The sequence below is a fragment of the Paraburkholderia phenoliruptrix genome, from assembly GCF_047325075.1.
GTDB lineage: Bacteria > Pseudomonadota > Gammaproteobacteria > Burkholderiales > Burkholderiaceae > Paraburkholderia > Paraburkholderia phenoliruptrix.
This window is the reverse complement of record NZ_CP168531.1, coordinates 2,456,744-2,514,414: the sequence shown is the minus strand read 5'-3', so window position 1 is coordinate 2,514,414 and position 57,671 is coordinate 2,456,744. Positions and strand designations below refer to the sequence as shown.

Here is a 57,671-nt window from a genome sequence, read left to right as displayed (position 1 = left end):
GATCGCCTACATCGTCAATCACGCCGACGACGCCTACGTGCTGTTCGACACCACGTTCGCGCCGCTCGTCGACGTGCTCGCGCCGCAGTGTCCGAAAGTGCGCGGCTGGATTGCGCTCGCCGACGAAGCGCATCTGCCCGCCATGCAAACCCCCGCGCTGAGCTACGAAACGCTGGTGAACGCACAGGACGGCCGGTTCGAGTGGCCGCTCATCGACGAGCGCGAGGCGTCGTATCTCTGCTATACGTCGGGCACCACCGGCAATCCGAAAGGCGCGCTGTACTCGCATCGCTCGACCGTGCTGCATGCGTTCGGTGCCTCCTTGCCCGATGCCATGGGCCTCTCCGCGCGCGACTCCGTGCTGCCCGTCGTGCCCATGTTCCACGTCAACGCGTGGGGCATTCCGCACGCCGCGCCGCTCACCGGCGCGAAGCTCGTGCTGCCCGGCAAGGACCTCGACGGCAAGTCGCTCTTCGAACTGATGGAAAACGAGCGCGTCACCTATTCGGCCGGCGTGCCGACCGTCTGGCTCGGCCTGCTCAACTATCTGCGGGAGACCGGCTCGCGTTTTTCGTCGCTGGAGCGCACGGTGATCGGCGGCTCCGCGTGTCCGCCCGCGATGCTGCGCACCTTCGTCGACGACTACGGCGTGCAGGTCATTCATGCGTGGGGCATGACGGAGATGTCGCCGCTCGGCACGCTGTCGAAACTCACGTGGGAACAGTCGCAGCGGCCGGTGGCCGAGCAGCGCAAGCTACTGGAAAAGCAGGGCCACGCGCTTTACGGCGTCGACATGAAGATCGTCGGCGACGACGGTCAGGAACTGCCGTGGGACGGCGTCGCGTTCGGCGATCTGTATGTGCGCGGACCCTGGGTGATCGACCGGTATTTCCGCAAGGACGACTCGCCGCTCGTGGACGGCTGGTTCCCGACCGGCGACGTGGCGACCATCGACCGCGACGGCTTCCTGCAGATCACGGACCGCTCCAAAGACGTGATCAAGTCGGGCGGCGAATGGATCAGTTCGATCGACGTCGAAAACGTGGCGATCGCGCATCCGGCCGTCGCGGAAGCCGCGTGCATCGCATGCGCGCATCCCAAATGGACGGAGCGGCCGCTCCTTGTCGTGGTCCGGCGCGCGGGACACGAGGTGACGCGGGAAGAACTGCTCGCCTTCTACCAGGGCAAGGTCGCCAAATGGTGGATTCCCGACGACGTCGTGTTCGTCGACGAATTGCCGCATACGGCCACCGGCAAGCTGCAAAAGCTCAAGCTGCGCGACATGTTCCGCGACCATGTGCTGCCGTCCGCGCTGGAAGAACGCATGGATCAAGGAGGCTGCCCGCTCGCCAGGGGAAACCCTGTCTGACGATAAATTGAACGACCGTGCTTTTGTGTGTATTCTGCCTGCTGACACGGGAGCCGCCGACCTAAGCTGAAGGCGAGGGTCGGCGCAGTCGGGCCGGACGGCTCGATGGATCACGAGCGGCGCGCGCAGCGCCGCCTCATCTCATGGATGCGATGCATCGCACGGAGGCAGGCAGATGGCAGTGGACTACACGACTCATGACGGCGTGGCCGTCATCACGCTGAACAATCCTCCGGTCAACGGCCTTGGGCTGTCGACGCGCGCGGGGATCGTCGAAGGCATCGAGCGCGCACAGCGCGACCCGGCCATTCGGGCCATCGTACTGACAGGCGCGGGCAAGGCCTTCTCGGGCGGCGCGGACATCACCGAATTCAATACGCCGAAAGCGACGCAGGAGCCCACGCTCGCCACCGTCATCAAGATCGTGGAAGGCAGCGCGAAGCCGGTGGTCGCGGCCATTCACAGCGTGGCCATGGGCGGCGGCCTTGAACTCGCGCTCGGCGCCCACTACCGCATCGCCGCGCCCGGCGCGCAGATTGCGTTGCCCGAAGTGAAGCTCGGCATCCTGCCGGGCGCGGGCGGCACGCAGCGCTTGCCGCGCGCCATCGGGCTCGAAGCCGCGCTCAACATGATCGTGTCCGGCGCGCCGGTCGATTCGCAGAAACTCGCCGGTTCCGGCCTTTTCGATGAACTCGTGGAAGGCGATCTCGCCGAAGCGGCGCTTGCGTTCGCGCGCAAGGTCGGCGCACAGGCGGGCCCGCACCCGAAAGTGCGCGAGCGCAAGATCGACCATCCGAACGCCGAGGGCTTCATCCAGTTCGCGCGCAACAGTGTCGCGGCTGTCGCGAAGCATTTTCCGGCGCCGCTCAAGTGTATCGACGCGGTTGAAGCGGGCGTCAAGCACGGCTTCGACAAAGGCCTCGCGTTCGAGCGCGAGTGCTTCGTGGCGCTCGTGCAAACGCCCGAGAGCCGCGCGCTGCGTCATGCGTTCTTCGGCGAACGCGCGGCGAGCAAGATTCCCGACGTGCCCGCCGATACACCCGTGCGCGAGATCCGCCGGGTCGCGGTGATCGGCGCGGGCACGATGGGCGGCGGCATCGCGATGAACTTCGTCAACGCGGGCATTCCGGTGACGCTGCTCGAGACGAAGCAGGAAGCGCTGCAGCGCGGCCTCGCCACGATCCGCGGCAATTACGAGGCGAGCGTGAAGAAGGGCAAGCTCAAAGCCGGAGCGCTGGAAGCGCGCATGGCGCTCATCACGCCCACGCTCTCCTACGACGATCTGAAGGACGCAGACCTGATCGTGGAAGCGGTGTTCGAGGAGCTCGGCGTGAAGGAGCAGGTGTTCCGGCGTCTTGACGAAATCGCGAAGCCCGGCGCCATTCTCGCGTCCAATACCTCCACGCTCGACGTGAACCGGATCGCCGCGTTCACGAAGCGTCCGCAAGACGTGGTCGGCATGCACTTCTTCAGCCCGGCCAATGTGATGAAGCTGCTGGAAGTGGTGCGCGGCAGGGAGACCGCGAAGGACGTGCTCGCCACCGTCATGAAACTCGCTAAACAGATCCGCAAGACGGCGGTGGTGTCCGGCGTCTGCGACGGCTTTATCGGCAACCGGATGATCGAGCAATACATCCGCCAGGCGCTTTTCATGCTGGAAGAGGGCGCGCTGCCCGCGCAGGTGGATCGCGCCATTGAGAAGTTCGGCTTCGCGATGGGGCCGTTCCGCATGAGCGATCTGGCGGGCAACGACATCGGCTGGGCCATCCGCAAGCGCCGCTATCAGGAACAGCCTGATCTGCACTACTCGAAGATCGCCGACCGCCTGTGCGAGACGGGGCGCTTCGGCCAGAAAACCGGCGGCGGCTGGTACGACTACGTGGCGGGCGAGCGCACCGCGCGCCCGTCGAAACTCGTCGACGACATGATCGTCGCCTACTCGAAAGAAGTGAACGCGGAACGCCGCAAGATCGGCGACGACGAAATCGTCGAGCGGCTCGTGTTTGCGCTCGTGAACGAAGGCGCGAAGATTCTCGAAGAAGGCATTGCGTCGAAGGCGTCGGATATCGACATGGTCTATCTGACCGGCTACGGCTTTCCGCTGCATCGCGGCGGGCCGATGCTCTACGCGGACACGGTCGGGCTTTACAACGTCGAGCGCGCGATCCGCCGCTATGCCGCGCAGCCGAACGGCGACGCGTGGCAGCTTGCCGCGAGCATCGCCGAACTCGCGGCAGCGGGCCGCGGCTTTAACGGCTGAACCGGCTGAACCGACATAAGCGCCGCTTACTACGAACGACTCAGGTGGCGCTTCTTTGCATTGCCGCGCATCGACGCGCGCGCCACCATCGACACTGAATGAACACGCAGGAGATTCGCATGACCGACGCCGTAATCGTATCGACCGCTCGCACCGGGCTCGCCAAATCGTGGCGCGGCGGTTTCAACATGACCCACGGCGCGACGCTCGGCGGCCACGTGACGAAAGCCGCCGTGGAGCGCGCGAAGCTCGATCCGGCGCGCATCGAGGACGTCATCATGGGCTGCGCGAATCCGGAAGGCGCAACGGGTATGAACATCGCGCGGCAGATCGCCTTGCGCGCCGGCTTGCCGGTCAGCGTGCCCGGCATGACGGTGAACCGCTTCTGTTCGTCCGGACTGCAAACTATTGCGCTCGCCGCGCAGCGGGTGATTGCCGGCGAGGGCGACGTGTTCGTCGCGGGCGGCGTGGAATCCATCTCCTGCGTGCAGAACGAGATGAACCGCCACATGATGACCGACGGCTGGCTCGCCGAGCACAAGCCGGAGATTTACTGGTCGATGTTGCAGACCGCCGAGAACGTCGCAAAACGCTATGCCATTTCGAAGGAACGTCAGGACGAATACGGCGTGCGCTCGCAGCAGCGCGCGGCGGCCGCGCTGGAGGCCGGCCGCTTCAAGGAGGAGATCGTGCCGTTGACCGTGCTCGCAGGCGTCGCCGACAAGGCGACCGGCCGCCTCTATACGAAGGAGTTGACCGTCAGCGGCGACGAGGGCATTCGCGCGGACACCACCCTCGAAGGCGTCTCGAAGATCCGCACCGCGCTGCCAGGCGGCGTCATCACCGCGGGCAATGCGAGCCAGTTTTCCGACGGCGCGTCGGCCTGCGTAGTGATGAACGCGAAGCTCGCCGAGCGCGAAGGGCTGCAGCCGCTCGGCATTTTCCGCGGTTTCGCCGTGGCCGGTTGCGAGCCGGACGAAATGGGCATTGGCCCGGTGTTCGCGGTGCCGAAGCTGCTGAAACAGGCCGGCCTGACAGTGGACGACATCGACTTGTGGGAACTGAATGAAGCGTTCGCCGTACAGGTGCTGTATTGCGCGGACAAGCTCGGCATCGACCATGACCGGCTGAACGTGAACGGCGGCGCGATCGCGGTGGGGCATCCGTACGGCGTATCCGGCGCGCGGCTCACCGGGCACGCGCTGATAGAAGGCAAGCGGCGCGGCGCGAAGCTCGTCGTGGTCACGATGTGTATCGGCGGCGGGCAGGGCGCGGCGGGTCTCTTCGAAGTGGCGTGATAAGTGGCGTCATAGGTGGCGTAATCACGGCAGGGCGCCACCTGCCGCCGGCAGGCTCAGGGTGCCCTGGTCGATGAAACGGGTGGTGCCGAACGGGCCGCCCGCGAGCTTGCCGCGCAGGACATATGGAACCTGCCCCGACTCCGCGGCGCCGGCGAAAGCAAAGGCCTGGCGCACCGCGGCGAACGCGGGCACCGTCAGCGGCACGTTCAGCACCGTTTCGCCGAAGCGCGGCACGGTGCCGCTCTGATCGCTCACGCCGCTCGCGAACGATTTGCCGTTCAGGTCGAGATCGAGCGAGACGCCGTTGAAGCTGACCGCCGAATCATTCGGATTCTGCACCCGCAGCTTGACGTTAAAGCGCATTTCAAGACCTTGGCCTTCGAGGGGTTCGATGCCGGCCACGTTCACGCGCAGCGGATCGCCGCCGAATAAGCCGGCGCATGCGGTGAGCGTCAGCGCAAAGGTAACGAGAGCGCACCACGCGGCCGTACGGCGGAGGCTCGCACTGAACAACATGCGGACGAAGGACATGACCGGCACCTCGAAGAGCGGATAGGGTCATGCATTGTAGCGGGCGGCCTGCCGCGCACCGAAGCACGTCAGGCGGCGCGCCGTAGCGTCGCTCTGGCCAATGCGGCCAACTGGCGCGCGACATGGCCGGCCAGCAAGCGGCTTTTTGCGGCGCTCTGCGACGCTTGCAGCGCGAAAGCCGCCGCTTCCGCGCGCGCCGCGCTGATCGACACCACGCCGCGTTGCAGCAGCACGAAGCATTGTCCTTCGCGCAGCATGATCGACGTGAACGGAACAGCGTCGCAAAGCCATGCGAGCGAGTGGTCGCGGAACGCGAGCTGCAGATCGCCTTCCACCGCGACCACGGCGCTGCGAGCACGCAAGTCGTGCAGGGCAATCTGGCCGGCGGCGAGGCGGCATACATTGAGGGTGGCGCGAGACATGGTGGTTTCCTTCGGTACCGTTTGCATGCCACCCAGCTTATTGACGCGGCGTCGGCGAAAACAGCCGCAGCCGGCGATCATCTGAACCGGTACAAGACGGTGGTTTCACGTGCTGTATCGGTCGAAATGGAGGCCATGTGTATCTGTCGCCGCGCGTGGACCGTGCGCACCATCGGCGCATGAGCCGATCAGCGCACACGCCAGCACGAAGGCCAACACACTCGCCAGCACACAGCCAACAGCAGCGTCAACCCGAACGCCGACACCACCGCCCATGCAAGCGCACACCGTCAAGCCCCTCGAGCCCCTCAAGCCCGGCAAGCCGCCGAACGATGCCCCAGCGGACGAGCCGCTCTATCGTCAACTGGCGGCCCAATATCGCCGCGCGATCCGTCATGGCGTACTGCGTCCCGGCGAGCGCATGCCGTCGATGCGCGCCTTCATGCAGCGTCACGGCGTGAGCCTCGCGACGGCGACCGAGAGTTATCGCGTGCTGGAACGTGAGGCGCTGATCGAGGCGCACCCGCGCTCCGGTTACTTTGTGCGCGCATTGAAAAGCGCCGCCTTGCCGGCCGCGTCCGAACCGGACCTGGCGAGCCTGCCCGGCGCCGCGCAGTTCGTCGGCATCCACTCGACCATTTCCGCGATCGTCTCGCAACTGCAGCGCTATCCGGAGGCATTCAACCTGGGCGGCGCGACCGCCTCGTCCGATCTTTATCCGACCGATGCGCTGCAAAAAGCCGCGCTGCGCGCGTTGCGCCGGCGGCCCACGCTGCTCACCGCCGCCGGTGCCGAGCAGGGCGACCCGGCGTTGCGCGGAATCATCGCGCGCCGTGCGCTCGACGCCGGCATTCAGATCGGCGCCGACGACATCATCATGACGCACGGCGGCATCGAGGCCGTCAATCTCGCGCTGCGAGCGGTCACGCAGCCGGGCGACACCGTCGCCGTCGAGTCGCCGTGCTTCTTCGGCTTGCTGCAGGCGCTCGAAAGCCTCGGGCTGCGCGCGCTGGAAATTCCGGCGAGCCCGAGCACCGGTCTTGCCATCGAGGCGCTCGACTTCGCGTTGCATACGCATCCCGACATCAAGGCCGTGGTGGTCGTGCCGAATCTGCAGAATCCGCTCGGCTGCGTGATGCCCGATTCGCACAAGGCGAGGCTCGTCGAGCTGTGCGCGCGAGCAGGCATCGCGCTGATCGAGGACGACCCGTATCGCGAGCTCGTCGACAGCGCGAAGCCGCTGCGCTCGCTGAAGGCCTGGGACACGGACGGCACCGTGATTCATTGCACCTCGTTCAACAAGACGCTCGCGCCCGGCATGCGGGTCGGCTGGATCCATGGCGGGCGCTGGCATCCGCGTATCGGCATGCTAAAGTTCGCGCAGTCGCGTCACAACGAGCAGTTGTCGCAGGTCGTGCTCGCGGAATTTCTGGAGACGAACGCCTATGAGCGGCATCTGCGGCGCTTGCGCGAGCGTTTGAGGCTGCAACGCGAGCGGATGGCGGCGGCGCTTGCGGCGTCGTTTCCCGAGGGCACGCGCTTCACGCCGCCCGCCGGCGGCATTTTCTTCTGGGTCGAGCTGCCGCGCACGGTGTCGTCGGCCGCTTTTTTCGACGCTGCGCTGAAAGAGGGCATTCGCGTGATGCCCGGCACCGTGTTTTCCAACGCGGGCCGCTTCGATCACTTCATCCGCCTCAGCTGTCCGAGCACGGACCTCGATCTCGCCGACGAAGCGCTGCGCCGGCTCGGGCGGCTCGCGACCGCGATGGCGGCGCGCGCGTCGGCGCGGGCCGCGTGAGCGCAATCGGGCTTCGGCGCGCGCGCGGACCCGCCCGCCGGCTGTAACGCTGTCGGCCGCAAAGCCGACGCCTGCGCGCCACCGCGAAACGCCACAGCGGGTATCATTTCTGCTCTTGCGGCACGGTGCGCCGCGCGTGAAGCTCGCTGCACCGGCGGCTCATTCGTGCATCTTCGCCGTGCCCGCACATCGAGACAAGGAACACTGAAAGCCGCAATGACCGATTCACCTTCATCCACCGCAGGCGGCGCGTCGCTGCCCGAGAGTCCTTTTGTCGACCGGCTCGGCGCGCAACTCGTGTCGGCAGCGGACGGCGCGAGCGAAGTCGTGCTGTCCCTGTTGCCGGAGCACATGAATACGTGGGACGTCGCGCATGGCGGCGTGACCATGACGCTCGCCGACGTCGCGCTGGCCATGGCCGCGCGCAGTCTCGCGGGTGACGGCGTCGGCGTCGTCACCGTCGAAATGAAGGTCAACTTCATGGAGCCGGGCCGCGGCGAACTGCGCGCGAGCGCGCGCGTGCTGCACCGGTCGACCACCATGGCCTATTGCGAAGGCGAGATCCGCGACAGCGAGGGACACTTCGTCGCGAAGGCGCTTGGCACCTTCAAATACATGCGCCGCCTCGCCGTAGGCCGCGATGTGACGCGTCAGCGTCTGCGCAGCGACCCGTCGGCGAAACCCGGTCCCAGCGACGGTTAAGCACACGCGCCACAACAGAGCAAGCGGCCCATCCGCAACCCAAGGAGACGATCGACATGCCACAGATCAACCGCCAGTTCGTGCTGGCTTCGCGTCCACAAGGCGCCGTCACGCCCGGCAACTTCCGCCTCGTCGAAACGCCGCTCGCGCCGCTCGCGGAGGGCGAAATCCGCGTGCGTAATCACTACCTGTCGCTCGATCCCTATATGCGCGGCCGCATGAACGACAGCAAGTCGTACGCGCCGCCGCAGCCGCTCGATGAAGTGATGATCGGCGGGACGGTCGGCGAAGTGGTCGAGTCGAAGAACCCGAAGTTCGCGGTCGGCGACAAGGTGGTCGCGATGTTCGGCTGGCAGGAATACGGCACGTCGAACGGCGCGGGCGTGCAGAAAGTCGACGACACGCATGTGCCGCTGTCGGCTTATCTCGGCGCGGTCGGCATGCCGGGCGTGACCGGGTGGTACGGCCTGAACCGCATCATTGCGCCGAAGGCGGGCGAGACCGTCGTGGTCAGCGCGGCGAGCGGAGCGGTGGGCAGCGTGGTGGGGCAACTGGCGAAGCTGGCCGGCGCGCGGGCGGTGGGCATCGCCGGCGGCGAAGAAAAGTGCCGCTACGTGGTGGAGACGCTCGGCTTCGACGCGTGTGTCGACTACAAGGCCGGCAATCTGTATCAGGACCTGAAGGCGTCGACGCCCGACGGCGTCGACGGTTGTTTCGAGAACGTCGGCGGCGAGGTGCTCGACGCGACGCTCGCGCGCATGAACCCGTTCGGCCGCATCGCACTATGCGGATACATCGCGGGCTACGACGGCGGGCCCGTGCCGCTCAGGCACCCGTCGCTGATACTGACGCAGCGCCTCTGCCTGCAGGGCTTCATCGTGAGCGAGCATATGGATGTCTGGCCGGAGGCGCTCAAGCAGCTCGGCACGCTGGTCGCGCAGAAGAAGCTGCAGTATCGCGAGAGCATCGCACGAGGGCTGGATGCCGCGCCCGAGGCGTTTATCGGCCTGCTCAAGGGCAGGAACTTCGGCAAGCAGCTGGTCAAGCTGATCTGAGCGAGCCAGCGGTGCGGCTCGGCGCGGCGAGCGAGGCGCCTGTTGCGCCGCCCATCGAGCCGCGTAGGCAAGCGAGCGTGGACAAAAAACAGCTCATCACGGAGTCGACGGATGTTCGAATTTGCAGGGAAGGTCGCGGTCATCACCGGCGCGGCGAGCGGCTTTGGCGAGGCGTTCGCGCAGAAGGCCGCGGCGCTGGGCATGAAGCTCGTGCTCGCGGACGTGAACGCCGACGCGCTCGCGCAAACCGTCGAAGCGTTGCGCGCAGCCGGCGCCGAGGCGATCGGCGTGCCTGCCGACGTGTCGAGCGCGGCGCAGGTCGAGGCGCTCGCCCACGCCGCGCTCGACGCATTCGGCAAGGTCCATCTGCTCTTCAACAACGCGGGCGTGGGCTCGGGCGGCTTCCTGTGGGAGAGCTCGGCGAACGACTGGGCGTGGGTGTTGGGCGTGAATGTGATGGGCGTCGCGCACGGCGTGCGTGTGTTCGCGCCGATCATGCTCGCGCAGAAGGAGCCGGCGCATATCGTGAACACGGCGTCCGTGGCGGGTCTTTTGTCGCCACCCGCAATGGGCGTGTACAACGCCTCGAAGCACGCGGTCGTGTCGCTCACCGAGACGCTTTATCACGACCTGCAACTCGCGCAGGCCGGGCGCGATGCGACGAGCGTAGTCGGCTGTTCGCTGCTGTGTCCGGCCTTCGCGCCGACCGGCATCGCGGATGCGGAGCGCGCGCGGCCCGCGGAGCTGCGCAACGAAAACCAGCCGACGCGCTCGCAGATCGCCGCCGGCAAGCAATTGCAGCGCGCCGTACGAGCCGGCAAGCTCAGCGCGGCGGAAGTCGCCGGGCTCACCTTCGACGCCATCGCAAAACGGCGCTTCTACATCATCACCCACCCGGCCATCATGGCGACAGTCAGGCTGCGTCACGCGGATATCGAGCAGTTGCGCGATCCGACCGATCCGATGTCGCTGAAGCCGGAAGTCACGCGCGCGGCTGCCGACTGAAGCCGATGCCGCGCTTGACACTGCACATGACACCGCACGCCATGCCGCGCGTTTTTTCAACCTCCCGCGCCTCTTCGCCGTTTCACCTCACATGCCCTTGAATCCGAAGATCGAGCAGGTGCTCGACATGATCGCGCGCGCAAAGCGCCCGAAGCTCCACGAGATGACGCCGCAAGCGGCGCGCGCGTCGTACGAGAAAAGCGCGCCGATTCTCGAGATCGCGAGCGCGCCGATGTTCGCCGTGGAAGACCTGCGCATCCCGACCCGCGACGGCGCGACGATCGGCGCGCGCCTTTATCACGCGCAGGCGCCGAGCTGGGCCGAGCCCGCCGCGTCGCTCGTCTACTACCACGGCGGCGGCTTCACCGTGGGCAGCGTGAATACGCACGACGCGCTTTGCCGGATGTTCGCGCGCGACGGCAAGTGCGCGGTGCTCTCGGTGGATTACCGGCTCGCGCCCGAACACAAATTCCCGACCGCTGTCGACGATGCTTTCGACGCGCTCGCCTGGCTGCACGGGCACGCCGCGGAGTTGGGCATCGACCATGAGCGGCTCGCCGTGGGCGGCGACAGCGCGGGCGGCACGCTCGCGACGGTCAGCGCCGTGCTCGCGCGCGACGCCGGTATGGCGCTCGCGCTGCAGTTGCTGATTTACCCGGGCACGACCGGCTATCAGCAGACCGATTCGCACTCGCGTCTCGCCGACGGCTTCCTGCTCTCGGGCGAGACGATTCAATGGTTCTTCGAGCAGTACGTGCGCGGCACGCGCGATCGCGATGACTGGCGATTCGCGCCGCTCGACGGCACGCGCGGCGCGCCGGATTTCAGCGGCCTTGCGCCGGCATGGATCGCGACCGCCGAATACGATCCGCTGAGCGACGAGGGCGACGCCTATGCGGACAAACTGCGCGCCTTCGGCAACGCCGTGACGCTTACGCGCTATCCCGGCATGATTCACGAGTTCTTCAAGATGGGCGGCTTCGTGCCCGAGGTCGCGCGCGCGCATGAGGACGCCGCCGCGGCATTGCGCGCGGCATTCGGCGAGGATTGAAGGATCAGGCGATGGCGCGCTCGACGTTGAACGCGAAGCTGCGTTCGAAGTCGCCGGGCCGCACGACGCGGTGCGAGCCGTTGTCGTCGCTGCGCTCGGCCACCGCCACGCTGACCATCTCGCCGTTGGCGACGACTCGCAGCGCGGTCGTGCCGCGCGTTCCGTACTCGGGCGTTTCGATAAATGCCGCCGACAGCGCCCGTTCGCGCTCGAGCGGAATGCCGGTGGACGGCAGCTCGGCGTCGGGCGCGACGCGCGGGTCGCGCATCAGGTCGATCAGACGCTCGAGCGGCGGCATCGCGTTGCGTGCGAGCAGCGCGCCCAGTTCGCCACGCTTTTTGACGAGTTTCGGCCACGCGGTGTCGAGAATCGCATTCGAGATGCCGTGCGTGCCAGGCGCGAGCAGCGCGGGCGCGAGATTCGAGCGATTGCAGTACCAGGCAAGTTCGCGACGCGTCCAGTCGCCGACGAGCAGATTGAAACCGTTGTAAATGTCGCCGGTTCGCGCGACGCGCTGCAGATAGGCGAGGGGCGTCTCGTGTTCAGCGGTGCTGTCGCTGCCATTGTGGTTGCCATTCCCCCCGCCGTTCGCCGCGGCATTCCCGCCCACGAGCCAGTCGCTCACGAGCGTGCCGCGGGTCGGTGCATCGGCTCGCATTTCGTGCGGTGCCCGATAATTGGTGAGCGCGGCAAAGCGGCCGTCGCGCGACATGCCGAGCCACGTGCCGCCGCCCACCAGATCGCGGCCGGCCAGCACGCCCCGGGCGTCGTCCCACCAGCCGATCGGCTGAGCCGTGCGCCGGAAGAATTCGTCGCGATTGGCGGCCAGCGTGAACAGTGGGCCGTCGAGCGCATCGGGTCGCCAGTCGAACACGATCAGGCACATCGGGGATGTCTCCGGTTTATTGGATCGGAAAGTCGCGTCTGAACTTGCGGTCTAGCTTGCGTCAGCCCGCAAGGGCGAACAGGAAATCAGGCGAGGGCGCCGGCGAAAAGCGGCGCATGCGTCGACCGCACGGCGCCGCTGCGATGGGTACGGCGAGGCGTCGCTCAAACCTCGGTCGGCAGGCCGTAGGGCAGCGCGAGAAAGCGCAGCGCCGGGCCGTCCGCGGCGCCCAGATGCACGGAGCCGCCTTCCAGCGCCGCGAGCTTGATCTCCACGAGCACATCGACGCCGCCGTCCCGCGCCGACGCGGCGTTCACCACCATGCCGCAGGGCTGGCCCGGGTCGTCGGAGTGAAAGAGTTCCGCGCCCGCTTTCACGCTATCCAGCTCGCCCGCCACGTTGGCGAGCGAGGTGCGCCGCTTGATCGTGCCGCGGTACTGGCTGCGCGCCACCACTTCCTGGCCCGGGTAGCAGCCCTTCTTGAAGTTGACCGCGCCGAGCACGTCGAAATTGACCATTTGCGGCACGAACTGCTCGACCACCGGCTGCGTGATGCGCGGCTCGCCCGCACGAATGTCGAGCCAGTCCCACACCGCCGGCGACACCTGTTTGAGCTTTTCGCCGAGCGCGGGCAACTGCGCTTCCATCTGCGCCTTCGGCCCGATCCACAGATAGCGCAGGCGCTCGCAGGCGTCCGGCACGCGAATCAGCGAGCCCGCCGCGCCGTCCACCTTCACGTGGACGCCGTCCGGCAGCGCGTCGAACACGCCGGAGAGCGCCTTGCGCACGTCGCCCGCGAGACCGATCACCGCCAGCTCGCCGCTTGCATCCGCGAGTTTCGCCTTGGCGCGCAGGATGAACATGGAGAGCCGCTTCTGCACCGCCGCCTGCACGTCTTTGGAGACCAGCAGGCGAATCGTGTCGCCGCTGCGCCAGGTCAGGAACGAGGCCAGCAGGCGGCCCTTTGCCGAACAGTAGCCCGCGAGGCGCGCGTTGGCGGCGTCGAGGTGCTGCGTGTCGTTCGTCAACTGACCGTGCAGGAAGCTCGCCGCGTCGTCGCCCGTGGCGTCGATCACGCCGAACTGCGTGAGCACCGCGTAGGCGCCGTGCTGGAGGACGGCGTCGAACTCATCGGGTAAGGGGCGCGGCAGGATCGGCAGCGCCGCCGCGGCCGGGCTCGACGGGGTGCCGGCCGAGGGGTTGCCTGAAGGTGCACCTGCGGGGTTGCCTGCGAGGTTGCCTGCGGGGTTGCCTGATTCAGTAGCGAGCGGTGTGTTCATGGATTCCGGGAACAGTCAATTCTGACTTTGGCTAAGGCAAACAAGTATTATATGCAGTCCAACCCAGCCACGTTTTCATGTCCTTCTTCAAGAAATGTTTGATCGCCGGTTCGACTGTCGTCGTGCTGGCCGCAGCCGCGATTGCTGGCGGATACCACTGGGCCACGAGCCCGCTCGAGCTGAATCCCGCGCAACTCGACGTCACCGTCAAGCCGCACAGCAGCCTGCGCAGCGTCACGCTGCAGCTCAATCGCGGCGGTGTGCCGGTCGAGCCGGAGCTCTTCGTCATCATGACGCGGCTCCTCGGCCTGCAAAGCGAACTGAAGTCGGGCAATTACGAGTTCAAAACCGGTGTGACGCCGTACGAAGTGTTGCAGAAAATCGCTCGCGGCGACGTCAACGAATACGTGGCGACCATTATCGAAGGGTGGACGTTCAAGCGCATGCGCGCCGAGCTCGATGCGAACCCGGCGCTCAGGCACGACAGCGTCGCCATGAGCGACGCGCAGCTAATGAGCGCGATCGGCGCGCCCGAGGCGTCGATCGGCAACGGCGAGGGGCTGTTTTTCCCGGACACCTATCTGTTCGACAAGAACACGAGCGACCTCGACGTCTACCGCCGCGCTTATCGTCTGATGCACGCGCGGCTCGACGAGGCATGGCTCGCGCGCGCGCCGAACCTGCCGTACCGAACGCCGTATGAGGCGCTCATCATGGCGTCGATCATCGAAAAGGAAACCGGCAAGAAATCCGACCGCGCCATGGTGGCCGCCGTGTTCGCGAACCGCCTGCGCGTGGGCATGCCGCTGCAGACGGACCCCACCGTGATCTACGGCATGGGCGAGGGCTACACCGGCCACATCCGCAAGAAGGACCTGCAGACGGACACTCCTTACAATACCTACACCCGCATGGGCCTCCCGCCCACGCCGATTTCGCTGCCCGGCGTCGCCTCGCTGCAGGCGGCGATGAACCCGGCGCAGACGAGCGCGTTGTACTTCGTCTCGCGCGGCGACGGCAGCAGCATCTTTTCCGACACCCTCGGCGATCACAACAAGGCCGTGGACAAATACATTCGAGGGCAATAAATGGCGCGCGGCAAATTCGTCACGTTCGAAGGCATCGACGGCGCCGGCAAGACGACGCATCTGGCCTGGTTCCGCGAGCGGCTCGAGCAGAAAGTGGCGGCCACCGGCCGCTCCGTCGTCATGACGCGCGAGCCGGGCGGCACGCCGCTCGGCGAGCAGATTCGCGAAATCGTGCTGCATCAGAAAATGGATCTGGAAACCGAGGCGCTGCTGATGTTCGCGCTGCGCCGTCAGCATCTCGCGGAAGTGATCGAGCCGGCGCTCGCGCGCGGCGACTGGGTGCTGTCGGACCGTTTCACCGACGCCACGTTTGCCTACCAGGGCGGCGGGCGCGGGCTGCCGCGCGACAAGCTGGAAACGCTCGAGCGCTGGGTGCAGGGCGGCTTCCAGCCGGATCTGACCGTGCTGTTCGATCTCGCGCCGGAAATCGCCAACGAACGGCGCAGCGCGGCGCGCGACCCCGATCGCTTCGAGAGCGAATCGGCGGCATTTTTCGAGCGCACGCGCGCCGAATATCTGCGCCGCGCGGAAGAAGCGCCTTACCGTTTCGCTATCATTGACTCTTCGCAGAGCATTGTGCGCATTCAGAAGCAGCTTGAAGAACTGATCCTAAGCCTTTGATTATGCGTTGATATAACAGCGATTCATGATCCACGAAAAGCTCGCGTAACGCACGAGGCAACGCGCTCAACAGTTTGATTTTAAAGACGAATAATGATTTATCCGTGGCAAGCCGATGATTGGAACCGCCTGCAGCAATTGCGCGGCCACTGGCCGCACGCGCTGCTGCTGCACGGCCAGGCGGGCATCGGCAAGCTGCGCTTCGCGCAGCACCTCGCCCAAGGCCTCCTGTGCGAGGACCGGCAGGAGAACGGCGAGCCCTGCGGCGCGTGCGTCGCGTGTAACTGGTTCGCGCAGGGCAATCATCCCGACTACCGTATCGTCGTGCCCGAGGCGCTAGCCGCCGAGGCCGGCCTCGGCAACGGCGCCGAGGACAAAGCCGAAAAAGCCGACGGTGACGAGGGCAAGAAAACGCGCGCGCCCAGCAAGGAAATCAGGATCGAGCAGATTCGCGGCTTGCTGGACTTCGTCGGCGTAGGCTCGCACCGCGGCGGCGCACGGGTGGTCGTGCTGTACCCGGCCGAAGCGCTGAACGTCGCGGCGGCCAACGCGCTGCTGAAGACGCTGGAGGAGCCGCCCGCGGGCGTCGTGTTCCTGATGGTGTCGGCACGGATCGACCGGCTCTTGCCCACCATCATCAGCCGTTGCCGCCAATGGCCGATGAGCCTGCCGGCGCCGCAAGCCGCCACCGGATGGCTTGCCGCGCAAGGCGTGGAAGAAGCACCGGCGCTGCTCGCCGAGGCGGGCGGTGCGCCGCTCACGGCGCTCGCGCTTGCCAGTGACGAAAACCGCGCGTTGCGCGACTGGACGCTCAAGCAACTGGCCGCGGGCCCGCAGTGCGACGCCTTCGCCTGCGGCGAGGCGCTGCAGAAGCTGCCGGTCCCGCTCGTGCTCGGCTGGCTGCAGCGCTGGATGTACGATCTGCTGGCTCAGCGCACCGCCGGTGCGCCGCGCTATTTTCCGCAGGCGTCGGCGGCATTGACGCGTTGCGCGGCGCAGGCCGACGCCAGCGCGTTCGCGCGCTTCATGCGGACCGTCACGCGGCAGCGTGCGGTCGAGAATCATCCGCTGAACGCGCGGCTCGTGTTCGAGGAACTGTTTCTCGGCTACCGCGAGTTGTTTGCATGATGCGGCGCAGCCCGGCCCGCGTCGCTTTCATTTTTCCCCGCCAGCCGTCCATCATTCAAACGCCGACAGCACCATGAGTCTTTCTTACCGCGATGCCACGCTCGACGATCTGCCCGCCATCGTCGCCATTTACAACTCGACGATCGCCTCGCGCCAGGTGACCGCCGACCTCGAACCGGTCAGCGTCGAAAGCCGGGTGGCGTGGTTTCATGCGCACGGGCCGCAGAAACGCCCGCTGTGGGTCGTGGAAGACGCCGAGGAGCGCGGCCGCGTGATCGCATGGCTCAGCTTTTCGGACTTTTATGGCCGCCCGGCCTATCAGCGCACCGCCGAAGTCAGCATCTATCTGGACGAACGCGCGCGCGGCAAGGGCCTCGGCAAGCAGATGCTGGCGGCCTCGCTCGCGGCGGCGCCGGCGCTCGGCATCGACACGGTGCTCGGCTTTATCTTCGGCCACAATGAGGCGAGCCTGCGGCTCTTCCGCGGGTTCGACTTCGACACGTGGGGGTCGCTGCCGCGCGTCGCCGTGCTGGACGGCGTGGAGCGCGATCTGGTCATTCTCGGCAAGCGGCTCGACACGCCGCGCGCAGCCGGCTGACCCGCCTCACGCATCCCTTTGCAGGACATCACTATGTTTGTCGATTCGCACTGTCACATCAATTTCGAAGGACTCGCCGACCGCCTGCCGCAGGTGCTCGAGAACATGCGCAGCCACTCGGTCACGCACGCGCTGTGCGTGTCCGTCGACCTGGAGACGCTGCCGTCCGTGCTCGATATCGCGAGCCGGCACGAGAACGTGTACGCGTCCGTGGGCGTGCATCCGGACCACGAGCACATGCGCGAGCCGAGCGTCGCCGAACTGGTCGAGCTCGCCCAACATCCCAAAGTGGTGGCGATCGGCGAGACCGGCCTTGACTATTACCGTCTGGAAGGCCGCTCGATCGCCGATATGGAATGGCAGCGCGAGCGCTTTCGCACGCATATCCGCGCGGCCCACGTGACCGGCAAGCCGCTCATCGTCCATACGCGCGCGTCGTCGGAAGATACGCTGCGCATCATGGCCGAGGAGCGCGCGAGCGAGCCGGGCGGCGTCATGCATTGCTTCACCGAGCCGTGGACGGTGGCCGAGCAGGCGCTTGCACAGAACTTTTACATCTCGCTGTCGGGCATCGTCACGTTCAAAAGTGCGACCGACGTGCAGGACGTGGCGCGCCGCGTGCCGCTGGAACGGCTGCTGATCGAGACCGATTCGCCGTACCTCGCGCCGGTGCCGTATCGCGGCAAACCCAATGAACCTGCGTACGTGAGTTATGTCGGACGTTTCATCGCGCAGCAACGCGAGATGACGGACGCGGCGCTCGCCGCCGCGACGACGCAAAACTTCTTTCGCCTTTTCAAGCTTCCCGCGCCTGTTGGGGCCTGAAGAAGGTACTAAAATCAATCGGATAGGGCCGAGCTCTAAAGTAAAACATGATGAATGATTCGACGTTGACTCACGCACCGCACACCGCAAGCACCCAAGCCTCCGTGGGCTCCTCGATCCGCCGCGGCGTCTCGCGCGCGGCGCTGGCCGCGACCCTCGCGTGCGCCGCGCTGAGCTCGCTGATCGCCGCGCCGGCTGTGGCCGCGCCGATCGACTCGCTGATCAAGTCGGTCAAATTCGACGATGTCGACGGCGTCAAAAAGCTCCTCGCCAAGGGCATGGACCCGAACAGCGTCGACAATCAGGGCATGCCGCTCCTCGTGCTCGCCGCGCGCGAGAAGTCCGACAAGGTCGGCGCCGTGCTGCTTGCGAATCCGAAGACGAACATCGAGATCGAGGACAAAGCCGGCGAAAACGCGATGATGATGGCCGCGCTGAACGGCGACCTCGACTTCGTCAAGCAGTTGATCGCCAAAGACGCCGAGGTCAACAAGAAGGGCTGGGCGCCGCTGCACTACGCTGCCGCGAACGGCCACGACGACGTCGTGAAACTCCTGCTCGACCATTCCGCCTACGTGGACGCCGGCTCGCCGAACGGCACCACGCCGTTGATGATGGCCGCGCGCGGCGGCCATGTGTCGACGGTGAAGCTGCTGCTCGACAACGGCGCGGATCTGACCGTGAAGAATCAGATCGGCATGACGGCGCTGGATTTCGCGAAGACCTACAAGGAGCCGGACGTGGTCGAGGGCCTGAGCGCCCGGCTGCAGCAGATGCAGCAGAAGTGACGCGGGCGCAGAGGCTCTGCGCCGTTCGCGCCTCTTCCTGCCTCAATGCACTGCCTGAATGCACTGCGTCAATGCATTCCTGAGTGCATTCCCGAATGCACTGCCCGAAGTTGTCCGAAGTCATCGCCTGCACTTATTGGCTGAAGATAGCGGCTGCCGCCTGCTGCCGCAGGCTAAAACAGTGCAGAATGACGACTTTGGCGCGCCTTGCGCGCGCCGTCCGATGCGGCAACAGACCGCCTGATAAACGACCCTGGAAAGGAACACCATGCTGCGGGCCTTGATTTTCGCCAGCGCGTTTGCCGTACCGTTGTCGGCGGCCGCGTTTACGGGAGGTGACCTCAACAAGCTGTGCACGAAGACCGACGTGGCGTCGCGCAGTGCGTGCGCCGCCTATATTGAAGGCGCCGCCGACGGCATCTTCAATACGATCGACGCGATCGGCGGCACCACCGGGCCGCGCGTCGGCCAGTACTTCTGCTTGCCGCAAGATGCACGTTCGGCGCAACTGACGGATGCGGTGCGCAAGTACATCGCCGAAAATCCGATCGTGGCGGGCTACAACGCGAGCACGGCGATCTCGCTCGGGCTCGGCAAGGCGTTTCCCTGCAAAAGCGGCAATTGATGTGAGTTAAGGCGCGCCGGCAGCCGGGTACCTGACAATTGGCGGTACTTGCTGGTACTTGCTGGCACTTGCTGCCGGTTCCGCGCGCGGCCGGCAACCGTTCAGCGTGTTCTTCAACACATGTGTGCCGATTAGTCTGACCCGTGCGCTGTATGTGCCGTATCTGCCGCATGTCGTGCACACATTCAGCAGCAGCCGGCGCACCGCTGTTCGCGGTCGCGGCCGGCTCAAAAGCGGGGCGCATGATTTGACTGGCGAGCGCGTCGAGCGCGCTTCGCCGCGCTCGCGAGAGGCGCCGCCCGGTTTGATCTCGCGGCGCACATCACTTCTGTGTCGGCGCCACGCGCTGCCGGCTTGTCCCTATTCAAGCGAGGAGGAAACTGTCCTATATGGCTTTTCTCGATCGACTCGACCAGCTGGACCACATCGCTGAAGCGCCGCTGCACAGCTGGCCCGGCGCGTTGCTGGTCACCGTCCTCGCCGTGCTGATCGGCATCGGCGTGCACCGCGTGGGCGCGCGCATCGTCACCCGGCTCGCGCGGCCTTATCCGCTCACGAGCGTCGTGCTGCGCTATATCGACAAGCCGTCGCTGTTTGTCCTTCTGATTCTGGCGCTGGAAGCCGTATGGTGGGAGGCGCCCGACGCGCTCACCTTCATCGCGCCGTTGCGCGACGCCGCGGCCATTGCGCTGATCGGCGCGCTGACGTGGCTTTCCGTGCGTTCGGCGGCCGCCATCGGCGAGGCGATCATTCAGGCCCATCCGCTCGATACCGCCGACAATCTGCACGCGCGCCGCATCCACACGCAGGCGAGGGTGCTGGCGCGCTCGGTCATGTTCGTGATCGTGATTGTCGGCGTCGGCGGCGCCTTGATGACGTTTCCGAATGTCCGGCAGATCGGCGCGAGCCTGCTCGCCTCCGCCGGCGTGGCCGGGCTGGTCGCCGGTATTGCCGCGCGCCCGGTGCTCGGCAACCTGATCGCGGGTTTGCAGATCGCGCTGTCGCAGCCCATCCGGCTCGACGACGTCGTCGTCATTCAGGGCGAGTGGGGGCGCATCGAGGAAATCACCGGGACCTATGTGTCGGTGCGCCTGTGGGATCAGCGGCGCCTGATCGTGCCGCTGCAATGGTTTATCGAAAATCCCTTTTCGAACTGGACGCGCAGCAGCTCGCAGATCATCGGCACGGTGTTTCTTTATGTCGATTACCGGATGCCGCTCGCCCCGCTGCGCGAGGAGCTCGCGCGCATTGTCGAGGCGGCGCCCGAGTGGGACCGGCGCGTGCAGGTGCTGCAGGTGACAGAAGGCACCGAGCGCTCCATGCAGTTGCGCGCGCTCGTCAGTTCGCTCGATTCGGGCCTGAACTGGGACTTGCGCTGCCGTGTGCGCGAGGGGCTGATCGACTTCATCCAGAAGCACTATCCGCAGTATCTGCCGCGCACGCGCGCCGAAGTGTCGGCGGAACTGGAGAACGGCAAGGGCGAGCCGCTCGACTGGGTGCCGCGCGGCGCGCGCGCGCCGGCCGGCAGCACGGCGGCGCATACCGAGGCGGACCCGGTGGCGAGCCGTCCGGGCCCCGGCGCAGCGCCCGCGGTGCCGTTGCGCGATGAGGCGAAGGAAACGGCTTAGTACGCCGTAGGGGTTCGCGCGACCTTGCTGCTGAAGGGCGAAGCCCGGCCACGAACGGGTGGAGCGGGCGGTCGGAACAGGCTGACAGTGACCGCCGCCGCCCTTCGAGACCTGGCCGATTGGCCAATCGACGCAACCGATCGATGCAACCGATCGCCCGTCAAAGGGTCGAACCGTCCACTCACTGAATCAATCCGGCGCGGCATGGCGTGCAGCCCGCGCGACGTTGTCGAGGCGCCCGTTGCGTGGCGGGCGTTGGCTGCATGCATGGCAGATGCCGCGCGAAACAAGGAGGACTTGCAACATGGGCCGACTGATCGTCGTGTCGAATCGCGTCGCAACGCCGACGGAAACCAAAGGGTCGGCGGGCGGCCTCGCTGTCGGCGTGTTCGGCGCACTGAAGGATGCGGGAGGCGTGTGGTTCGGCTGGAGCGGCGACGTGGTGAGCGAGACTGTCGCCAACGCGGGGCCGACGCTCGAGCAGGACGGCGCCGTCACCTTTGCGACCGTGGGTCTCACGCGTAAGGACTACGACCAGTATTACCGCGGCTTTTCGAACGCGACGCTATGGCCGGTGTTCCACTACCGCAACGACCTCGCGCGCTATGAGCGCGAGGAGTATGCCGGTTACCGGCGCGTCAACGCGTGGCTCGCGCACAAGCTCATCAAGCTGCTCGAGCCCGACGACGTGATCTGGATTCACGACTATCACCTGATCCCGTTTGCCGAGGCGTTGCGCAGCGAAGGCATCACGAATCGCATCGGCTTTTTCCTGCACATTCCGTTTCCGTCGCCGCAAATCCTGCTCAACATTCCGCCGCATGAAGAGCTGGTGAAGTCGCTGTCCTGCTACGACCTGCTGGGCTTCCAGACCGCGACGGACGAACAGGCCTTTCACGACTACGTGACCCGCCACGCGCGCGGCACCGTGTCGAAAGGCGTGGTGGAAGCGTTCGGTCGCAAGCTGCGCACGGGCGTCTATCGCATCGGCGTGTTTCCCGACGAAATTGCCGAGCAGGCCAAGCGCTACGAAAGCCGTCAGCACGTGCTCGATCTGAAGCAGAGCCTGGAAGGCCGCAAGCTGATCATGAGCGTGGACCGGCTCGACTATTCGAAAGGGCTCGTCGAGCGGTTTCGCGCGTTCGAGCATCTGCTGGAGCGCTCGCCCGAATGGCGCGGCAACGTCACGCTGGTGCAGATCGCGCCGCCCACGCGCTCGGACGTCGCCACCTATCAGAAGATCCGTCAGGATCTGGAGTACGAAGCAGGGCGCATCAACGGGCGCTATTCGGGCCTCGACTACACGCCGATCCGCTATCTGAACCAGCAATACGACCGCTGGAAACTCATGTCGCTGTTTCGCGAGTCGCAGATCGGCTTTGTCACGCCCTTGCATGACGGCATGAACCTGGTCGCGAAGGAATATGTCGCCGCACAGAATCCGGACGATCCGGGCGTGCTGGTGCTGTCCATTTTCGCGGGCGCCGCAGCCGAGCTCACGGGCGCGCTGCTCGTCAATCCGCATGATGCGATCGGCATGTGCGAAGCCTTGCAGCGTGCGCTGCAAATGCCGCTCGACGCGCGCCAGCGGCGTCACGAGATCAACATGGCGGCGTTGCGCAAGAACGACCTGGGCGTATGGCGCGACAGTTTTTTGCGCGACCTGCGCAGCATGCCGATGCAGAGGCCGGCCGCGGGCGGCGGCCACGCATGATGAGGGCGCCGAAAGGGGAAATCAGGCGCGCAGCCGGCGATGGTCCCTGCGCGCCCCGGCATGCGAACCACCCGCGGATGGTCGCGTGCTGAGCGCACTCGCCATCGCCGGTTACCGGTCCTTGCGCGAGTTGATCGTGCCGCTCGGGCGGCTGAACGTCATCACCGGCGCCAACGGCAGCGGCAAGTCGAGCGTCTATCGTTCGCTGCGTCTCGTGGCCGAAACGGCGCGCGGCGGCGTGATCCCGTCGCTCGCGCGCGAAGGCGGCTTGCCTTCCACCTTATGGGCCGGTCCCGAACGCTTTTCGCGCGACATGCTGAGCGGGGCAGCCGAGGTTCAGGGCACGAGGCGCAACGCGCCCGTCAGCCTGCGGCTCGGCTTCGCGGGCGAACCGTTCAGCTATGCGATCGATCTAGGGTTGCCGGTTCCGGGGGCGAGCCGCTTCACACTCGACCCGGTGATCAAGCGCGAGTGCATCTGGAGCGGCCCGTTGCTGCGGCCCTCGGCGCTGCTCGTCGACAGGCAGGGCGCGGCGCTGCGTACGCGCGATGAAAGCGGCGAGTGGCAAACGGTCCCTCAGCCGGTCGCGAGTTTCGACAGCATGATGACGGAGTTTGCCGACCCGCGCACGGCGCCTGAGATGATCGCGGTGCGCGAACAGATCCGCTCATGGCGTTTTTACGATCACTTCCGGACGGACGTCGACGCGCCCGCGCGCATGCCGCAAGTGGGAACGCATACGCCGGTGCTGGCGGACGACGGCGCGGACCTTGCCGCCGCGCTGCAAACCATCCGCGAGATCGGCGATCCGGCCGCGCTCGACGCCGCTATCGACGACGCGTTTCCAGGGTCCCGGCTCGAGATTGCCGCGCAGGACGGCCGCTTTGAAGTGCTGATGCATCAACATGGCCTGCTGCGTCCGCTCAAGGGTGCGGAGCTGTCCGACGGCACATTGCGCTATCTGCTGCTCGTGGCCGCGCTGCTAACGCCGCGGCCGCCGGCGCTGCTGGTGCTGAACGAACCGGAAACGAGCCTGCACCCGGACCTGTTGCCGGCGCTCGCGCGGTTGATCGCGCGAGCCGCGGGGCACTCGCAGATACTCGTCGTCTCGCATGCCGCGCGCCTGATCTCCGCGCTGGAGCGCGAGGAGGCGAGCGAGTCGCTCGTGCTGGAGAAGCATTTCGGCGCCACGCGTCTTGTGGATGCCGACGAGCGCGACATGCCGGCGTGGAAGTGGCCGTCGCGCTGAACTACGCACTGAACTGCGCGCTGAACTACGCGGTGCGCGATGCGTCCTTTATTTCGTTGCCCCGCAGCTTGTAAGCTGACTGTAACAGCGCCCAGGAAATGCAATAACGGGCGCTTTTTAGCCCTCGCCAGGGAATAATGCCTCGATGCCGGCCGCGCACGCGTGCGGCCACCGTGCATTGGATCGTAGACCGGCGCCTACAGGGCGCCACTGACGGCGCCTCGAAGCGCGACCCCGGAACAAGCCGGGCCGCGGGCCGTCAGTTCATGGAGACAACTATGAAGATTGCGCAGATCGCCCCGCTGACCGAATCCGTGCCGCCGAAGCTCTATGGCGGCACCGAGCGCGTCGTGTCGTACATCACCGAGGCGCTTGTCGAGCTCGGCCACGACGTGACGCTGTTCGCAAGCGGCGATTCCGAAACCAGCGCGAAGCTCGAGGCCGTATGGCCGCGCGCGCTGCGCCTCGACCCGGGCATTCGCGATCGCGTCGCGCCGCACATGCTGCTGATGGAACTGGTGCGCCGCCAGGCTGAGCAGTTCGATGTCCTGCATTTCCACCTCGACTATTACTCGTTCTCGGTGTTCCAGCGGCAGGAGACGCCGTTCGTCACGACAATGCACGGTCGCCTCGACCTACCCGAGCAGCAGCCCGTGTTCGACACGTTCAGCACCGCACCGGTGATTTCCATTTCGAATGCGCAGCGCCATCCGCTGCCGCAGGCGCGCTGGCTCACCACGGTCTATCACGGCCTGCCGGAGCAGCTCTATACGCCGCAGCCGGTCGAGCAGAAATATCTGGCGTTTCTCGGGCGCATATCGCCGGAAAAACGGGTCGACACCGCGATCCGGATCGCCGGCCGCTGCGGCATGCCGATTCGGATCGCCGCGAAGGTGGACGCCGCGGACCGCGAATATTTCGAACGCGATATCCGGCCGCTGCTCGACTTGCCGCATGTCGAGTTCATCGGCGAGATCGCGGATCACCAGAAAGCGGAGTTTCTCTCGGGCGCGCACGCGCTGCTGTTTCCGATCGACTGGCCCGAGCCGTTCGGCCTCGTGATGATCGAGGCGATGGCGTGCGGCACGCCGGTCGTGGCGTTCAACCGCGGCTCGGTGCCGGAGGTGCTGGAAGACGGGCTGACGGGCTTTATCGTCGAAGACGAGATCGGCGCGGTGGCGGCTATCAACCGTCTGCACAAGATGCCGCGCGCGGGCGTGCGGCGGCGCTTCGAAGAGCGCTTCACGTCACACCGCATGGCGCAACAGTATGTCGATGCGTATCAGTCGGTGATTCGCGCGCAGAAACGCTCGCGCTTCAAGGTCGTGGATAGCTCGGGGCGTTGACGCCCGCGAGCGCAGGCGAGCCGGCTTCAACGGAGTCGGCCCGTGTAGCGGGTAGGACAAATCCGCTAGCCTGACCGGCGCCCGTGACCAGCGCCGGCCTTGCTGCAAGAGGTCAAGTCGCGAGCCGCCTGAATGGCGTCGTCGCGACGGTTACGCGGAGGTCGCGTTTTTCACGCACCTCTCAGATCTTCAGGCGCGAAACCTTCGTGCCTTGCAACGACAGATCGCCCATCAGCCCGGCGTTGGTCAACACGAATACCTCGACCGGGGCCGTGGCCGTGTTCGAATCGATCGCGCCGTTGGCACCCATTTTCACGAGTGCGACGGACGCGTCGCCGCCCACCGACCATCCGTCTGCGTTGCGGAATTTGTCGAGCGCGTCCTGCGTCATGAACAGGAAGATGATCGCCTTCGACTGCGCGCCTGCCTGCAGTCCGAACGAGCCGGAAATCGTGCTGTAGTAGCCGACCGTGCTGCCGCCCACGCGCAGCGCGCCTTCGCCGTACTGACCGCCGACGATGAAGCCCGCCTGCAGCACCGACGGGAACACGAGCACGCCGCGCGCCTTGGAGACGAGTTCGCGCGAACCCTTCACGGTCGTGTACAGCCGCGACAGGGTGCCGTCGACGTCTGCGTCGATCGAGCGGCGTTTGGAGGAATCGGTGGCGGCGGTGTCGTGGCCGCCGGTGTTGGTGGTACATCCGGCGAGAGCAAGGCCTCCGAAAGCGAGCGCAGCGGTTGTCTTCAACATGAAGTGTCGTCTTTGCATCGTTTTTCTCCGTATGGTTCCGGGTCGCAACCGCGAGAAAGCGCGTGGTTGCCTTTGAGTTATATCACACGGGAGGTCAAAAGGCGCCCTCGCTCGGAGGGCGAAAGCCTTACGGGGCGGGGCTTTGCGGCACATCGAAAAAAGCACCCAGTAAATTTGACCGGCCGCGCGGCGACCCTTGCGGGCGGCGTGCGACCATGGTCGAGCGCGGTTTTGTGCAGTGAATTTTCAGCGCGCGAGTCGCCGGACAGGTGAGCCGCGGCACGCGTCCTCGCCCATTTTTACCGACTCGGGCGTGCGGCGTTTCGGCTTCGCATCGGCTCAAAAGTGTTGCCTGCATGCCGCACAAGGAGCGACTCGCGCGGACTATCCGCCGTGGTTGGCCGGGCTCTTGACCGCGGGCGGGCGTCTCAGCGCGCGGCGCACTCCGCCGATCAATACGCCGATGACGAGCAGCGTGAGCGCCGGCACGACCCAATAACCGACGAACGCGTGCCACAGATAAACCATCAGGGTAGAGCGGCGCACGCTGTATTCGTTGCGCGCGTCCTGCTGGCGCGGCGCGTTAGCCGCGAGTACGTCGGCGGGACAACCGGCGGCCTGCGCCTCGTCCGGCTTGCCATGGCAGCGCGTAGGGGCGCCGGCCGCACGTTGCGCGTCGGTGAAATTCCAGGTGGTCAGCGCGCGGTCCAGGTCGACGGTGTTGTAGGCCATCTCCTCGCGGATTTCGCTGACCGCAACGATCGCCACGGGCACCGCCCAGAACACGATGACGACCAGCCACCGCCTCAACCAGCGGTTTTTATGCTTCGATACCATCCTTGCCTCCGATCGATGCTTTGCGGCATCAACGACAAGATGGCGGCCCGTATGAATGTTGTGTGGGGTGGGCCGTCTCCGCAGCCATCATAGAAGAAAAACGGCGCGTTCGGGCGGGAGCACGGCGAAGGGCGGGCGAAGCGCTCAACGGAAAAGCGCAAAGGGGGCGACGTAAGACGAGGCGACGTAAAACGAAACGACGCGAGCGGAGCGACGTCGGTGTGCAGCGCCGCGCAAGTCGCGCGGCGCGTGGGCGATGCCGCGGATCAGTTGGCCGGAGCCGACGAGAGGCAGCTCTTCATGAACGCCTTGCGCTCGTCGCCTTTCTTGCCGGCGGCTTGCGTGTTGCAGGCCTTCATCTTGTCCTGCTGGCTCATGGGCGCGGCAGCCGGTTTCGCCGACAGGCAGCTCTTCATGAACGCCTTGCGCTCGTCGCCTTTCTTGTCGCCGGCCTGCTTGTTACAGTCGGCCATTTTCGTCTGCTGGCTGTTCTGCGCGAACGCGGGCGAAACGAGGACGGCGCCGAGTACCATGGCAGCGATTGCGGATTGGATTTTCATGTGACACTCCATCGGTGTGGAAACGTTTTGGGTCGTCATGCACGTGGGCGTCGACGGCATCCGGCCCTCGGCAAGTCCATTATGGCAAATGCTGTCTGCATCAACGGTCAAAACTGCGTTCCCGTTGACAACGGCGCCCGCTCGTTTTCCCTGATGATGCAGCGTGCGCCGAAATCGGATGGATGAAATCGCCGAATGAGGACAGGCAATAATGTTATGCATTGCAGATTAAATGACGATGCAATTCGACTGTAATTCACTGCCTGCGCCGGCCGTCAGCAAGGGTGTGGAAATTCGCCCTGCATTGTTCCGTACGAGCGAACATTTGCTGCGAGTGCACATGAATGGGAATTGGTAAGGAAATCCTGAGGGAAATCCTTAACGAGAGTCGCTCTCCCGTCGCGTCTTTTTGCGGTCTAGCGCTGCGCGGTGTGATTAAGCTGTATTAACCCGGAGGACCTTGCCATGCACTTTTTGTTGACCTATGACCTCGTGCCGGACTACCTGGAACGGCGCGGCGAGTACCGCGACTCGCATCTGAAACTCGCGTGGGCGGCGGCGGAGCGCGGCGAACTCGTGCTTGCCGGTGCACTGACCGAACCGGTGGATACAGCGGTGCTGCTTTTCACCGGCGACACGCCTCGCGCCGCCGAGGCCTTTGCCGAGGCAGACCCCTACGTGCACGCGGGCCTCGTCACGCGCTGGCGCGTGCGCGAATGGACCACAGTGGTGGGCGAGGGCGCGGCGACGCCCGTCCGTTAGAAGGCTTGCCCAAGCCCGCCAGCCGGGCCAACGAACGAGCGCATGCCTGCGGCGCGGCGGTATCCTTGCGACAAGCCGCGGGCCCGCATTGCCACATCGGTGTCATCGGCCGGGCGCACCGTGGACTCGGTGCGCACGCAACGAAGCCGCGCATTCGGGCGCCCGGGAAATTCGCTGAAATGTGTATCGCATCATGGTGCTGTCGAATTCGAGCCGGCCATTCAGTGTCTTTGCCGTTTTTTTTGGCAAGTATTTGCAGCGTTTTTGCCGGTCCGATGTTCCGCATTACCCATTCCGTCGCTATGGCAAGAAGCATTTCCGTTACGGCATGACGTGAATTAAGCGAGTGAAAACGACAAGTTTGTTTCTATCCGTAACACTTGTCTCAACGATATTCACGCAAACCCTGGTGATGGTATGCTTCGTGCACAATTCTCCCATGCACGAGTGAGACCACGTTTTGTGCTTCGCAATAGGGATAAACCGCACTAACCCGGGGCGGTGTTTGCCAGCCAACAGAACGTACAAAACATATTTGTGCAACCGAGGGTGACACACGGATCGTGAAGGTTGAATCCGTGGTCCGCCCAACGCCGCGGCCCGGCCAGGCTGCGTGGAGAAAATCCATGTTTTTCGATGAGCTAAGCAATGACGAATGGGCGCTGCTATCAGCGCTTGTCTCCGATGAGCCGGCCGTCCGTCTGAACCGACGCGGGCGGCCCCGCGCCGACCCACGTGTCGTGGCCAATGCCGTTTTGTGGATCCTGACTACCGGAGAGCCCTGGTCGAAGCTGCCGGGCCGCTATCCGTCGGGCCCGACCTGCCGGCGCCGTTTCGAGGAATGGCAGCTGAACGGCACGCTGCTCGAGATGGTGCGGCTTCTGTCGAGCAAGGGCCGCACATTCGCGTATATCCCGCAACCGGCGCCGCCTGTCGCGGCCAAATCCGCAGCAGCCGTCGTGGAAGCGCCCAGCGCGCGCGACGAGGGTGCCCGCGGCGTGTCGTGGCGAAGCCCCGAGTCGTGGCAGGCACCGGGCTCGGGCGGCAACCGGTCGAGCGCGTTTAACGCAGGCCATATGTCCAACATGCCCCATGCGTCGGATGTCTCGCCGGTGCGCGCCTGGGGGGCGGCCGATCCGATTGCGGACATCACGCGTCAGCTGGCAGGCTTCGATCATGCCGCGCCCGGCGCAGCGCACGCTACGCGGGCAACGCAGGCCACGCGCGCCATACCGCGCGCGCCGGCCTTGCCCACGCCGTCCGTCGCTTATGCACCGCGCCCTGCGCTGCGGACCGACTTGCGAGCCATGAACGAAGCGGGCGCGGTCGGCGCGGCAATGCAAGGCCTTGATGCAGCCATTGCATCGGCACGCGCAGGCTCACAGGCAGCGCTGCCGCGCAGCCCGCTGTCGACAAGTCTCGCGCCGCGCGGGCGGCAGGTCGCCGAGCGGCATGGCTATCTGATCTATGTGGCCGCCGAGCGCGTGCCCAATGCGATGTACCGCGCGTGGGCGGAGATCATGAAGGACGGCAGGCGCGTCGAACGCTCGGGCCTCGTCGGTCCGCGCTTCGCGGACGCCGCCGCGGCCGAGCATTATGCGTTCGAGTGGGCGGCGCAGTGGATCGAACGCGAATGCGCGACGCTGGCGGCATCGCAAGCAGTCCGAACCACCCACGCAGCGGACCCAGCGCCGCAAGTCCGCGTACCGCATGTGCAAGCGCACGCACACGCGCACGCCGCGTCGCTATACGCGCAGGCGCACAAGCCGGCAGCCATGCAGAATGTCCCCGCCACTCACGCGTCTTATGCAGCGGCGCCGTCCCGTCTCACGGCGGGCATGCGTCATGTGCCCGAGCCGGTTGGTGCGTTGAATGCGTTTCGTGGACCGCTGCGTCGCTATACAGGCGAACCGGCTGCGGGCGCGAGCGGCGCAGGGAAGGGCTTCACTGAGGCGGGCTTCAACGAGGCGGCAAACCCTGCACGCAGCCCCGCAGCAAGCGCAACGACTTTGATCAATGGCGCACCGGCAGCAGTCGCGGCCACCGAGCGCGACAAGACCGAGCGTTATCCGTCGCACACAGAACTCATCTCCCATGCGGGATGAGCACAAGGCTTAAGCGCAGTACCCCGCGGCTGTCGGAGCAACCGCCGCAGGTTCCCGCTTCATTTGCTGTAATGCAATCGCTGTCAGTCAACGCTGTGATGCAACGCTGTTCCTGCAACTGACTCGCGTGCCTGATTCAGGGCTTTACTCGCGCCCGTAGGTGTCGTCGAAACGCACGATGTCGTCTTCGCCGAGATACGAACCGGATTGCACCTCGATCATTTCGAGCGGCATCTTGCCGGGGTTCTCGAGACGGTGCGTGACGCCGAGCGGGATATAAGCCGATTCGTTTTCGGAGACGATAAAGCGCTCTTCGCCTCGCGTGACGAGCGCCGTGCCGCGCACGACGATCCAGTGTTCGGCGCGGTGATGGTGCATTTGCAGCGAGAGGCGGGCGCCCGGTTTCACGACAATGCGCTTCACCTGGAAACGCTCGCCCGTGTCGACCGAATCGTAGTTGCCCCACGGGCGATGCACCTTGCGATGGTTGGCCGCTTCCATGCCGCCTTCGCTGCGAATGCGTCCCACGATCTTCTTGACGTCCTGCACACGCGATTTATCCGCGACGAGAATCGCGTCGGCAGTTTCGACGACGACGAGGTCCTGCGTGCCCACGCAGGCAATCAGGCGTCCTTCGGAATGCGCGAAGGTGGAGGAGGCGCCTTCGAACATCACGCGGCCGCGGCCCACGTTGTGCTCCGCGTCTTTCTCGCAGATATCCCAGATCGCGTCCCACGAGCCCACGTCCGACCAGCCCGCCTGCAAGGGCACGACCACGCTCGAGGCGACGTTCTGATCGTGACCGAGCTGCTCCATCACCGCGTAGTCGATCGAATTGGAAGGCGACGCACCGAATGCATCGCGCTGCAGGCGGAAGAAGTCGCCGTCTGCCTTGCCACCCTCGTAGGCCGCGGCGCAAGCTTCATAGATGGCCGGCTGGAAGTGACGGATCGCCTTGATCCATGTCGATGCCCGCATGATGAAAATGCCGCTGTTCCACCAGTATTCGTGCGATTGCACATAGCGCTGCGCAAGTTCGAGATGCGGCTTTTCGACGAAGCGATCCAGCTTATGCGCGGTGACAGAGACGTCCTGTCGAATTTCATCAGGATTGCCAGGCGTAGCCATCGCGTCGCCGATCCGGATATAACCGTAGCCCGTTTCCGCGCGGGTCGGCACGATGCCCATCGTGACGATCTCGCCTGCCGCCGCATGCTGCACGCCTGCTGCGACTGCGGCCTGAAATCCTTCGATGTCGGTGACCGCATGGTCCGCGGGCATGACCACCATGATGCCGTCCTCGTCCTGCGCGGCGATCGACAGCGCGGCCACCGTCAGCGCGGGCGCTGTATCGCGGGCCACCGGCTCGAGGATCAGGCGGGTCGGCTTGCCGCTCGTGCGCAACTGCTCAGCGGTCGTGAAGCGTTGCTCTTCGTTGGCGACCACGACGAGTTGACCGGTGAGCGGATAGCCGGCGTCCAATCCGTCGAGACGGCGCGTAGTGGATTGCAACAGCGACTCGTCGCCGAGCAGGCCGATCAACTGTTTGGGGTGCTGTTCGCGCGACATCGGCCACAGCCGCGTGCCCGAGCCGCCCGCCAGAATCACAGGATGAATCTTCAGTTTGACGTGGGCGAGCGTGGCTTCTCTCGGCAGGGTGTCGGCGGACGCGGCCGTGACGGGAGCGGTCATGATGGACTCCTCAGGACTGGTTGAATGCGTCGAGTTTTATCACGAACATTCACGTCAATAAAAGCGCGTTAAATGAAAACTATATGGATTGGCGGATAAGGCGGTATCTTGATGAATCAAAAATGTCGTCATTAATTTCATAAAAAGATAAATTACGTTGAAAAAATTCGCGGGCATTTTTTTACACCGCCGCTTGCGTGAGGAATGGCGGAGGGGCTAGCGTCGCGTAATAACCTAAAATCCCCCGCGCAACGCCACTTTTTGCCGCAGGAAGGCCGCAAAAAGCGTCGTCCGCGTCTCCGATCCGGTAAAATTTGCCACATAAAATCCATCAAAAATAGTGTAATTTCGCCCGATACATTTTGAGATTTTTGCGGCCTTGCGGCGCGAATTTTAATAGCGCTTTATCTATACCTGTAGAAAGACATTCACTCATTCCGAGACACGTTTTTCGCAAGCGGTCGAGCGGCCGGTTTAGCAAAGCGGAAAACGTAAATTGCAATTAGCACAGCTTCTATCGGCTTCGCGTCCGGCAATGGCATCGCCGGCGCGCATGCCGGCGTGGCGCGTGCGGCAGCCGGAACGACTGATCCTGGAGATTCAACTGGGCGGCCAGATGGATGGTCCACTGAATGCCGAACTGAAGAGCGGACTAACGAACGGGATGGCACTTGACTGACGAACTGAGGGGCAGCGCATGCTGAGCGTTCTATCGAGACTCATCGACATCGCGATGGTCGCGCTCGGCGCCGCCATCGCGGCGGCCGTGCACAGCGGGAAAGCGGTGTGGCTGGACGACATGCAAAGCGTGTCGCTCGCGTTCGACGTCCTGCTCGTGGTCGTGTTTTTTCCCGCGCTCGGCATCTATCAGTCATGGCGGGGCAAGCCGCTCTACGACCTGCTGTGCCGCGTCGCGGGCGGCTGGGCAATGGTCGAGGTGACCGGCGTGCTGATCAGTTTCAGTCTGCATCGCGCGGACAGTCTGTCGCGGTTGTGGCTCGTCTATTGGGCGCTCGCCACGATCGTGCTGCTGATCGTCACGAAGATGATTGTCTATTCGATCCTGCGGGGACTACGCCGCGAGGGCTTCAACCAGCGCGCTGTGGCGATTGTGGGCGGCGCGCCCTACGGACGCTTTTTGATCCAGCAGATGCGTAGCCGTCCGGAAGCCGGTTTCAGCCCCGTCGTCGTGTTCGACGAGGACGGCACGATCAACCCTTATGAAGACCCCGACGCGGCGGATGCAATTGAAGGCGTGCCCGTCGAGCGCGACTACCGGCGCATGATCCAGCTCGTGCGCCAGCGCGCGATTCGCGAATTGTGGCTCGCCTTGCCGATCTCGAAGGAAAAGGAAATACATCGCATTGTGATGGATCTGCGCAACGACTTCGTCAATATCCGCTTCATACCGGACGTGCGCAGCCTCACGCTCTTCAATCAGCCGATGGTCGAGCTGCTCGGCGTGCCGGCGATCAACCTGGCGGCATCGCCGATCACCGATCTGCACGTGCTGCCCAAGCGCATCTTCGACCGGCTCTTCGCGCTCGCCGCGTTGACGGCGCTCGCGCCGCTGATGCTTGTGATCGCGGTGCTCGTCAAGCTGAGCTCACCGGGGCCGGTGTTTTTCCGCCAGAAACGCAAGGGTATCGACGGAAACGAGTTCGAGATCTACAAGTTCCGCTCGATGAAAGTCCACAAGGAAGAGGCCGGCAGACTCACGCAGGCCACGCGGCGCGATCCGCGCATCACCGCTGTCGGCGCGTTCCTGCGGCGCACGAGCCTCGACGAACTGCCGCAATTCATCAACGTGTTGCGCGGCGAGATGTCGGTGGTCGGGCCGCGCCCGCATGCGCTGGAACACGACGACATCTACAAGGATCTGGTGAAGGGCTATATGCATCGCTACCGGATCAAGCCGGGCATCACCGGATGGGCACAGATCAACGGCTATCGCGGCGAGACGGACCGCATAGAAAAAATGATGGGCCGCGTGAAGCTCGACCTGTACTACATGCAGCACTGGACCTTCTGGCTCGACATCAAGATCGTCGTGCTGACGCTGTGGAAAGGCTTTGTCGGCAGCAACGCATATTGAACACTTACTCAAACTCCTGCGAGGTAATACATGAACCTGACGATCATCGGTAGCGGCTACGTAGGCCTCGTGACGGGCGCATGTCTGGCCGACATCGGCCACGACGTGTTCTGTCTCGACGTCGATCAGCGCAAGATCGACGTGCTCAACGGCGGCGGCGTGCCGATTCATGAGCCGGGTCTGCAGGAGATCATCGCGCGCAATCGCAAGGCCGGCCGCCTGACGTTTTCGACAGACGTGGAAGCCGCCGTCGCGCACGGCGACATCCAGTTCATCGCGGTCGGCACACCGTCGGACGAAGACGGCTCGGCGGACCTGCAATACGTGCTCGCCGCGGCGCGCAACATCGGCCGCCACATGACGGGCTTCAAGGTGATCGTCGACAAGTCGACGGTGCCGGTCGGCACCGCCTCGCGCGTACGCGAAGCGATTGCGCAGGAGCTCGCTGCGCGCAATGCGAGCCACATGTTCTCCGTGGTCTCGAATCCCGAGTTCCTGAAGGAAGGCGCGGCGGTGGAAGACTTCACCCGGCCCGACCGCATCGTGCTCGGTTGCGATGAAGACGTGCCCGGCGAAAAGGCGCGCGAGTTGATGAAGCGCCTTTACGCGCCGTTCAATCGCAATCGCGAACGCACGCTGTATATGGACGTGCGCTCGGCCGAATTCACCAAGTACGCGGCTAACGCCATGCTCGCCACGCGCATTTCGTACATGAACGAACTCGCGAATCTGGCCGACCGCGTCGGCGCGGATATCGAGGCCGTGCGCCGCGGCATCGGCTCGGACCCGCGCATCGGTTACGACTTTCTGTACGCGGGCTGCGGCTACGGCGGCTCGTGCTTCCCGAAAGACGTGCAGGCGCTGATTCGCACGGCCGCCGATCACAACGCGAACCTGCGCATTCTCGAGGCCGTGGAAGCAGTCAACGACACGCAGAAGAAGGTGCTTGGGCAGAAGATCGTCGCGCGTCTCGGCGAGGACCTGTCGGACCGCACGTTCGCCGTGTGGGGCCTCGCGTTCAAGCCGAATACCGACGACATGCGCGAGGCGCCGAGCCGTCCGCTGATCGCCGAACTGCTGCGCCGCGGCGCGCGCGTGAAAGCCTACGACCCGGTCGCGATAGACGAATCGAAGCGCGTATTCGCGCTCGACCTGAAGGACGTGCCGCAGCAGCACGCGCGCCTTCAGTTCATGAACGAGGAGATGGAGGCGGCCGAGGGCGCCGATGCGCTCGTGATTCTGACAGAGTGGAAAGTCTTCAAGAGCCCGGACTTCAATGCATTGAAAACGATGCTGAAGACGCCGCTTATTTTCGACGGCCGCAATCTGTATGAGCCGGACGCGCTGCTGGAACTCGGCATCGAGTATCACGCGATCGGGCGGCAGCATGCGCTGCGCAATGCACCGGCGAGGGTCGGTGTAAGCGGCGCGCCGCTCATGCATGCTGATGCGCGCGCCGCGGCTCACGTCGGCCAGTAGGGCACTCGCGATGTCTTGTGCCTGCGAGCTCGCAGGCCAGCTCGCAGGCACGCCGCGCATTGCCAGGGATTTCTAAATGTTCGCCAACGTTCTGATCGTCTGCCACGCCAACGTGTGCCGCTCGCCCGCCGCCGAAATGCTGTTCAAGGCGCGGCAGGCGGCGCAGGCGTCATCGGTGCCGATTGCGTTTCATTCGGCGGGCATCCGGGCGATGAACGGCCATGGCATGGACCCGGTTATGCGGCGCCTGCTCGCCGAGCGCGGCGTCGCATCGGGCTCGCATCATTCGCGGCGTCTCGACCGGCAACTGGTGAGATCCGCGGATCTCGTGCTCGTGAGCGAGCGCGCGCAGGTGAGCGAAGTCGAAGCGCTCGACCCGGCTTCGCGCGGCAAGGTCTTTCCGCTCGGCAAGTGGGACGATCTGCCCGACGTCGCCGATCCGCACGGCGGCGAGGAATCCGCTTATAGGGAAAGTCTCGTGCTCATCGAACATCTGGTCATGGGATGGCTGAAAAAAATATGCTGAAGAAAACACTCGCTACACACCGCTCCATCAACCGGAAAGCGAACTTAAAAACGAAGTTCGCGGCCACGCTCGTGCTGACGTCTTTGTTGTCGGCCTGCGCCACCGCACCCGGCAACTACCTCGACACATCGCGGCTGAAAGACGACGGCCAGCATGAAAGCCAGGCCGCCGAAACCTATCCGGTTCACGTAATCGACGCGAGCGTCGTCGCCGCGCAGGCGCAAGCCGAGGCGAGTGCGCCGCCCCGGCCGCTGCCCACGTCGGCGTTCGCCGATCCGTCGCAATACGTGTACCGGCTCGCGCCGCAGGACATTCTCGGCATCACCGTGTGGGATCACCCTGAACTGACCACACCGCAGGGCAGCACGCTTTCGGCGGGCGGCACCAGCACGCAGACCATCGCCGGCGCGTTGCAGCAGCCGTACACGGCCGCGTTGCCCGGCGAGGCCGATCCCTACGGACAGACCATTGCCGCCGACGGCACGATCTATTTCCCGTTCGTCGGCCGCATCAGGGCCGCGGGCAAGACCGTCGGCGAACTGCGCGATCAGCTTGCAAGCGGCCTCGTGCGCTATATCCGCAATCCGCAGGTCGACGTGCGCGTGCTGTCGTATCGCGGCCAGAAAGTGCAGGTCACGGGCGAGGTGAAGACGCCGGGCCCGCTGGCGGTGAGCGATGTGCCGCTCACGCTCGTCGACGCGCTCACGCGCTCGGGCGGCACGACCGCCGACGCGGACATCCAGCGCGTGCGCCTCACGCGCAATCACAAGCTGTACGTGCTCGACGCGAACCGCATGCTGGATGCCGGCGACACGACCCAGAACGTGATGCTGCAAAACGGCGACGTGATCAATGTGCCGGACCGCAGCAACAGCCGCGTGTTCGTGATGGGTGAGGTGAAGACGCCGATCCAGGTGCCGATGTTAAAGGGCCGTCTGACGATCGCGGATGCGCTCACACAGGCCGGCGGCATTCTCGACACCGACGCCAATCCGCGTCAGATCTTCGTGATGCGCGGCATGCGCGAGCACCCGACCACACCGGACGTGTACCGCCTCGACATGACCCAGCCCGACGCGATCATGCTGTCCGCGCAGTTCCAGTTGCAGCCGATGGACGTCGTGTATGTGGGTACCGCCGCATCGACCACGTTCAACCGCGTATTGCAGCAGGTGTTGCCGAGCGTGCAGACACTCTTCTACCTGAAACAGCTGACGCGCTAACCAGACCCGGGATCGAATTGTGAGCAATCAAATCTCTCCACACATGGCCGGTCCGCTCAGGACCGAAGAAGAGGACGTGGTCCTTGGGCAACTGGTGCAGGTGATCCTCGACGACATCTGGTGGCTGATCGCGATCGCGGCGACGGTCGTCGCGATCGCGGGCGCCTACTGCGTGCTCGCGAAGCCGATCTATTCGGCCGATGCCCACGTGCGCGTCGAACAGGCGGACAACACGTCGCAAGCGCTCACGCAGACGCAGACCGGCGCCTCGATCATGAGCGGCTCGAGTTCGCTGCCCACCGACGCCGAAATCGAAATCATCAAGAGCCGCGGCGTGGTCGGCCCCGTCGTCGAGCAGATGAAGCTGAACTTCAGCGTCACGCCGAAAACCATACCGCTTCTCGGCAGCATCGCCGCGCGCATGGCGACGCCCGGCGAGCTCGCGAAACCGTGGCTCGGCCTGTCGTCGTATGCATGGGGCGGCGAGGTGGCCGATGTCGACTCCATCGACGTGCTGCCCGCGCTGGAAGGCCAGAAGCTGACGATGAAAGCGCAGGCGGGCGGCCGCTATGAACTCTACGCGGAGAACGGCGCGCTGCTCTTGCGCGGCGAGGTCGGCCGGCAGGCGCAGGGCGGCGGCGTGACGATGCTCGTCAACAGGCTGGTGGCGCGGCCCGGCGAGGAGTTCACTGTGATCCGCGCGAACGACCTCGACGCCATCAGCGCATTCCAGTCGGCGATCACCGTGCAGGAGCAGGGCAAGCAGACCGGCGTGATCCAGATCTCGCTGGAGGACAAGAACCCCGAGCATGCCGCGCTCGTCGCCAATGCGCTCGCGCAATCCTACGTGCGCCAGCACATTTCGAACAAGCAGGCCGATGCGAGCAAGATGCTCGACTTCCTGAAAAGCGAGGAGCCGCGCCTGAAGGCCGATCTCGAACGCGCCGAGGCCGCGCTCACCGCGTATCAGCGCCAGTCCGGCTCGATCAACGCGAGCGACGAGGCCAAGGTGTATCTGGAAGGCAGTGTGCAATACGAACAGCAGATCGCCAGCCTGCGTCTGCAGATGGCGCAGTTGACCGAGCGTTACGGCGACGATCATCCGATGCTCAAGGTCGCGCGCGAGCAGATGGCCGAGTTGCAGGCGCAGCGCGCGAAATACGCGGACCGTTTCCGCGATCTGCCCGCCACCGAAGTGAAGGCCGTGCAATTGCAGCGCGACGCGAAGGTGGCGGAAGACATCTACGTACTGCTGCTCAATCGCGTGCAGGAGCTCTCCGTGCAGAAAGCCGGCACTGGCGGCAATGTGCATATCGTCGACGCCGCGCTGCGACCGGGCTCGCCCGTCAAGCCGAAGAAGGCGCTGATCCTGTCGGCCGCGACGATTCTCGGCTTGATCGCGGGCACCGGCTTCGTGTTCCTGCGCCGCAATATGTTCAAGGGCATCGACGATCCTGAGCATATCGAGCGTGCGTTCCATCTGCCCGTATTCGGTCTCGTGCCGTTGAGCGCGGAGCAGGCGCTGCTCGAGAGCGGCATGCAGCGCGGCGGCGAGCGCCTGCGCTCGGTGCTCGCGAACGCGCGGCCGAAGGACGTCACGGTGGAAAGCCTGCGCAGTCTGCGCACGTCGATGCAGTTCACGATCATGGACGCGAAAAACCGCATCGTCATGTTGACCGGTCCAATGGCGGGCGTCGGCAAGAGCTTCCTCACGGTGAACCTCGCGGTGCTGCTCGCGCATTCGGGCAAGCGCGTGCTGATGATCGACGGCGATATGCGACGCGGCGTGCTGGAGCGCTATCTGGGCGGCGCGCAGGAGAACGGCCTGTCCGAATTGCTGAGCGGCCAGATCTCGCTGGAAGAGGCCGTGCGCACGTCGAATGTCGAGAACCTCAGCTTCATTTCATGCGGACGCCGCCCGCCCAACCCGTCCGAACTGCTGATGTCGCCGCGCCTGCCGCAATACCTCGAAGGTCTCGGGAAATGCTACGACGTGATCCTGATCGATACGCCGCCCGTGCTGGCAGTGACCGATGCGTCGATCATCGGCGCGTATGCCGGCTCGACCTTCTTCGTGATGCGCTCGGGCATGCACAGCGAGGGCGAAATCATCGACGCGCTCAAGCGCCTACGTGCGGCCGGCGTGCACGTGCAGGGCGGCATCTTCAACGGCATGCCGGCGCGCGCGCGCGGCGGCTATGACCGCAGCTATGCCGCGGTCCAGGAGTACCTGAGCACCTGAGCGCAGCGCGCGGCCTCGCCCGACGAACCCACGAAGAACATCGCAACAAGGACATTGCAATGAAAGTGACGGTACTGGTTCCGACATACCGCCGCCCGGCCGACCTCGCGCGCTGCCTCGCGGCGCTGCAACGACAGTCGCGCGCGCCGGATGAGGTGGTGGTGGTCGCGCGTCCCGACGACGACGCGACCCACACCTGTCTGCGCGATCCGGCGGTGCCGGGCAAGCTGCCGCTGTCGGTGGCGCTCGTCGACGTGCCCGGTCAGGTCGCGGCGCTCAATCGCGGACTGGACGCGGCGAGCGGCGACGTGATCGCCATCACCGACGACGACGCCGCGCCGCATGCCGACTGGTTGCAGCGCATCGCCGCCGCGTTCGAGAGCGATGCGCGGCTCGGCGCGCTCGGCGGACGCGACTGGGTGCACGAAAAAGGCCGCGTGCTCGACGGCGCACGCCCGCTGGTGGGCAAGGTCACGGCCCACGGCAAGATCATCGGCAACCATCATCTCGGCGTGGGCGGCGCGCGCGAAGTCGACATTCTGAAGGGCGCGAACATGAGCTACCGGCGCGACGCGGTGCACAACATCCGATTCGATGCGCGGCTGCGCGGCGCGGGCGCTCAGGTCCACAACGACATGGCGTTCAGCCTCGCGGTAAAAAACGCAGGCTGGAAACTGATGTACGACCCGCGCGTCGCCGTCGACCATTTTCCCGCCGAACGTTTCGACGACGACCGCCGCGACGCACAAACCATGGCGGCGCTGCGCAACGCCGCATTCAATTTCCACCTGATCTTGCGCGACCAGTTGCCGCCGCTGCGCCGCGAAACCGCGTGGTGGTGGTGGACGCTCGTCGGCACGCGCGTCTATCCGGGCCTCTTGCATGCGGCGCTCGCGCTGCTGTCAAGGCAGGCGCGCCTGAAGCTGTCGCGCTGGCGCGCGGTGCGCAGCGGCGCGCACGAGGCGCGCCGCGCGCTCTCGCGCATGGCCTGACGAAGCGGCGCAAGCCGCAGGCAGCGGGTTATACGCTAATGCATCGGCAATGGGAGTCTCTGCATGACGACAACGGTGGCGACAAAAGTCCACGTTCATCTGTTTTACGGCGCCGATCCGCGGTTTTATCGGCAGGGCGACAACATCGGTTGCCTGTATGGCTATCACCACGCCGAATCCGACGCGTTCGCGCTCACGTATTCGAAGGACGCGCGTGAAAGTAAGCCTGTGCGGCTCGTGCGCCGCGCGCTGAAAGCGGCGCTCGGCTTCGATTTCATCCATACGTGGCGCAATCGCGCGGAGATGCTCGGCTCTGACGTGATCTGGACGCACACCGAGCAGGAATGGCTATCCGCCGCGCTGATGCTGCGGCTCTGCGGCAGGAAGAGCGGCGCCCACACGGCGCCGCTGCTGCTCGCGCAGAGCGTGTGGCTGCTCGACAAATGGCCTTCGTATGGAATCCTGCGTAGTTGGCTGTATCGCAAGCTGATGAAACGCGCCGATCAGTTGACCACGCTCGCGAGCGAAAACGCCGCGTTGTGCAAGCGCTATTTCGATCGCGAGGCGAAGCCCTTGCTGTACGGCCTGAACACGCGCGACTTTCCGGTGAAGGCGCCGACCGATTGGAAACCGCATTCGCCGATCCGCATTGCCGCCATCGGCAACGACCGCGACCGCGACTGGGACACGCTCATCAAGGCATTCGGCCACGACGCGCGCTACACCGTGAAGCTCGCCACGCGGCGCCGGATTCCTGCCTCGCTGCGCGCGCCGAACGTCGAAATCGCGCTCTTCTCGGGCATCAAGAAACAGCACGAGCTATATGACTGGGCCGACGTGATCGTCGTGCCGTTGCGGCCGAATACGCATGCGTCGGGAATCACGGTGATGCTCGAGGCAGCGGCGGTCGGCAAGCCGATGGTCGTGACCAACGTCGGCGCGTTGCAGGACTATTTTCCGGCGAGCGAGGCTTGCTACATTCCGCCGTTCAATCCGCCCGCGTTGCGCGATGCGGTCGATCAGCTCGCCGCCGCGCCGATGGACGCCCTGCGTCAGGCGCAGGCAGCCGCTGCGGGTCTGCTTGCGCGCGACCTGACCACCGAGCATTACGCCATGCAGCATGTGCGGATCACCGAGGAGATGCTGCGCGCCCGGGCCGCCGCGCGTGGGCGTGTCGCAGCCGAGGACACGGCCGCGGGCACAGGCAGCGTCGCCCACGCGCGCGCACATGCGCAGGGCGGCGCCGCGCAAGAATCGCGCGGAGGTGTCTGAACGATGGCGAGCTTTCCGCGAGCCGGCGTTCCGCCCGCGCCCGGCATGCCGGGCCTCGGAGCCATGCCAGGAACCACGCGCGCCCGCACCGCCTCGCGTGGCCGGCGCGAGTGGCTTCCCTCGGCCATGTTGTGGCTGATCACGGCGCTGCTGATCGTCGCGCATCAGGGCACGGTCCTCACGCTCGCGTTTCCGGTGCTCGCGATTCTCACGGGCCTGTGGCTGTACTTCAAGAGCCCGGCGCGCTACATCGGCTTCATGTGGTGGCTGTGGTTTCTGAGCCCGGAAGTGCGGCGTCTCGCCGACTGGTCGAAAGGATCGTTCACGCCGACAAGCCTGATCCAGGTCGCGCCGCTCGCGGTCACCATGATCAGCGCCTTCTCGCTGCTGCGCTATTACCGGCTGCTGGGACAGCGGCGCGGGCTGCCGGTGCTGCTGATCCTGCTCGGGCTCGTCTACGCGTATCTCGTCGGCGTGGTGTCGAGCGGGCCGCTCGCCGCGACCTACGACCTCGCCAACTGGCTTTATCCGATCCTGATCGGCTTTCACATCATGGCGCACACGCGGCAGTATCCGCAGTATCGCGACACCATAGTCAATACGTTTATCTGGGGCATGCTCGTGATGGGCGGCTACGGCCTGATCCAGTTTTTCGTCATGCCGCAGTGGGATGCGCTGTGGATGCTCGGCTCGCAGATGAACTCGCAGGGCGACGCCGTGCCGATGGGCGTGCGCGTCTTCAGCACGATGAATTCCTCGGGACCGTTCGCGTTCGCGATGATGGGCGCGATGGTGTTCGTGATGGCCGCGACCCACCGCGTGCGCTGGGTGGCCGCGGCGCTCGGCTTCTTCTCGTTCGCGCTGAGCCTCGTGCGTTCGACCTGGGGCGGCTGGGTCATCGCGCTGCTGATCCAGTTGGTGAAATCGAACAACAAGGTGCGCGTGCGCATCGTCGCGAGCGCAGTGCTGCTCGCCGGGCTGTGCGTGCCGTTGCTCGCGGTCGGTCCGGTGGCCGAGCGGATGCAGGCGCGCCTCTCGACCATCGTCAATCTGAACGACGACCAGAGTTACGCGGCCCGCAACGAGTTCTACGCGACGTTCGCGAAGACCGCCTTTACCGACGTGTCCGGCGAAGGCATGGGCGCGACCGGCACCTCGACCAAACTGTCGAACGACGGCGGCCAGCTCGGCCAGTACGGCAACTTCGACAGCGGCGTGATGAACATACCCTTCGTGCTCGGCTGGCCCGGCACGCTGCTCTACATGTCGGGCATTGTCTGGCTGCTGACGCGCGCAGTACTGGCGTCGTTTCGCCTCGCCAACGACAAATACGTGTCCGCCTGCCTGAGCCTGAGTCTCGCGACCTTCGCGATGCTGGTGTTCACCAATTCGCTCGTCGGCACCGGCGGGCTGCTGCTTTTCATGAGCGTTTTTTCGATTCTTTCCGCGGTGCACTACGAAAAGCTGAACCGCGCGAGCGCGTCGTTACGCACGTCCATTTTCCACGGAGGCACTGATTGAGAGTCGCCATTGTCACGCACGTTGTGCGCCATAACGACGGCCAGGGGCGCGTCAACCACGAGATCGCGCGCGCGGCGCTCGACGAAGGCATCGGCGTCACGCTGATCGCCTCGCATGTGGCGCCCGATCTGCTGGTTCATCCGAACGTCCGCTGGGTGCCGATCAGAATCGGCCGCTGGTGGCCCACCAATCTGCTGCGCCAGCAGGTGTTTGCATTAAAGAGCGCGTTATGGCTGCGTGCGCATCGCCGCGACTACGACGTGCTTCACGTGAACGGCTTCATCACCTGGATGCCGGCCGACGTCAACACATCGCACTTCGTGCACAGCGGGTGGCTCGACAGCAAGTACTACCCGTTCGGACTCACGAAGGGCGTGTGGTCCGCGTATCAGTCGATCTATACGCGCTGCAATGCGCTGCTGGAGCGCTGGGCATACCGGCGCTCGAAGGTGATCACGGCCGTCTCCCAAAAGGTCGCCGATGAAATCCGCGCCATCGGCCTCACGCCGGATAACCGCGTCGACGTCATCTACAACGGCGTCGATACGCGAGGCTTTGCCGCGGCCACGGGCGATCGCGCGCGATTCGGCCTGCCGCACGAGGCTTTTTTGCTGCTGTTCGTCGGCGATCTGCGCACGCCGCGCAAGAACCTCGGCACCGTGCTGGCTGCGCTCAGGCATTTACCTGAGCACGTGCATATCGCGGTGGCCGGTTTCCTGCCGGGCAGTCCCTATCCCGACGAAGCGAAAGCGCTCGGCATTGCGCACCGCGTGCATTTTCTCGGGCTCGTGAAGGAGATGCCCGTGTTGATGCATTCCGTCGACGCGTTCGTGTTTCCGTCGCGCTACGAGGCGATGAGCCTGTCGCTGCTGGAAGCGATGGCGGCCGGATTGCCGGTCGTCACCGCGCGCACCGCGGGCGGCGCCGAAATCATCACGCCGGAATGCGGGATCGTGCTCGACGATCCGGACGATCCGCGGGCGCTTGCGGCCGCAGTTGCGCGCCTCGCCGCCGACGGGCCCGCGCGGCGCAAGATGGGCGTGGCCGCCAACGAACTCGCGACCGGCTTCGGCTGGGCGCGCATGGCCGCGCAATACATCGCGCTGTATCGGCAACTGGAAGGGCAGCAGAAAGATCGCCGGCGTAGCGAGGCACAGGCCGCGGTGGCCGCGACGACCGACGCGCTGACGCTCAACACGCTGGCCGGACACGAGAACGTGGAATGACGCGCGTCGCACCCGGCCATCACCATTCACCGAATACCTCACGGAACAAAGAAGGGGCAATGACAATGACGACGAGCTCAATCAAATCGCTGCAGATCGGGATGCACTGGTTCCCCGAGCGGGCGGGCGGCCTCGACCGCATGTATTACTCGCTGGTCGGCGCGCTGCCGGGCGCGGGCGTGGCAGTGCGCGGCGTCGTCGCCGGCTCGCCGAAGGTGGCCGCCGACACGGGCGGCGCAATCAACGGTTTCGGCTCCGCCGGGCAATCGCTGCCATTGCGCCTGATGGCCGCACGCCGCGCGCTGCGCGAGGAAATCCGCCTCTCGCGTCCCGACGTGATTTCGTCACACTTCGCGTTGTACACGTTTCCCGGGCTCGACGTGACGCGCGGCATTCCGCAAGTCTCGCATTTTCAGGGACCGTGGGCCGACGAGAGTCATGTCGAAGGCGCCGATTCGCTCGGCCAGCGCGCGAAGCGCTATCTCGAACAGTCGGTCTATGCGCGCTCGTCGCGGCTCATCGTCTTGTCCGAGGCCTTCGGCAAGATTCTGACTTCGCGTTATCGCATCTCGCCGGAGCGCGTGCGCGTGGTGCCCGGTTGCGTCGACGTCGAGCAGTTCAACCTGCCCATCACGCCCGCCGAGGCGCGCCTGAAACTGCAACTCCCGCAGGACCGGCCGATCGTGCTCGCGGTGCGACGTCTCGTGCGGCGCATGGGGCTGGAAGATCTGATCGACGCGGTCAAGCTGCTCAAGCCGAAGCATCCGGACGTGCTGCTGCTGATCGCGGGCAAAGGCCGCCTCGCGGATGAATTGCAGGCGCGCATCGACGAGGCCGGCCTGCAGGACAATGTGAAGCTGCTCGGCTTCGTGCCCGACCAGCATCTCGCGACCTTGTACCGCGCGGCGAATATCAGCGTGGTGCCCACGGTGGCGCTGGAAGGCTTCGGCCTCATTACCGTCGAATCGCTCGCATCGGGCACGCCGGTGCTGGTCACGCCGGTCGGCGGCCTGCCGGAAGCGGTGGCGGGCCTGTCGCCCGATCTCGTGCTCCCGGAGACGGGCGCGCAAGCCATTGCGGCGGGCCTTGCCGGCGCACTGAGCGGCACACTGAAGCTGCCTGAGGCCGACGCCTGCCGCCGCTATGCGCGTGAGCACTTCGATAATTCGGTGATCGCGAAGCGCGTCGCTTCGGTGTATAGCGAGGCGATCGCCGCGGGCGGGATGCACTGAAGCCTGGCATAACGAACGAAAAAAACGCCGGCTCCTGCAGCAGAGAGCCGGCGCTTTTTTTGCGCTACTTCCTGTGTCGACGTTTGAGCGCACAACAGCCGCTTGGGCCCGCATCATCCGCCATGCAGGCGCGCAAGCGGCACATGCTCAGAATGTCTCGTGATGCTGATTGCGGCCCAGATCTGCGTGAACCATCATGTGGCACAGCTGTTCGAGACTGGTTCGCGGCTCCCAGCCGAGCTTCTCGCGCGCCTTGTCCGCACAGCCGATCAACAGGTCCACTTCGGCCGGCCTGTAGAACTTCGGATTCACGCGCACAAGGGTCTTGCCGGTGGCGACGTCGATGCCGGTCTCGCGCTCTTCCTTGCCCGACCACTCCAACTGGTAGCCGGCCGCCGCGAACGCCATGCGCACGAAATCGCGGACCGTTTCAGTGCGGCCGGTCGCGAGCACGAAGGTGTCGGGCTCATTGGCTTGCAGCATGCGCCACATGCCCTCCACATATTCGAGCGCGAAGCCCCAGTCGCGCTTCGCGCCCAGATTGCCGAGCTCCAGCACGTCCTGTTTGCCGAGTTTGATCTTCGCGACGCTGTCGGTGATCTTGCGCGTTACGAATTCGCGGCCGCGCAGCGGCGATTCGTGATTGAACAGAATGCCGCTGCTCGCAAAGAGGCCATACGACTCGCGATAGTTGATCGTCGACCAATGCGCGAAGAGCTTGGCGACGCCATACGGACTGCGCGGATAGAAGGGCGTGTCCTCGCGCTGCGGCACCGCTTGCACGAGGCCGAACATTTCCGACGTCGACGCCTGGTAGTAGCGCGTTGTGGGACTGAGAATGCGAATGCCTTCCAGCAGGTTCAGTGCGCCGATACCGGTGACCTCGGCAGTGGTCGCCGGCTGGTCGAACGACACGCCCACGAAGCTTTGCGCGGCGAGGTTATACAACTCGTCGGCCTGTGCGCCTTCGAGCAGACGCAGCGTCGAGCCGAGATCGGTCAGATCGTGCTCGACGAGACGCAGATTCGGATGGTCGAGCACGCCCAGCTCGCGCATGCGCCAGAAATTCACGGAACTCGTGCGCCGGTAGGTACCGGTCACGTGATAGCCCTTGTCGAGCAGCAGCCTCGTCAGATAGGCGCCGTCCTGTCCCGACACACCGGTGATGATCGCTTTGCGTGGTTGGCTCATAGCTTGCCTTCGATGATGGGTAAAAGAAAAAAGAGCACCTCAGAGCGTGCCGTCGAGGAGCCGCCGCACCAAGGGTTCGACGACCTGAAAATCCTGCTCGGCCTTCAGCCTGTACAAACCCGGCTTGGGGTGCGCGCCGTCGGACATCAGCGTCTTCCAGTCCGGCAAACTGCTGATGTACGCGAACTGGTCGACGAGCGGCACGTGCTGCTCGGCGGCGACACGGCGCGTCATCGCGACCATCGCGGCGAGCCGTGCGTTGAGCCGGTTATCCGGCATCGGATTCGACGTCTCGAGCACGGGCTCCTTGCCGAGCGACCGAGCGGTCTCGACGAGCGTAGTTTGCGCTGCGTAGAACTGCTCGGGCGTCTGGTTCTGCATCACCTCGTTGATGCCGTAGTTGATGAGCACGATCTGCGCGGGCGATGCCGCGAGCCTTTCCCGCCACGGCAAACCGGCGGTGGGCCCGGCGCGGCGATTGCCGGTGCCGTCGCGCAATTGCATGGCCATCGTGCCGCCCACGCCATAGTTGACGACGCGCACGCGCTTGCCGTGATGCATCTGCAACGCGTCCTGCAGGAAGGCCACGGCGTTTTGCGCTTGTGGCGCGCAATGGCCTTCGCTGCAGGAGATGCCGAGCGTCGTCGAGTCGCCGTAGGCGTCGATCAGGACTTCGGGCTCGACGGCTTGTGCGGCGGCATCGGCCGCAGCGGTCGAGCCGCTCGCCTCGGTTCCGGACGCGATGAGCGACGCGAGCATTGCCGCCGCGGCGGGCCATGCGCGGCCTCTCATGCGCGGCTTTGCGGCGCTTGCCGCGCGGTGCCTGGCACGCTTGCAGCCCCGCCCGCAGCCGGGTGCGGCTGCGGCTGCCGTTGGCCACGCGAACCGAAGATCAGGCGCTTTTCAAACGCGAACCATGTGAGGCTCGCATAAGCGATCGTGATCGCGAGCGCGAGGGCCGCCGTGACATAGCGGCTCATGCCGAGCGGCCATAGCGCGTACAGCACGCTCAGGTGAATCAGATAGATCGTGTAGCTGATCGTGCCGATGTAGACCAGCACCGGATTGCACAGCAGCCGTTTGACGATGCCCCGGCTTTGCAGGGCGATGACCACGACAGACGTGCAAAGCACCAACGAAATGCTGTAAAGCCCCGCGTTCGACAGCGGCGTATTGGCCGCGCGAAAACGCGGAAAGTGCAGATGCAGCCACACGAGCGCCGCGAGCGCGGCGATCACGCCCAGCACCGCGGCGCCCCTGAACGGCTCGAGCGCGTTGCGATCGCGCCGCACGGCGACCGCGAGCAACGCGCCTGCCGCGAGCAGATCCATGCGAAACGGCGTGAGGTAATAAATCGGCCAGAACGAGTCGAACCACGGCGTGGCCACGGCGCGCAGCACGGGCACGAGCAGAATCAACGCGCCCGCGACCCACGCGAGCACGCGCTCGGGCACGAGCAGAATGACGAACGGCCAGACAATATAGAACTGCTCTTCGACGGCGAGCGACCACAGCACGTTCAGGCTGTCGTGGCCGCTCTGATTGAGCGCATCGCCGATGTTGGTGGCGAAGAACGCATACCACTGCCAGTGCTGCGCCCAACCGAAACCGAACAGGACCGACGACACCGCCATCAACAGCAGATACGGCGGCAGGATGCGCCGCGCACGGCGCGCGTAGAAATAGCCGAAGTACGACTGCCGCTGGGCCTTGCGCTCGAGCAGGATGCCGGTGATCAGAAAGCCGCTCAACACAAAAAACAGATCGACGCCCATCCACAACGGCGCTTTCAATGCGTGCTGCGCGAACACGGCGAGCACGGCGATCGCGCGCAAGCCGTCGAGCTGCACGATGCGGCGTGAATGAGAAGGCGCAGTGGGCAGGGCGCTGGCAGTCATGAACCGTCCATGGTGTGAAGCGAAGGAGCCGCAAGGCATCCAACGAGGCAGGTCGCGCCGCACTGGCCGCGACAGGATTGCAGTCGATTCTAGGCAAAAGAAAATCGCCAGAAAATGCGAATGAAATAGATAAATGAATCAGATTGCAACAGGGTGTTTCGCTAAGCATTGGCACGTGCATTTCGTGCTTGTGGCGCGGGCATGGCGCCGGCGCGACACCGTCGCGCGAAGTTGCCGGCGCGTGGTTTTCGCCGGCCTGAACAGAGCACTTCCGGGTGGTGACCCTGGGCGTCATATACCATGCAACGGGCAAATTTTCTTTTAATCTATTTTTAAATTGATTTATTCGGCGCATTCAAAAATATCGAATATTTTTGAATTATTTTCGATTTTCGTCGCCGCGTTTTTTACGCGTAATGTGAGCCGTGCGGATTGGGCGGCCAAGGACCGCGCGTGCGCGCGTCTCCGCATCTGCGTTTCAGCACCAGCGTTTTAACCAGGCATCGATCCGCATCGACTGGAGGACCTATCTTGCCCCGCTTCATGTTCAAAAGCCGTTTCGCGGTATTCGCGTGCGCCCTCGGCCTGGCCGCTTTATCGGTCGGCTTCGGCGCGCGCGCAGAAACGGTGTTGGACGCGAAAACGTCGTGGATCGGCAATACGTTCGGTTTCGGCGACGGCACGTGGACGCAGATCAACATCACGGCAATCGCGGTGGCGCCCGACGGCAAGGTCTACACGAATGCGCCGTGGGACGAGAGCGGTGCGGAGGCGAGCGTCTATCAGAACGGCAAGATGCTCGGCTTCGCGGGCGGCACGCATGGCTGGGGCAACAGCGGGGGCAATGCCATCGCGATCAATCGCAAGTACGTGTTCGTGGCGATTGCGGTCGGCAACGAGAAGGGCCGCCTTGTCGAGCAGGGCGTGTGGCCGGAAAAAGGCAAGCAGTGGTTCGGCATTTCGCGCCGGCAGATCGCCGATCCGAAACAGGCCGCGCCGTTCCAGCCTGCGGCAAAGCGTGCGGATCCGCATGCGCAACTCGCAGCCGGCTTCCTCATGATGAACGAAGTGCCCACCGGCACGAGCGCCGAGATCGGCGGACTCGCGGCGAGCGACACGACGCTCTATGCAGCCAACACGGCGCGCGAGCGCATCGAGGTATATGACGCGGAATCGATGCAGCAGAAAGCCACGTGGAGCGTGCACGAGCCTGGGCGCCTCGCGTTGTCGCCCGACGGCACCCTGTGGGTACTGAGCGGCACGCGCAACGACCGCGCGCCGCATGTGGAGCACTACACGTCAGGCGGAAAACGCATTGACGAGAACTTCGAGCTGCCTGCCGATACGCTCGCGGTGGACATCGCCGTGGATGCGAAAGGCCGTGTTCTCATTGCCGATAACGGGCCGCGTCAGCAGGTGCTGTTCTTCAGCAGGAACGGCGCTCGTTACGAGCAATCCGGTTCGCTCGGCGAGCGGGGCGGCATTTTCAGCGGCGTCGCGGGAAAGCCGGGGCCGCAGCGGTTCAACGGACTGACCGGCGTGGGCGTGGATGCGCGCGGCAATGTCTATGTGTCGACCAATGGCATCGGGCCGCGCTACGAGCCGATCGGCGCGGGCCTCGGCGCGACGCTCGAAAGCTACGCACCCGACGGCAAGCGCAACTGGCTCGTGGAGGGACTGCTTTTCGTCGACGGCGCGTGGCTCGATCCGGCGCGCCCTGACAGCGTGTATACCGGCAACAAGCGCTTCGAACTCGACTTGTCGAAGCCGGCCGGGCAGGACTGGAAATATGTCGGATTCCTGTCTAATCGATTCAGGTATCCGGACGACCCTGTTTTTCATACCGACCAGTATCCGGGCTTGCCGATCGCCCGCAAACTGAAAGGACACACGTTCCTGTATCTGACGGACATGTACGCGGACCATCTGAAGATCTATCGCTTCGATCCGCAACATGACGGTGAAACGGCGATTCCGTCGGGCTTGATCGCGGGCCGCGAGCGGGCGGTGGCCCAGGTGCCGAACGCACCGCCCGGCGGCGACTGGATCTGGCGCGACGGGAACGGCGACGGCAAATTCAACCCGGACGAGTTCGCGCTCAACACGAGCGGCACCAGGCTCGCGGGCGGGTGGGGCTGGTGGGTCGATACGGCCGGCGACATCTGGCGCACACGCGATACGAAGGGCATCTACCGCTTTCGCTTCGGCGGACTCGATGCGAAAGGCAACCCTGTCTATTCGTATTCGAACATCACGCAGTACCCGGTGCCGCAACCCTTCGCCGAACTGCATCGCGCGATCTACGAGGCTGATACCGATACGCTCTATGTGACGGGCTATACGCCCGAGGCGCCCGGCGACCGCGGCTTCTGGAAGGAAGTGGGCCGCGTGCTCACGCGCTACGACAAATGGTCGAGCGGCCAACCGGTGCAGCGCTATTCGATCGCGTTGCCATGGCAGACGCAGAGCAAGCCCATCGCAACGATCATCGGCGTGACGGTCGAAGGGCAATACATTTTCGGCGTCGAGCCGGTGGGCGCGGTGCATGTGTGGGACAAGGACAACGGTCGCGAAGTCGGCGTGATCCGGCCCGGTCCTGAAGTGGGCCGCGCGTCGGGCTGGGTCGACGTGCCGAACGGCATCAGCGCGGCCAAGCGAAGCAACGGCGAGTACCTCGTATTCGTCGAGGAAGACGCGCGCGGCAAGGTGCTCATGTACCGCTGGAAACCATGACGCAGCGCGCACGGCAAGCCCGCGGCGCTCGTCGTCGCGCGGCAGGAACAGCATGAAGAACCACACTGGCAATCGTAGTCGAACCCAGGGCATCCGATGGACAAAGGCATTCTCAAGAACGTAGCGATCAATTTCTTCGGCCTCGTGCTGCCGACCTTCGTCTCGCTCGTGACCGTGCCGTCGTATATCAAGCTGCTGGGCGTCGAGCGCTACGGCGTCATCAGTCTTGTGTGGACGCTGATCGGCTACTTCGGCATTCTCGATCTCGGCATGAGCATGGCCGCGCAGAACCACATTTCCAAGGCGCGCGCCTCGGGCGACAAGGACGAAAGCGCGCGCGTGTTCTGGAGCGCGACGTGGCTCAATCTCGCAACCGGTGTGATCGGCGGGCTGATCATCTATTTCGGCGCGTTCCTCTACACCGCGTATTTCACGAAGGTATCGCCCGAGCTGCAGCACGAGGTCTATCGGGCGCTGCCGTGGCTCGCCGTGGCGATTCCGCTTGCGAACGTCTCGTGGGTGTTCGCCGGCGCGATCAACGGCGCCGAGCGGTTCGGCGTCTACAACACGAATCAGACAATCGGCACCTTCCTGTTCCAGCTGCTGCCGCTCGGCGCGGCGCTGTGGCTCGGTGCGAACCTGCAGAACGTGCTCGCGGCAGCGGTATGCGCCCGGCTTCTCGCCGCGATCCTGCTGGGCCGTTCTGCGCTGAAGGTACTGGACATACGCAGCATCCGGCCGCCTGAACTCGGTGTGGCAAAGGGTCTCTTTAACTTCGGCGGCTGGATGCTGATTGCGAGCGTCACCAACATGGTCGCCGAATCGCTCGACCGCGTGATGCTCGGCACGAGTCTCGGCGCTCGCTTCGTCACGTACTACACGGTGCCGCAAAACCTCGTCACGCGCCTGAACATCGTGCCCACTGCGATGGTGCGCACCTTGTTTCCGAGGCTTTCCGCGGTAGGCCGCGCAGACGCCGACACCATCACGCAGCAGTCGCTCGAATTTCTCAACGGCATATTCACGCCCGTTGCCCTCGTCGCGATGCTCGCGCTCGAACCGTTCCTGCATGTGTGGGTGGGCAATGAAATCGCCACGGTGGCCGCGCCCGTGGGACGCACCATGATCATCGCAGTCTGGCTCGTGGGGCAGGCCAACGTGACGCGCATTCTGATCCAGTCGCAGGTCAATCCGGCGACGGCCGCCCGCGTCGGCCTCTTCGAATTGCCCCTGTTTGCAGGTGCATTGTGGTTCGGCATCGCGCACTTCGGACTGACCGGCGCGGCGCTCGCGGTAGCCGGCCGCGCACTTTTCGACTACGTGATCCTGCTGCGGCTCTCCGCGATACGGGCCCGACAGATCGCGCTCGACATGCTGGCGCACCTCGCATTTCTGCTGGCGAGCCTCTGGCTCGCAAGCTTCCTTTCCGGCCTCGCCATGGCGATCGTTGCCGGCGTGCTGATGGTCGGCGCCAACATCGTCTGGTCTATCACGATGACTCCCGCATTGCGCGATCTAGCGCGTTCACTGCTGTTGCGACTGAATCCGAGGAAAAGCGCATGAACCACGAAGTCCTTGAAGAAGCGGTGCTGCAACCGCCGACGCGCAGCGCACTGGCCGAACTCACCACCGTTCCTCCAGTAGAGGCGCCGCCGCTGCGCGCCGCCGCGCGCAGCGAAAAGGCGCTGCGCATCGCCATCGTGCACGACTGGCTCGTCACCTACGCCGGCGCGGAGAAAGTGCTCGAGCAGATCGTCGCATGCTTTCCCGACGCGGACCTGTTCAGCCTCGTCGACTTTCTCGACGACCGCAGCTTTCTACGCGGCAAGCCCGTGACCACGTCGTTTATTCAGAATCTGCCGCTCGCGCGCAGCAAATATCGGACTTACCTGCCGCTGATGCCGCTCGCCATCGAGCAACTGGACGTATCCGCTTACGACGTGGTGATTTCGAGCAGCCACGCGGTGGCGAAGGGCATTCTCACCGGTCCGGACCAGGTGCATATCAGCTACGTGCATTCGCCGATTCGTTATGCGTGGGATTTGCAGCATCAGTATCTGCAGCAGTCGAGGCTCACGCGCGGGCTCAAGTCCGCGATGGCGCGGCTGATCCTGCATTACATCCGCAACTGGGACATCCGCACGTCGAACTCCGTAGACGGCTTTATCGCAAACTCGGAGTTCATCGCGCGGCGCATCAAGAAGGTGTATCAGCGCGATGCGCAGGTGATCTTTCCGCCCGTCGACGTGGACGCTTTCACGCTCTGCACGCAGAAGGACGACTTCTATCTGACGGCCTCGCGCATGGTGCCGTACAAGAAGATCGATCTGATCGTCGAGGCGTTTGCGCGGATGCCCGGGCGCAAGCTCGTCGTGATCGGCGACGGTCCCGACATGCACAAGATCCGTGCGAAGGCCGGGCCGAATGTCGAGATCATGGGTTATCAGCCGTTTAACGTGTTGAAGGACCGCATGAGCCGCGCGAAGGCTTTCGTGTTCGCCGCCGAAGAAGACTTCGGCATTTCGGTGGTCGAAGCGCAGGCCTGCGGCACGCCGGTCATTGCATACGGCAAGGGCGGGGCGCTCGAAACGGTGCGCGATCTGTCCGAGCCGCGTCCCACCGGCATGTTCTTCGACGAGCAAAGCGCGGATTCGATCATCGCCGCAGTGGAGCGTTTCGACGATCACGTCAAGCGCTTTTCGCCTCTGGATTGCCGTGCCAATGCCGAGCGATTTTCGGCGGCGAACTTCCGCGAACGCTTTTTCGCGCACGTGCGCGCGGCAGTACCCGCGCTGCGCAATGCGACCTTGCCGCCGTACTTACCCTATCGCGCCGAGCCTGCCGCGAGCGCGCCGCGCATTCTCGCGGTCGACCAGAGTGGTGTGCTGGGCGGCGCTGAACTCTCGCTGCTCGAAATCGTCAAGGCGCTGCGTTCGCGCATCGAAGTCATTCTGTTCGACGACGGCCCGTTTCGCACGGCGCTCGACAAAGCCGGCGTGAGCGTGGAAGTGCTCGACGCAGGTGCACTGCGCAGCGTGCGCAAGCAGGGCGGCTCGTTGCCGAAGGGTGCGGCGCTCAAAGGTTTGCTGTCGCTCGTTCGCGCGACGGCCAAACGCGCGCGCAGCGCGCAGGTGATCTATGCCAATACGCAGCGCGCAATGGTGATCGGCGCGGTGGCCGGCAAGCTCGCGAAGCGGCCTGTGGTATGGCATCTGCGCGATATCGTGAGTCCTGAACATTTCGGCGGCAAGCAGCTCGCCATCATCAAGTGGTGCGCGCGCCTCGGACTCACGCATGTGATCGCGAATTCGGCCGCCTCCGCGCGTGCCTTCGCCGAACTCACGCATTTCGACGACAAGCGCATCGACGTGGTCTTCAACGGTATTTCCGCGGCTCCGTTCGACGCGTTGCGCGAGGTGCCGCAAGCCACGCTGCGCGAGCGCTTGAAGCTGCCGGCGGATGCGTTCCTCGTCGGCTCGTTCAGCCGCCTCGCGCGCTGGAAGGGCCAGCATGTGCTGCTGGAGGCGATGGTGCTCAACCCGCACATGCACGCGGTGCTGGTCGGTGCGCCGCTCTTCGGCGAGGACCAGTACGAGATCGAGCTGCATGCCTTCGTCGCCGCCCACAAGCTCGGCGACCGCGTGCATTTTCTCGGCTTCCAGCACGATATTCCGGCCTGCATGTGCGCCGTCGATGCGGTGGTGCACACGTCGATTACGCCCGAGCCGTTCGGCCGCGTGATCGTCGAGGGCATGCTCGCGCAGCGGCCCGTGGTGGCCGCGCGCGCGGGCGGCGTGCTGGAGATCGTCGACGACTACGAGAACGGCATGCTGTGCACGCCCGGCGATGCACATGCGTTGGCCGACGCGTTGGCCGAGTTGCGCTCGAACGACGAACTGCGCGCGAGGCTCGTCAAAAACGGCTATAAGACGGCGCTGAGCCGTTTTGGTACCGACACCTATGTCGGGAGCGTCGAGCGGATTCTGAGGCGCGTGGCGAGCTCAGCAAAGGTGGCCCGCGCGTCACGCTGAGGCGGAGATTGTGCGCGGTATGCCGGAAGCGCCGGAAGTGCCGGAAGCGCCGGGCACGGCAAGGTTGACATCGACGGCCAGTCGGCTGAGCGGAGCCGAAGTCAGCGGGACACTCGCCGGACTTCGCTCCGCTTTTTTAATCACGATTGCTGCAATGCGCTTTTCGTTTTCGGCTTGAAGCTGGCCGACCAGTTCATCGCCGGCAATTCGACGAGGCGGTAGAACACGTAGGCGGCCGGCACGGCGACCAGCATGTAGCCGAACGACGGCCAGATCGACATCTGCAGCGACGAGCGGAACAGCAGCGACGAGAGCAGCACGAAAATCGGCAAATGGATCAGATACAGCGAGAAGCTGAAGTCGCCGAAGCGCGACAGTAACCGCATGATCCAGCCGTCGCGCCCGTTGCCGTTGCCGTTGCCGCGCTCGAGCGCCCTGTACAGATAGAACGCAAAGCCGAGCGCCCACAGCTGGAAGGCGCCGTACTGACCGAAATGAAAGGCCGCGCAGCCGAGCGCGATGAAGGCCGCGGCGAACACGTAGAGCCACGACGACGAGCGGGTTTGCCGTGCACTGTGCGCTTTGGCGTCGGCGATCCATGCCCCGAGCGTCCACGAAAACCAGTATGACGTGAAGAACTGGATGTCATGCCGTTCGAGCACATACGCGGACACGACGTTGACGACGGCGACGACCGCGAGCACGGAGGTCATGCCGATGCGCCGGCGCAGCGCGAACAGCAGCGGATAGATCGCATAGAACTGCACCTCGAGCGAGAGTGTCCAGAGCGCGCCGTTCGAACCATAGGTTTTGCCGGCCACGCCTTGCAGCGAAAACAGATTGACGAGAAAAGCACCGATGCCGATTTCGCGAATCTTGTGGCTGACGGGGGGCATGTTGAGGCTCACGGAGTCGAGTGCGAGCGTCAGCAGCAAGGCCGCAAGCAGCACCGGATAAATGCGGGCGAAACGGCGCGCCCAGAAGTTCGCGGCGTCGAGCCGGTAAGCCGGATTGCCGGCGAGCCGCAAGGCGGCGCTGCGATGAATGCAGTAGCCGCTGATCACGAAAAATATCGGCACCCCAGCCGAGCCCCACGCGATCGGGAACGTCAGATAGGCGGCGAGCGTATCGAGGTTGAACCTATGCCCGGCAGCCTGATGGAATGCTTGCATGCCGACCCATTCGATCTGGCGGCAATGGAAATACGCGACGAGCAGCGCGGCGAAGCCTCGCATTGCGTCGATCACATGTTCCTTGGCGGCGGCGTCGGCTCGGGTCTCGCTCTGTGCCCGGCGCGCAGCGACGCCCGCGGTGGGCGGCACAGCGGGAGGCAAAACGGGAGAGGCGGTGGCGGAAAGAGGCAGGGGTGAGCCGGCGGCATCCAGTGCTGAATCGCTCATGCGCGGTCCTTTATTCGAAGTCAGGCGATGCGGATTCGCGCGCCGTGCGCGCGCGGTGCATCACATCCTAGTGCACCGCGCGCACAAAAAATGGATAAAAAAATCGGCCAATATTTCTATTAAAAAGGCCATTTTGTGACGAATTGTAATTGCCAATGACAAGGCGTCTCGAATAATTATTTGCCGCTTTTGTCGTGCTAATTTCGCGGTACGGATTCTCCTGATGAGAGGTGAAATCATGAACCTGCATTTGCTTGCCGGCCTCGCCGTGCTGCTGATTCTCGTCGCCGCCTCCGCCTACCGGGAAGCGCTGCGCAATGAGCCGATCCGCCGTTTCAGGATCCATCCCGGAAAGCTGCCGCAGCTCGACGAAAACGAAGAAGCACGCTCGTAACGGGCGCTGCGGCGCGCCACTTTTTGCCTCGTTCCCAGTGCGCTACGCGAGCCCGTGCGAAGGTAAATATTTCGGAATCGCCCGAATCCGAAACGCTGGCGAAACGTAAATCTTGCTGGCTTTCATATTATGCAAAAACGAAATTCGATGTGCACCGGCTTTATCAAGCACCGTTTAAGAAATTTCACGCGTGATCTCGCGTGGCTTTTTTGTTAGCCTTTCCGGCGACGTCGAGCGGC

The 57,671-nt window shown here is 64.9% G+C and carries 47 protein-coding genes (1 of these 47 cut by a window edge); 35 read left to right on the top strand and 12 right to left on the bottom strand.

The features are described 5' to 3' along the window. The 3 genes from ACEN8U_RS23280 to ACEN8U_RS23270 all read left to right on the top strand — a co-directional run. Window positions 1-1,369, top strand: partial view of a 3-(methylthio)propionyl-CoA ligase gene (locus tag ACEN8U_RS23280; RefSeq protein WP_015002619.1) — the 3' portion only. 317 nt of this gene lie to the left of the window's left edge; the window shows 1,369 of its 1,686 coding nt (coding positions 318-1,686); its start codon lies off the left edge, out of view; its stop codon occupies window positions 1,367-1,369. A gap of 175 nt (window positions 1,370-1,544) precedes the next feature. Continuing rightward, complete coding sequence (locus tag ACEN8U_RS23275) at window positions 1,545-3,629, top strand: 3-hydroxyacyl-CoA dehydrogenase NAD-binding domain-containing protein (RefSeq protein ID WP_041745287.1); 2,085 nt, start codon at window positions 1,545-1,547, stop codon at window positions 3,627-3,629. A gap of 119 nt (window positions 3,630-3,748) precedes the next feature. Continuing rightward, a complete protein-coding gene (locus ACEN8U_RS23270) occupies window positions 3,749-4,927 on the top strand; it encodes an acetyl-CoA C-acyltransferase (RefSeq protein ID WP_041746153.1) in 1,179 nt (392 codons plus the stop codon). 24 nt (window positions 4,928-4,951) lie between these two features. Here ACEN8U_RS23270 and ACEN8U_RS23265 read toward each other — a convergent pair whose 3' ends face one another. Both ACEN8U_RS23265 and ACEN8U_RS23260 read right to left on the bottom strand, forming a co-directional pair. Further along, a complete protein-coding gene (locus ACEN8U_RS23265; RefSeq protein ID WP_041745285.1) occupies window positions 4,952-5,461 on the bottom strand; it encodes an LEA type 2 family protein in 510 nt (169 codons plus the stop codon). Between the two features lie 68 nt (window positions 5,462-5,529). Beyond that, window positions 5,530-5,883, bottom strand: coding sequence for a hypothetical protein (locus ACEN8U_RS23260; RefSeq protein WP_041746151.1), 354 nt, complete (start codon window positions 5,881-5,883; stop codon window positions 5,530-5,532). Between the two features lie 274 nt (window positions 5,884-6,157). Between ACEN8U_RS23260 and ACEN8U_RS23255 the strand changes: the two genes are divergently transcribed. The 5 genes from ACEN8U_RS23255 (at window position 6,158) to ACEN8U_RS23235 (ending at window position 11,494) form a co-directional block, all read left to right on the top strand. Then, window positions 6,158-7,681 carry a PLP-dependent aminotransferase family protein gene (locus ACEN8U_RS23255; protein ID WP_015002614.1) on the top strand — a complete coding sequence of 508 codons (1,524 nt, stop codon included), beginning with the start codon at window positions 6,158-6,160 and terminating at the stop codon, window positions 7,679-7,681. Between the two features lie 216 nt (window positions 7,682-7,897). Next, entirely contained in the window at window positions 7,898-8,383 is a 486-nt protein-coding gene (locus ACEN8U_RS23250) for a PaaI family thioesterase (RefSeq protein ID WP_015002613.1), read from the top strand. A gap of 56 nt (window positions 8,384-8,439) precedes the next feature. After that, window positions 8,440-9,438, top strand: a complete 999-nt coding sequence (locus tag ACEN8U_RS23245; protein WP_015002612.1) for an NADP-dependent oxidoreductase — start codon at window positions 8,440-8,442, stop codon at window positions 9,436-9,438. 111 nt (window positions 9,439-9,549) lie between these two features. Further along, window positions 9,550-10,443: an SDR family oxidoreductase gene (locus ACEN8U_RS23240; protein WP_015002611.1), complete on the top strand. Its 894-nt coding sequence runs from the start codon at window positions 9,550-9,552 to the stop codon at window positions 10,441-10,443. Between the two features lie 91 nt (window positions 10,444-10,534). Next, window positions 10,535-11,494: an alpha/beta hydrolase gene (locus ACEN8U_RS23235; protein ID WP_041745283.1), complete on the top strand. Its 960-nt coding sequence runs from the start codon at window positions 10,535-10,537 to the stop codon at window positions 11,492-11,494. A 4-nt stretch (window positions 11,495-11,498) separates the two neighbouring features. On the opposite strand, the gene ACEN8U_RS23230 is transcribed toward ACEN8U_RS23235, so the two are convergent. Both ACEN8U_RS23230 and ACEN8U_RS23225 read right to left on the bottom strand, forming a co-directional pair. Then, entirely contained in the window at window positions 11,499-12,380 is an 882-nt protein-coding gene (locus ACEN8U_RS23230; protein WP_015002609.1) for an NRDE family protein, read from the bottom strand. 164 nt (window positions 12,381-12,544) lie between these two features. Then, on the bottom strand, window positions 12,545-13,660 hold the full coding sequence (locus ACEN8U_RS23225) for a YgfZ/GcvT domain-containing protein (RefSeq protein WP_015002608.1): 1,116 nt from the start codon (window positions 13,658-13,660) through the stop codon (window positions 12,545-12,547). Window positions 13,661-13,737: 77 nt separating this feature from the next. Between ACEN8U_RS23225 and mltG the strand changes: the two genes are divergently transcribed. The 11 genes from mltG to ACEN8U_RS23170 all read left to right on the top strand — a co-directional run bounded on the left by mltG (window position 13,738) and on the right by ACEN8U_RS23170 (window position 25,270). Further along, on the top strand, window positions 13,738-14,748 hold the full coding sequence (gene mltG, locus ACEN8U_RS23220; protein ID WP_015002607.1) for an endolytic transglycosylase MltG: 1,011 nt from the start codon (window positions 13,738-13,740) through the stop codon (window positions 14,746-14,748). Beyond that, window positions 14,749-15,369: a dTMP kinase gene (tmk, locus tag ACEN8U_RS23215; protein ID WP_015002606.1), complete on the top strand. Its 621-nt coding sequence runs from the start codon at window positions 14,749-14,751 to the stop codon at window positions 15,367-15,369. Between the two features lie 93 nt (window positions 15,370-15,462). After that, window positions 15,463-16,497, top strand: coding sequence for a DNA polymerase III subunit delta' (locus tag ACEN8U_RS23210; RefSeq protein WP_015002605.1), 1,035 nt, complete (start codon window positions 15,463-15,465; stop codon window positions 16,495-16,497). Window positions 16,498-16,570: 73 nt separating this feature from the next. Beyond that, complete coding sequence (locus ACEN8U_RS23205) at window positions 16,571-17,095, top strand: GNAT family N-acetyltransferase (RefSeq protein WP_015002604.1); 525 nt, start codon at window positions 16,571-16,573, stop codon at window positions 17,093-17,095. 33 nt (window positions 17,096-17,128) lie between these two features. Further along, window positions 17,129-17,920, top strand: coding sequence for a TatD family hydrolase (locus tag ACEN8U_RS23200; protein WP_015002603.1), 792 nt, complete (start codon window positions 17,129-17,131; stop codon window positions 17,918-17,920). A gap of 47 nt (window positions 17,921-17,967) precedes the next feature. Then, a complete protein-coding gene (locus ACEN8U_RS23195) occupies window positions 17,968-18,708 on the top strand; it encodes an ankyrin repeat domain-containing protein (protein WP_015002602.1) in 741 nt (246 codons plus the stop codon). Between the two features lie 268 nt (window positions 18,709-18,976). Then, complete coding sequence (locus ACEN8U_RS23190; RefSeq protein ID WP_013588335.1) at window positions 18,977-19,333, top strand: Rap1a/Tai family immunity protein; 357 nt, start codon at window positions 18,977-18,979, stop codon at window positions 19,331-19,333. 389 nt (window positions 19,334-19,722) lie between these two features. After that, complete coding sequence (locus ACEN8U_RS23185; protein ID WP_015002601.1) at window positions 19,723-20,961, top strand: mechanosensitive ion channel family protein; 1,239 nt, start codon at window positions 19,723-19,725, stop codon at window positions 20,959-20,961. A 304-nt stretch (window positions 20,962-21,265) separates the two neighbouring features. Beyond that, complete coding sequence (gene otsA / locus ACEN8U_RS23180) at window positions 21,266-22,675, top strand: alpha,alpha-trehalose-phosphate synthase (UDP-forming) (RefSeq protein WP_015002600.1); 1,410 nt, start codon at window positions 21,266-21,268, stop codon at window positions 22,673-22,675. A gap of 85 nt (window positions 22,676-22,760) precedes the next feature. Next, the gene (locus tag ACEN8U_RS23175) at window positions 22,761-23,924 is read left to right on the top strand and encodes an AAA family ATPase (protein ID WP_015002599.1); all 1,164 of its coding nucleotides are present in this window, start codon (window positions 22,761-22,763) and stop codon (window positions 23,922-23,924) included. 278 nt (window positions 23,925-24,202) lie between these two features. Beyond that, window positions 24,203-25,270 (top strand): glycosyltransferase family 4 protein, encoded by a 1,068-nt coding sequence (locus tag ACEN8U_RS23170; protein ID WP_015002598.1) that lies wholly within the window; start codon window positions 24,203-24,205, stop codon window positions 25,268-25,270. A 181-nt stretch (window positions 25,271-25,451) separates the two neighbouring features. Here ACEN8U_RS23170 and ACEN8U_RS23165 read toward each other — a convergent pair whose 3' ends face one another. The 3 genes from ACEN8U_RS23165 to ACEN8U_RS23155 all read right to left on the bottom strand — a co-directional run bounded on the left by ACEN8U_RS23165 (window position 25,452) and on the right by ACEN8U_RS23155 (window position 27,418). Next, complete coding sequence (locus tag ACEN8U_RS23165; RefSeq protein ID WP_013588330.1) at window positions 25,452-26,039, bottom strand: YSC84-related protein; 588 nt, start codon at window positions 26,037-26,039, stop codon at window positions 25,452-25,454. Between the two features lie 366 nt (window positions 26,040-26,405). Then, entirely contained in the window at window positions 26,406-26,858 is a 453-nt protein-coding gene (locus ACEN8U_RS23160; protein WP_015002596.1) for a membrane protein, read from the bottom strand. A 266-nt stretch (window positions 26,859-27,124) separates the two neighbouring features. Beyond that, the gene (locus tag ACEN8U_RS23155; protein ID WP_013588328.1) at window positions 27,125-27,418 is read right to left on the bottom strand and encodes a PsiF family protein; all 294 of its coding nucleotides are present in this window, start codon (window positions 27,416-27,418) and stop codon (window positions 27,125-27,127) included. A 465-nt stretch (window positions 27,419-27,883) separates the two neighbouring features. Between ACEN8U_RS23155 and ACEN8U_RS23150 the strand changes: the two genes are divergently transcribed. Together ACEN8U_RS23150 and ACEN8U_RS23145 are read left to right on the top strand one after the other, a co-directional pair. Further along, window positions 27,884-28,180, top strand: a complete 297-nt coding sequence (locus ACEN8U_RS23150) for a YciI-like protein (RefSeq protein WP_015002595.1) — start codon at window positions 27,884-27,886, stop codon at window positions 28,178-28,180. A gap of 626 nt (window positions 28,181-28,806) precedes the next feature. Then, entirely contained in the window at window positions 28,807-30,285 is a 1,479-nt protein-coding gene (locus tag ACEN8U_RS23145) for a transposase (protein ID WP_041745280.1), read from the top strand. A gap of 144 nt (window positions 30,286-30,429) precedes the next feature. Here the strand turns inward: ACEN8U_RS23145 and ACEN8U_RS23140 are convergent, their stop codons facing one another. After that, window positions 30,430-31,977 carry a mannose-1-phosphate guanylyltransferase/mannose-6-phosphate isomerase gene (locus tag ACEN8U_RS23140; RefSeq protein ID WP_015002593.1) on the bottom strand — a complete coding sequence of 516 codons (1,548 nt, stop codon included), beginning with the start codon at window positions 31,975-31,977 and terminating at the stop codon, window positions 30,430-30,432. A 697-nt stretch (window positions 31,978-32,674) separates the two neighbouring features. Here ACEN8U_RS23140 and ACEN8U_RS23135 point away from each other — a divergent pair. The 10 genes from ACEN8U_RS23135 to ACEN8U_RS23090 all read left to right on the top strand — a co-directional run bounded on the left by ACEN8U_RS23135 (window position 32,675) and on the right by ACEN8U_RS23090 (window position 45,785). Further along, a complete protein-coding gene (locus ACEN8U_RS23135; protein WP_015002592.1) occupies window positions 32,675-34,072 on the top strand; it encodes an undecaprenyl-phosphate glucose phosphotransferase in 1,398 nt (465 codons plus the stop codon). Between the two features lie 30 nt (window positions 34,073-34,102). Further along, window positions 34,103-35,551, top strand: a complete 1,449-nt coding sequence (locus ACEN8U_RS23130; protein WP_015002591.1) for a UDP-glucose dehydrogenase family protein — start codon at window positions 34,103-34,105, stop codon at window positions 35,549-35,551. A gap of 76 nt (window positions 35,552-35,627) precedes the next feature. Beyond that, the gene (locus ACEN8U_RS23125) at window positions 35,628-36,077 is read left to right on the top strand and encodes a low molecular weight protein-tyrosine-phosphatase (protein ID WP_015002590.1); all 450 of its coding nucleotides are present in this window, start codon (window positions 35,628-35,630) and stop codon (window positions 36,075-36,077) included. Further along, on the top strand, window positions 36,071-37,300 hold the full coding sequence (locus ACEN8U_RS23120; protein WP_015002589.1) for a polysaccharide biosynthesis/export family protein: 1,230 nt from the start codon (window positions 36,071-36,073) through the stop codon (window positions 37,298-37,300). The genes ACEN8U_RS23125 and ACEN8U_RS23120 overlap by 7 nt, the downstream gene beginning before the upstream one ends. A gap of 43 nt (window positions 37,301-37,343) precedes the next feature. After that, the gene (locus ACEN8U_RS23115; protein ID WP_015002588.1) at window positions 37,344-39,542 is read left to right on the top strand and encodes a polysaccharide biosynthesis tyrosine autokinase; all 2,199 of its coding nucleotides are present in this window, start codon (window positions 37,344-37,346) and stop codon (window positions 39,540-39,542) included. A gap of 59 nt (window positions 39,543-39,601) precedes the next feature. After that, a complete protein-coding gene (locus ACEN8U_RS23110) occupies window positions 39,602-40,534 on the top strand; it encodes a glycosyltransferase family 2 protein (protein ID WP_015002587.1) in 933 nt (310 codons plus the stop codon). A 75-nt stretch (window positions 40,535-40,609) separates the two neighbouring features. Further along, window positions 40,610-41,806 carry a glycosyltransferase gene (locus tag ACEN8U_RS23105; RefSeq protein ID WP_041746147.1) on the top strand — a complete coding sequence of 399 codons (1,197 nt, stop codon included), beginning with the start codon at window positions 40,610-40,612 and terminating at the stop codon, window positions 41,804-41,806. Between the two features lie 63 nt (window positions 41,807-41,869). Beyond that, the gene (locus ACEN8U_RS23100) at window positions 41,870-43,327 is read left to right on the top strand and encodes a glucose-6-phosphate isomerase (RefSeq protein ID WP_085963857.1); all 1,458 of its coding nucleotides are present in this window, start codon (window positions 41,870-41,872) and stop codon (window positions 43,325-43,327) included. Further along, complete coding sequence (locus ACEN8U_RS23095) at window positions 43,324-44,553, top strand: glycosyltransferase family 4 protein (RefSeq protein ID WP_310110384.1); 1,230 nt, start codon at window positions 43,324-43,326, stop codon at window positions 44,551-44,553. Before ACEN8U_RS23100 ends, ACEN8U_RS23095 begins: the two co-directional genes overlap by 4 nt. A 65-nt stretch (window positions 44,554-44,618) precedes the next feature. Further along, window positions 44,619-45,785: a glycosyltransferase family 4 protein gene (locus ACEN8U_RS23090; protein WP_015002583.1), complete on the top strand. Its 1,167-nt coding sequence runs from the start codon at window positions 44,619-44,621 to the stop codon at window positions 45,783-45,785. Between the two features lie 147 nt (window positions 45,786-45,932). Here the strand turns inward: ACEN8U_RS23090 and gmd are convergent, their stop codons facing one another. Genes gmd through ACEN8U_RS23075 form a run of 3 tightly spaced genes read right to left on the bottom strand, consistent with a single transcriptional unit; the run spans window position 45,933 to window position 48,874 of the window. Next, entirely contained in the window at window positions 45,933-46,976 is a 1,044-nt protein-coding gene (gmd, locus tag ACEN8U_RS23085; RefSeq protein ID WP_015002582.1) for a GDP-mannose 4,6-dehydratase, read from the bottom strand. A gap of 39 nt (window positions 46,977-47,015) precedes the next feature. Next, window positions 47,016-47,768: an SGNH/GDSL hydrolase family protein gene (locus ACEN8U_RS23080; protein WP_041745274.1), complete on the bottom strand. Its 753-nt coding sequence runs from the start codon at window positions 47,766-47,768 to the stop codon at window positions 47,016-47,018. Beyond that, window positions 47,765-48,874: an acyltransferase family protein gene (locus tag ACEN8U_RS23075; RefSeq protein ID WP_015002580.1), complete on the bottom strand. Its 1,110-nt coding sequence runs from the start codon at window positions 48,872-48,874 to the stop codon at window positions 47,765-47,767. The genes ACEN8U_RS23080 and ACEN8U_RS23075 overlap by 4 nt, the downstream gene beginning before the upstream one ends. A gap of 531 nt (window positions 48,875-49,405) precedes the next feature. Here ACEN8U_RS23075 and ACEN8U_RS23070 point away from each other — a divergent pair. From ACEN8U_RS23070 to ACEN8U_RS23060, 3 genes are all read left to right on the top strand, one after another. Continuing rightward, on the top strand, window positions 49,406-51,607 hold the full coding sequence (locus ACEN8U_RS23070; RefSeq protein ID WP_041745272.1) for a hypothetical protein: 2,202 nt from the start codon (window positions 49,406-49,408) through the stop codon (window positions 51,605-51,607). A gap of 96 nt (window positions 51,608-51,703) precedes the next feature. Next, window positions 51,704-53,170, top strand: a complete 1,467-nt coding sequence (locus ACEN8U_RS23065; protein ID WP_015002578.1) for a flippase — start codon at window positions 51,704-51,706, stop codon at window positions 53,168-53,170. After that, window positions 53,167-55,638, top strand: a complete 2,472-nt coding sequence (locus ACEN8U_RS23060; RefSeq protein WP_015002577.1) for a glycosyltransferase family 4 protein — start codon at window positions 53,167-53,169, stop codon at window positions 55,636-55,638. Before ACEN8U_RS23065 ends, ACEN8U_RS23060 begins: the two co-directional genes overlap by 4 nt. 140 nt (window positions 55,639-55,778) lie before the next feature. Here ACEN8U_RS23060 and ACEN8U_RS23055 read toward each other — a convergent pair whose 3' ends face one another. Beyond that, entirely contained in the window at window positions 55,779-57,038 is a 1,260-nt protein-coding gene (locus tag ACEN8U_RS23055) for an acyltransferase family protein (protein WP_041745270.1), read from the bottom strand. Window positions 57,039-57,276: 238 nt separating this feature from the next. On the opposite strand from ACEN8U_RS23055, the gene ACEN8U_RS23050 reads away from it, so the two are divergent. After that, window positions 57,277-57,432, top strand: a complete 156-nt coding sequence (locus ACEN8U_RS23050; RefSeq protein ID WP_013588307.1) for a hypothetical protein — start codon at window positions 57,277-57,279, stop codon at window positions 57,430-57,432. Window positions 57,433-57,671: the final 239 nt, after the last annotated feature.

Excerpts from the sequence above, each read along its gene's own strand:
- ACEN8U_RS23275 (WP_041745287.1), top strand. The coding sequence starts at position 1,545 with ATGGCAGTGGACTACACGACTCATGACGGCGTGGCCGTCATCACGCTG.
- ACEN8U_RS23270 (WP_041746153.1), top strand. The coding sequence starts at position 3,749 with ATGACCGACGCCGTAATCGTATCGACCGCTCGCACCGGGCTCGCCAAA.
- ACEN8U_RS23265 (WP_041745285.1), bottom strand. The coding sequence starts at position 5,461 with ATGTCCTTCGTCCGCATGTTGTTCAGTGCGAGCCTCCGCCGTACGGCC.
- ACEN8U_RS23260 (WP_041746151.1), bottom strand. The coding sequence starts at position 5,883 with ATGTCTCGCGCCACCCTCAATGTATGCCGCCTCGCCGCCGGCCAGATT.
- ACEN8U_RS23255 (WP_015002614.1), top strand. The coding sequence starts at position 6,158 with ATGCAAGCGCACACCGTCAAGCCCCTCGAGCCCCTCAAGCCCGGCAAG.
- ACEN8U_RS23250 (WP_015002613.1), top strand. The coding sequence starts at position 7,898 with ATGACCGATTCACCTTCATCCACCGCAGGCGGCGCGTCGCTGCCCGAG.
- ACEN8U_RS23245 (WP_015002612.1), top strand. The coding sequence starts at position 8,440 with ATGCCACAGATCAACCGCCAGTTCGTGCTGGCTTCGCGTCCACAAGGC.
- ACEN8U_RS23240 (WP_015002611.1), top strand. The coding sequence starts at position 9,550 with ATGTTCGAATTTGCAGGGAAGGTCGCGGTCATCACCGGCGCGGCGAGC.
- ACEN8U_RS23235 (WP_041745283.1), top strand. The coding sequence starts at position 10,535 with ATGCCCTTGAATCCGAAGATCGAGCAGGTGCTCGACATGATCGCGCGC.
- ACEN8U_RS23230 (WP_015002609.1), bottom strand. The coding sequence starts at position 12,380 with ATGTGCCTGATCGTGTTCGACTGGCGACCCGATGCGCTCGACGGCCCA.
- ACEN8U_RS23225 (WP_015002608.1), bottom strand. The coding sequence starts at position 13,660 with ATGAACACACCGCTCGCTACTGAATCAGGCAACCCCGCAGGCAACCTC.
- mltG (WP_015002607.1), top strand. The coding sequence starts at position 13,738 with ATGTCCTTCTTCAAGAAATGTTTGATCGCCGGTTCGACTGTCGTCGTG.
- tmk (WP_015002606.1), top strand. The coding sequence starts at position 14,749 with ATGGCGCGCGGCAAATTCGTCACGTTCGAAGGCATCGACGGCGCCGGC.
- ACEN8U_RS23210 (WP_015002605.1), top strand. The coding sequence starts at position 15,463 with ATGATTTATCCGTGGCAAGCCGATGATTGGAACCGCCTGCAGCAATTG.
- ACEN8U_RS23205 (WP_015002604.1), top strand. The coding sequence starts at position 16,571 with ATGAGTCTTTCTTACCGCGATGCCACGCTCGACGATCTGCCCGCCATC.
- ACEN8U_RS23200 (WP_015002603.1), top strand. The coding sequence starts at position 17,129 with ATGTTTGTCGATTCGCACTGTCACATCAATTTCGAAGGACTCGCCGAC.
- ACEN8U_RS23195 (WP_015002602.1), top strand. The coding sequence starts at position 17,968 with ATGATGAATGATTCGACGTTGACTCACGCACCGCACACCGCAAGCACC.
- ACEN8U_RS23190 (WP_013588335.1), top strand. The coding sequence starts at position 18,977 with ATGCTGCGGGCCTTGATTTTCGCCAGCGCGTTTGCCGTACCGTTGTCG.
- ACEN8U_RS23185 (WP_015002601.1), top strand. The coding sequence starts at position 19,723 with ATGGCTTTTCTCGATCGACTCGACCAGCTGGACCACATCGCTGAAGCG.
- otsA (WP_015002600.1), top strand. The coding sequence starts at position 21,266 with ATGGGCCGACTGATCGTCGTGTCGAATCGCGTCGCAACGCCGACGGAA.
- ACEN8U_RS23170 (WP_015002598.1), top strand. The coding sequence starts at position 24,203 with ATGAAGATTGCGCAGATCGCCCCGCTGACCGAATCCGTGCCGCCGAAG.
- ACEN8U_RS23165 (WP_013588330.1), bottom strand. The coding sequence starts at position 26,039 with ATGCAAAGACGACACTTCATGTTGAAGACAACCGCTGCGCTCGCTTTC.
- ACEN8U_RS23160 (WP_015002596.1), bottom strand. The coding sequence starts at position 26,858 with ATGGTATCGAAGCATAAAAACCGCTGGTTGAGGCGGTGGCTGGTCGTC.
- ACEN8U_RS23155 (WP_013588328.1), bottom strand. The coding sequence starts at position 27,418 with ATGAAAATCCAATCCGCAATCGCTGCCATGGTACTCGGCGCCGTCCTC.
- ACEN8U_RS23150 (WP_015002595.1), top strand. The coding sequence starts at position 27,884 with ATGCACTTTTTGTTGACCTATGACCTCGTGCCGGACTACCTGGAACGG.
- ACEN8U_RS23145 (WP_041745280.1), top strand. The coding sequence starts at position 28,807 with ATGTTTTTCGATGAGCTAAGCAATGACGAATGGGCGCTGCTATCAGCG.
- ACEN8U_RS23140 (WP_015002593.1), bottom strand. The coding sequence starts at position 31,977 with ATGACCGCTCCCGTCACGGCCGCGTCCGCCGACACCCTGCCGAGAGAA.
- ACEN8U_RS23135 (WP_015002592.1), top strand. The coding sequence starts at position 32,675 with ATGCTGAGCGTTCTATCGAGACTCATCGACATCGCGATGGTCGCGCTC.
- ACEN8U_RS23130 (WP_015002591.1), top strand. The coding sequence starts at position 34,103 with ATGAACCTGACGATCATCGGTAGCGGCTACGTAGGCCTCGTGACGGGC.
- ACEN8U_RS23125 (WP_015002590.1), top strand. The coding sequence starts at position 35,628 with ATGTTCGCCAACGTTCTGATCGTCTGCCACGCCAACGTGTGCCGCTCG.
- ACEN8U_RS23120 (WP_015002589.1), top strand. The coding sequence starts at position 36,071 with ATGCTGAAGAAAACACTCGCTACACACCGCTCCATCAACCGGAAAGCG.
- ACEN8U_RS23115 (WP_015002588.1), top strand. The coding sequence starts at position 37,344 with ATGGCCGGTCCGCTCAGGACCGAAGAAGAGGACGTGGTCCTTGGGCAA.
- ACEN8U_RS23110 (WP_015002587.1), top strand. The coding sequence starts at position 39,602 with ATGAAAGTGACGGTACTGGTTCCGACATACCGCCGCCCGGCCGACCTC.
- ACEN8U_RS23100 (WP_085963857.1), top strand. The coding sequence starts at position 41,870 with ATGCCAGGAACCACGCGCGCCCGCACCGCCTCGCGTGGCCGGCGCGAG.
- ACEN8U_RS23090 (WP_015002583.1), top strand. The coding sequence starts at position 44,619 with ATGACGACGAGCTCAATCAAATCGCTGCAGATCGGGATGCACTGGTTC.
- gmd (WP_015002582.1), bottom strand. The coding sequence starts at position 46,976 with ATGAGCCAACCACGCAAAGCGATCATCACCGGTGTGTCGGGACAGGAC.
- ACEN8U_RS23080 (WP_041745274.1), bottom strand. The coding sequence starts at position 47,768 with ATGAGAGGCCGCGCATGGCCCGCCGCGGCGGCAATGCTCGCGTCGCTC.
- ACEN8U_RS23075 (WP_015002580.1), bottom strand. The coding sequence starts at position 48,874 with ATGACTGCCAGCGCCCTGCCCACTGCGCCTTCTCATTCACGCCGCATC.
- ACEN8U_RS23065 (WP_015002578.1), top strand. The coding sequence starts at position 51,704 with ATGGACAAAGGCATTCTCAAGAACGTAGCGATCAATTTCTTCGGCCTC.
- ACEN8U_RS23060 (WP_015002577.1), top strand. The coding sequence starts at position 53,167 with ATGAACCACGAAGTCCTTGAAGAAGCGGTGCTGCAACCGCCGACGCGC.
- ACEN8U_RS23055 (WP_041745270.1), bottom strand. The coding sequence starts at position 57,038 with ATGAGCGATTCAGCACTGGATGCCGCCGGCTCACCCCTGCCTCTTTCC.
- ACEN8U_RS23050 (WP_013588307.1), top strand. The coding sequence starts at position 57,277 with ATGAACCTGCATTTGCTTGCCGGCCTCGCCGTGCTGCTGATTCTCGTC.